Origin of the sequence: Streptomyces sp. NPDC016845, from assembly GCF_044332585.1 — a bacterium.
GTDB lineage: Bacteria > Actinomycetota > Actinomycetes > Streptomycetales > Streptomycetaceae > Streptomyces.
Map to the genome: position 1 here is coordinate 1 of NZ_JBIRPI010000035.1, position 51,715 is coordinate 51,715.

30 protein-coding genes and 1 pseudogene are annotated in these 51,715 nt (G+C 70.1%); 13 read left to right on the plus strand and 18 right to left on the minus strand.

Annotated features, from left to right (window positions below):
- From ACH4RC_RS39570 to ACH4RC_RS39585, 4 genes are all read right to left on the minus strand, one after another.
- Positions 1–2,318: condensation domain-containing protein (locus ACH4RC_RS39570; protein WP_398209439.1), on the minus strand; the 2,318-nt coding region annotated here is incomplete at its 3' end.
- 52 nt (positions 2,319–2,370) lie between these two features.
- Complete coding sequence (locus tag ACH4RC_RS39575; protein WP_398209441.1) at positions 2,371–9,132, minus strand: amino acid adenylation domain-containing protein; 6,762 nt, start codon at positions 9,130–9,132, stop codon at positions 2,371–2,373.
- Between the two features lie 206 nt (positions 9,133–9,338).
- Positions 9,339–10,718: an MFS transporter gene (locus tag ACH4RC_RS39580; RefSeq protein ID WP_398209443.1), complete on the minus strand. Its 1,380-nt coding sequence runs from the start codon at positions 10,716–10,718 to the stop codon at positions 9,339–9,341.
- 4 nt (positions 10,719–10,722) lie between these two features.
- Entirely contained in the window at positions 10,723–11,349 is a 627-nt protein-coding gene (locus tag ACH4RC_RS39585; protein ID WP_398209444.1) for a helix-turn-helix domain-containing protein, read from the minus strand.
- A 497-nt stretch (positions 11,350–11,846) separates the two neighbouring features.
- On the opposite strand from ACH4RC_RS39585, the gene ACH4RC_RS39590 reads away from it, so the two are divergent.
- Positions 11,847–12,587 carry a Type 1 glutamine amidotransferase-like domain-containing protein gene (locus ACH4RC_RS39590; protein ID WP_398209481.1) on the plus strand — a complete coding sequence of 247 codons (741 nt, stop codon included), beginning with the start codon at positions 11,847–11,849 and terminating at the stop codon, positions 12,585–12,587.
- A gap of 563 nt (positions 12,588–13,150) precedes the next feature.
- Here the strand turns inward: ACH4RC_RS39590 and ACH4RC_RS39595 are convergent.
- On the minus strand, positions 13,151–13,489 hold the full coding sequence (locus tag ACH4RC_RS39595; protein ID WP_398209446.1) for a hypothetical protein: 339 nt from the start codon (positions 13,487–13,489) through the stop codon (positions 13,151–13,153).
- Positions 13,490–13,528: 39 nt separating this feature from the next.
- On the minus strand, positions 13,529–17,383 hold the full coding sequence (locus tag ACH4RC_RS39600) for a polymorphic toxin-type HINT domain-containing protein (RefSeq protein ID WP_398209448.1): 3,855 nt from the start codon (positions 17,381–17,383) through the stop codon (positions 13,529–13,531).
- 386 nt (positions 17,384–17,769) lie between these two features.
- Between ACH4RC_RS39600 and ACH4RC_RS39605 the strand changes: the two genes are divergently transcribed.
- The 4 genes from ACH4RC_RS39605 to ACH4RC_RS39620 all read left to right on the plus strand — a co-directional run bounded on the left by ACH4RC_RS39605 (position 17,770) and on the right by ACH4RC_RS39620 (position 22,117).
- A complete protein-coding gene (locus tag ACH4RC_RS39605; RefSeq protein WP_398209450.1) occupies positions 17,770–18,282 on the plus strand; it encodes a hypothetical protein in 513 nt (170 codons plus the stop codon).
- 75 nt (positions 18,283–18,357) lie between these two features.
- Positions 18,358–20,550: a trypsin-like serine protease gene (locus ACH4RC_RS39610; protein WP_398209483.1), complete on the plus strand. Its 2,193-nt coding sequence runs from the start codon at positions 18,358–18,360 to the stop codon at positions 20,548–20,550.
- 145 nt (positions 20,551–20,695) lie between these two features.
- A complete protein-coding gene (locus ACH4RC_RS39615; RefSeq protein ID WP_398209452.1) occupies positions 20,696–20,827 on the plus strand; it encodes a hypothetical protein in 132 nt (43 codons plus the stop codon).
- A 735-nt stretch (positions 20,828–21,562) separates the two neighbouring features.
- A complete protein-coding gene (locus tag ACH4RC_RS39620) occupies positions 21,563–22,117 on the plus strand; it encodes an endo-1,4-beta-xylanase (RefSeq protein WP_398209454.1) in 555 nt (184 codons plus the stop codon).
- 663 nt (positions 22,118–22,780) lie between these two features.
- On the opposite strand, the gene ACH4RC_RS39625 is transcribed toward ACH4RC_RS39620, so the two are convergent.
- Positions 22,781–23,962 carry a serine hydrolase domain-containing protein gene (locus ACH4RC_RS39625; protein WP_398209455.1) on the minus strand — a complete coding sequence of 394 codons (1,182 nt, stop codon included), beginning with the start codon at positions 23,960–23,962 and terminating at the stop codon, positions 22,781–22,783.
- A gap of 497 nt (positions 23,963–24,459) precedes the next feature.
- Here ACH4RC_RS39625 and ACH4RC_RS39630 point away from each other — a divergent pair, with 497 nt between their 5' ends.
- Positions 24,460–24,828: a hypothetical protein gene (locus ACH4RC_RS39630; RefSeq protein ID WP_398209485.1), complete on the plus strand. Its 369-nt coding sequence runs from the start codon at positions 24,460–24,462 to the stop codon at positions 24,826–24,828.
- Between the two features lie 260 nt (positions 24,829–25,088).
- On the opposite strand, the gene ACH4RC_RS39635 is transcribed toward ACH4RC_RS39630, so the two are convergent.
- Positions 25,089–26,921 carry an FG-GAP-like repeat-containing protein gene (locus ACH4RC_RS39635; protein WP_398209456.1) on the minus strand — a complete coding sequence of 611 codons (1,833 nt, stop codon included), beginning with the start codon at positions 26,919–26,921 and terminating at the stop codon, positions 25,089–25,091.
- 66 nt (positions 26,922–26,987) lie between these two features.
- Positions 26,988–27,710, minus strand: a complete 723-nt coding sequence (locus ACH4RC_RS39640; protein WP_398209458.1) for a hypothetical protein — start codon at positions 27,708–27,710, stop codon at positions 26,988–26,990.
- A 386-nt stretch (positions 27,711–28,096) separates the two neighbouring features.
- Here ACH4RC_RS39640 and ACH4RC_RS39645 point away from each other — a divergent pair, with 386 nt between their 5' ends.
- Together ACH4RC_RS39645 and ACH4RC_RS39650 are read left to right on the plus strand one after the other, a co-directional pair.
- Entirely contained in the window at positions 28,097–29,194 is a 1,098-nt protein-coding gene (locus ACH4RC_RS39645; protein WP_398209487.1) for a hypothetical protein, read from the plus strand.
- 49 nt (positions 29,195–29,243) lie between these two features.
- The gene (locus ACH4RC_RS39650; RefSeq protein WP_398209460.1) at positions 29,244–29,741 is read left to right on the plus strand and encodes a hypothetical protein; all 498 of its coding nucleotides are present in this window, start codon (positions 29,244–29,246) and stop codon (positions 29,739–29,741) included.
- Between the two features lie 57 nt (positions 29,742–29,798).
- Here the strand turns inward: ACH4RC_RS39650 and ACH4RC_RS39655 are convergent, their stop codons facing one another.
- From ACH4RC_RS39655 to ACH4RC_RS39680, 6 genes are all read right to left on the minus strand, one after another.
- A complete protein-coding gene (locus tag ACH4RC_RS39655) occupies positions 29,799–31,322 on the minus strand; it encodes an RICIN domain-containing protein (protein WP_398209462.1) in 1,524 nt (507 codons plus the stop codon).
- A gap of 1,085 nt (positions 31,323–32,407) precedes the next feature.
- Positions 32,408–35,440 carry an AfsR/SARP family transcriptional regulator gene (locus tag ACH4RC_RS39660; RefSeq protein WP_398209463.1) on the minus strand — a complete coding sequence of 1,011 codons (3,033 nt, stop codon included), beginning with the start codon at positions 35,438–35,440 and terminating at the stop codon, positions 32,408–32,410.
- Positions 35,441–35,771: 331 nt separating this feature from the next.
- Complete coding sequence (locus ACH4RC_RS39665) at positions 35,772–36,473, minus strand: glutamine amidotransferase (protein ID WP_398209464.1); 702 nt, start codon at positions 36,471–36,473, stop codon at positions 35,772–35,774.
- A gap of 116 nt (positions 36,474–36,589) precedes the next feature.
- A complete protein-coding gene (locus ACH4RC_RS39670) occupies positions 36,590–37,570 on the minus strand; it encodes a PDR/VanB family oxidoreductase (RefSeq protein ID WP_398209488.1) in 981 nt (326 codons plus the stop codon).
- A 120-nt stretch (positions 37,571–37,690) separates the two neighbouring features.
- Positions 37,691–38,686 (minus strand): diiron oxygenase, encoded by a 996-nt coding sequence (locus ACH4RC_RS39675; RefSeq protein WP_398209466.1) that lies wholly within the window; start codon positions 38,684–38,686, stop codon positions 37,691–37,693.
- Positions 38,687–38,762: 76 nt separating this feature from the next.
- On the minus strand, positions 38,763–39,989 hold the full coding sequence (locus ACH4RC_RS39680) for a hypothetical protein (protein ID WP_398209467.1): 1,227 nt from the start codon (positions 39,987–39,989) through the stop codon (positions 38,763–38,765).
- 391 nt (positions 39,990–40,380) lie between these two features.
- On the opposite strand from ACH4RC_RS39680, the gene ACH4RC_RS39685 reads away from it, so the two are divergent.
- Entirely contained in the window at positions 40,381–41,331 is a 951-nt protein-coding gene (locus ACH4RC_RS39685; RefSeq protein WP_398209469.1) for an SDR family oxidoreductase, read from the plus strand.
- Complete coding sequence (locus ACH4RC_RS39690; protein ID WP_398209471.1) at positions 41,328–42,326, plus strand: alpha/beta hydrolase; 999 nt, start codon at positions 41,328–41,330, stop codon at positions 42,324–42,326. The genes ACH4RC_RS39685 and ACH4RC_RS39690 overlap by 4 nt, the downstream gene beginning before the upstream one ends.
- Positions 42,327–42,630: 304 nt before the next feature.
- Here ACH4RC_RS39690 and ACH4RC_RS39695 read toward each other — a convergent pair whose 3' ends face one another.
- A complete protein-coding gene (locus ACH4RC_RS39695) occupies positions 42,631–43,083 on the minus strand; it encodes a DUF5707 domain-containing protein (RefSeq protein WP_398209473.1) in 453 nt (150 codons plus the stop codon).
- Positions 43,084–43,461: 378 nt separating this feature from the next.
- Between ACH4RC_RS39695 and ACH4RC_RS39700 the strand changes: the two are divergent.
- A pseudogene (locus tag ACH4RC_RS39700) lies at positions 43,462–43,653 on the plus strand (ergot alkaloid biosynthesis protein); the annotation flags it as partial.
- A 145-nt stretch (positions 43,654–43,798) separates the two neighbouring features.
- On the opposite strand, the gene ACH4RC_RS39705 reads toward ACH4RC_RS39700, so the two are convergent.
- Together ACH4RC_RS39705 and ACH4RC_RS39710 are read right to left on the minus strand one after the other, a co-directional pair.
- Positions 43,799–45,946, minus strand: coding sequence for an ATP-binding protein (locus tag ACH4RC_RS39705; RefSeq protein ID WP_398209475.1), 2,148 nt, complete (start codon positions 45,944–45,946; stop codon positions 43,799–43,801).
- 35 nt (positions 45,947–45,981) lie between these two features.
- Positions 45,982–46,989, minus strand: coding sequence for a PP2C family protein-serine/threonine phosphatase (locus ACH4RC_RS39710; RefSeq protein WP_398209476.1), 1,008 nt, complete (start codon positions 46,987–46,989; stop codon positions 45,982–45,984).
- Positions 46,990–47,520: 531 nt separating this feature from the next.
- Here ACH4RC_RS39710 and ACH4RC_RS39715 point away from each other — a divergent pair.
- Entirely contained in the window at positions 47,521–48,072 is a 552-nt protein-coding gene (locus ACH4RC_RS39715; RefSeq protein WP_398209478.1) for a hypothetical protein, read from the plus strand.
- Positions 48,073–48,161: 89 nt separating this feature from the next.
- A complete protein-coding gene (locus tag ACH4RC_RS39720) occupies positions 48,162–51,050 on the plus strand; it encodes an AAA family ATPase (RefSeq protein ID WP_398209479.1) in 2,889 nt (962 codons plus the stop codon).
- Positions 51,051–51,715: the final 665 nt, after the last annotated feature.

Below are 51,715 nucleotides of genomic sequence, written 5' to 3' on the forward strand. Positions count from 1 at the left end.
GTGGGGGTGAGGTTCTCGCCGCCGGCGACGATGGTGGTGATGTGGTGGGTGGCCTGGCGGGTGGTGAGGTGTGCGGCCAGGATCTCCAGGTGGGAGGGGGTGGCCTTGAGGAAGCTGATCGGGACGTCGGTGAGGATGAGGTCGATGGCGGCGTCGAACGCGCTCTTCTTCGGCTGGGTTTCGGGGATGGCCAGGCGAGTCCCCTGGATGAGGGGCAGGAAAAGAGCGGTGATGGTGAGGTCGAACGTCACGGAGGAATACAGGATCGTCCCGATCCCGTCGGGTTCGGTGACGGGGTAGTTCTGGTCGCACCAGTGGAGGTAGTTGACGACGCCGCGGTGTTCGAGGGCGACGCCCTTGGGGCGGCCGGTGGAGCCTGAGGTGTAGATGATGTAGGCGAGGTCGTCGGGGGTGGCCAGGGGGGCCGGGTTGGTTGTCGGTCCCTGGGGCCACTGGGTGTCGACCAGGAGGTGGGGCGTGTCGGCGGGCAGTCGGTCGGTGTGGTGGCTGCTGGTGATGATGAGCGGGGCCTGGGCGTCGTCGACCATGTACGTGATGCGGTCGGTCGGGTACTCCGGGTCCAGGGGCACGAACGCGGCGCCGGCCTTCATGATGCCGAGCAGGGCCGCGATCAGTTCAGGCGACCGGTCGAGGCAGACTGCGATGAGGGTGTCCGGGGTGATGCCGGTTTCCCGCAGGTGGTGCGCGAGCTGGTTGGCGCGGGCGTTGACCTGCTCGTACGTCCACTGCTCGGCACCATGCGTAATGGCGATGGCATCCGGATCCGTCGCCACACGGTCCTCGATCAGAGAATGGATCGTGGCGGTGTCGGGGTAGGGGCCGGTGACCCCGTTCCAGTCGACCAGGATCTCCTGCCGCTCCCGCTGCGTGAGCATGTTCAGCTCGGAGAGGCGGGCGTCGGGGGTGGCCGCGACGGAAGCGGCGAGGGTGGCCAGGTGGCCGGCCATCCGCTCGATCCTCGCCCGCTCGAACAGGTCCGTCCGGTACTCCAGAACAGCGCGCAGTCCGTCCGACGACTCGACCGCCGTCAGCGTCAGGTCGAACTTGGCCACACCCCGCTCGATCTCGACCGGCTCGACGTCCGCGCCGGCCAGTTCCCAGGCCTCGCCGTCCGCGCTTCCCGGGGCTTGGAGGACGAACATGGTCTGGAACAGCGGGTTGCGGGAGAGGTCGCGCTCCGGCGCCACTTCCTCCACCAGCCGCTCGAAGGGCAGGTCCTGGTGATCGTAGGCGCCCAGCGCCGTGTCCTTGACCCGGTCGAGCAGTTCGGTGAACGTCGGGTCTCCGGACAGGTCGGTCCGCATCACCAGGGTGTTCACGAAGAAGCCGACCACGTCCTCGATCTCGGCCCGGTTGCGGCCCGCGATCGGGGTGCCCACGGCGATGTCGTCCTGGCGGGAGTAGCGGGCCAGCACGATCTGGAACAGCGACAGGAGCGCCATGAACAGGCTCGCACCCTGCCGGCCCGCCGCCTCTCGCAGCCTCTCCGTGACCTCGCTCGGCACCGTGAAGGTCACCACGTCGCCGGTGCCACTCGTGTGCGCCGGACGCTGGTGGTCGGTCGGGAGCTCCAGGGGCGCCGCGTGGGCGAGGCGCTCGCGCCAGTACCCGAGCTGTTGCTCCAGGGCCGGTCCCGTGAGCCGGCCGCGCTGCCAGGCGGCGAAGTCCGCGTAACGGACTGGCAGTCGCGGGAGCGAGGTCTCGCTGCCGGCCAGGGCCGCCGCGTACAGCTCACGCAGCTCGCGCGCCAGGATGCCCGAGGACCAGCCGTCCGACACGATGTGGTGCACCGTGAGCGACAGGTAGGCGTCGTCCTCCGCCAGGCGGACGAGGTCCGCCCGCAGCGGCCGGCCCGACGTGAGGTCGAAGGGGCGCGTCGCCTCGGTGCGCAGCACCTCGCGGCCGCGATCATCGGCGTGTGCGTCGCCCCGCAGGTCGTGCACCGTGACCTCCACCGGCCAGGGCGCGGTGATCACCTGCTGCGGCGTACCGTCATCGTCCGCGGAGAACGCCGTTCGCAGTACTTCGTGCCGGGCCACCAGGCCGGCAAGCGCCTGCTCCAGCGCCGCGACGTTCAGCGGACCCCGGACACGCAGCGTCGTCGGCACCAGGTAGTCGGCGCTCCCGGGGGACAGGCGGTCCAGGAACCACAGCCGCTGCTGTGCGAACGACAGCGACAGCGGGTCGGCGGCCTCCTCGGCGCCGCGCATGATCCGGTCCGCGTCCGCGCGCCGTCGCATACGGGACAGCAGCCGCGCCTCGATCGAGTTCTCGCCCATGATGATGTCCGTCCTCATTCTCTTCGTGTGGGCAGCGGGGTGTGTGCGTGTGGGCAGCGGGCCGCTGAATTCAGGAGGCCTGTTCCTGATCGTTTTCCTGCGTGTCGAATTCCTGCGTCGCGAACAGTTCGATGATCTGCTCCTTGACGCCGATGACCGTCGGAGTCAGGAAGAACCGGCGCAGGCCGATACGGACTCCCGTCACCGCCTCGACGCGGTTGACGAGCTGAATGGCGAGAAGGGAATGGCCGCCGATACCGAAGAAATCGTCGTGGATCCCGACCCCGACCTTTTCGAGTCCGAGAACCTCGGCCATGATTCCGGCCACCTCCTCCTCGATCTCGTCCCGGGGCGCCACGAACCCAGCCGTGATGTCGCTTTCCCCGGGCGCCGGAAGCGCCGCGTGGTCGACCTTGCCGTTCCGGTTGAGCGGGAGTTCCGGCAGGTCCATGAACGCGGACGGCATCATGGCCCGGGGCAGGCGCTCGGCCGCCCACTCGCGCAGCCCCGCGGTGTCGGCGATGCCGCCGGGCGCGGGTACGTAGTAGGCGACGAGCCGCTTGTCGCCGGGGACGTCCTCGCGGACGGCCACCGCGCACACACCCACCGCGTCATGGGTGAGCAGCACCGCCTCGATCTCACCGAGTTCGACGCGTACGCCACGCAGCTTCACCTGCCGGTCGATGCGGCCAAGGAGGTCGAGCTCGCCGTCGGCGGTGAAGCGGCCGACATCGCCTGTGCGGTACATGCGGCCACCGATGAACGGGTCGGGAACGAAGCGTTCCGCGGTGAGCTCGGGGCGCTCGTGGTATCCGCGCCCCACGCTGTCGCCGCCGAGGTACACCTCGCCAAGGACCCCCGCCGGTACGGGGCGGCGGTCCGGGTCGAGGACGTACACTGTCTGGTTCGCCATGGGCCGTCCCGCGAGCACCGGACCGTTGGGGTCGGTGCGTGACGCCCGCCAGTACGTGGTGTCGACCGAGACCTCCGTCGCGCCGTACAGGTTGATCAAGTCGCCGGGGAAGCGGTCGAGGAAGCGGGCCACCAGGGTCGGCTGGAGGGGCTCACCGCTGGCGAAGGCGTAGCGCAGGTGTGCGCAGTCCTCGGGCCGTGCCTGCGAGACGAACAGGTCGAGGAGGCTGGGGACGAAGTGCAGACCGACCACGCGGTGGTCCCGCATCAGCCGTGACACCTCGGTCATGTCAAGGCGGTCGGAGCCGGGCACCAGTACGACCGTCGCGCCCTGCCAGAGCGGCCAGAAGATCTCGTACGCGGACACGTCGAAGGAGAGCGGCGTGGCCTGGAGGAAGCCCTCGCCCGGGGTCAGCGGGAAGGCGTGCTCCATGCCGGCCAGGTAGTTCACCACCCCCCGGTGCTCGATGCGGACGCCCTTGGGCCGCCCCGTGGAGCCGCTCGTATAGATCAGGTAGGAGAGGTCGCCGGGTGTCGCGACGGGGTCCGGAGCGGTGACCGGAAGGGTGTCCGGCAGGTCGGTCGCGCTGTCGACGGCCAGCAGGCCGAGGCCCTCGGGCAGCAGAGCGGCGTGCGCGATGTCGGTGACGACGAGCGGCGCACCGGAGTCCTCCACCAGATACGCAAGCCGCTCCGCCGGATGCTCAGGGTCGAGCGGGACGTACGCGGCGCCCGCCTTGAGGATGCCGAGCAGCGTCCACACCAGGGCGGGGGAGCGCTCCAGGCAGACGCCCACCGGTACGTCAGAGCCGATCCCCGGCACGGCGCGCAGGCGGTGTGCCAACTGGTTCGCGCGCTCGTCGAGTTCGCGGTAGGTCAGCTCGTCCGCGTCGCACACGACGGCGATCGCGTCCGGCGTGAGAGCCGCTCGCTCCTCGAACAGCCGGTGCAGGGTCGCCTCGGCCGGGACGGGCGCCGAGGTGGCGTTCCACTCGGTCACGATGCGGTGCCGTTCGTCCGCGCCCAGCATCTCCAGCTCGGACAGTGCGGCCTGCGGGCGGGCCGTGGCCGCGTCGAGGAGGATCGTGAAGTGGTCCACGAGGCGGCGCGCGGTGGCCTCCGTGAACAGGTCGGCCGCGTAGACGACGGCGCCGTCCAGCGTGCCGTCGGACGCCTCCGCCAGATACATCGACAGGTCGAACTTGGCCTCGCGGACCGGGGACTCGACGGGCTCCGCCGTCAGACCTGGCAGGCTCCAGGCATCGGCGCCGGGCGTGTTCTGCAGCGCGAACAGGGTCTGGAACAGCGGGTTGCGGGACAGGTCGCGGTCGGGAGACAGCTCCTCGACGAGGCGCTCGAAGGGCAGATCCTGGTGGTCGTACGCGCCCAGGGCCGTGTCCTTGACGCGGGCCAGCAGCTCGCTGAAGGCCGGGTCGCCGGAGAGGTCGGTGCGCAGGACGAGCGTGTTGACGAAGAAGCCGATCAGCTCCTCCGTCTCGGCCCGGTTGCGGCCGGCGATGGGGGTGCCGACCGCGACGTCCCGCTGACCGCTGTAGCGGGCGAGCAGCAGCTGGAACACCGAAAGGAGCGTCATGAACAGGCTCGCACCGCCCTCGGCGGAGAGCGTCCTGGCGCGTGCGGCGACGTCGGCGGGCACCGAGAAGCGGACCACTTCGCCCTTGCCGGTGCGCTCAGCCGGCCGTGCGTGGTCCGTCGGCAGCTCCAGGGGTTCTAGACCCGCCAGGCGGTCCCGCCAGTAGCCGAGCTGGCGCTCCAGCGCCTCGCCGGTCAGCCAGGAGCGCTGCCACAGCGCGTAGTCGGCGTACTGCACCGGCAGCGGTGCCGGGGCCGCGTCGGACCCCGCGCCCAGAGCCACCGCGTACAGGGCGGACAGCTCGCGCAGCAGCACCCCGATCGACCAGCCGTCGAAGGCGATGTGGTGCACGGTGACCGCCAGGACCGCCTCCTCGTCGGCCAGGCGCACCAGCACGGCGCGCAGCATCGGTCCGGTGGCGATGTCCACCGGGCGCAGGGCGTCGCCGGCCAGTACCGCCGCGAGGGCGTCCTCGCGGGCCGGAGTGTCCGCGACGCCCCGCAGGTCGCGCACCAGCACCGTCACCGGGGCCGCGGGGGTGATCGACTGGACCGCCGAGCCCGCTTCGTCTGTGCCGAACCGGGTGCGCAGGATCTCGTGGCGCTCCACCAGCGCGGTGAAGGCGTTGTTCAGCGCGTCCACGTCGACGGCGCCGTGCACGCGGAAGGCGAACGGCAGCAGGTACTCGGCCCGGCCCGGCTCCAACTGGTCGAGAAACCAGAGGCGTTGCTGGGCGAAGCTCAGCGGCAGCGGGCTCCCGTCTCGCGGTAGGGCGGGAATGCGCGAGACGCCCGCCTCGTCGAGATCCTCCACGGCCGCGGCCAGCAGCGCCGGGGTCGGCGCGCCGAACAGGGCCCGTACGGGAACGTCGACGCCAAGCCTGCGGCGCAGCCGCGACACGACCCGCGTCGCGAGGAGCGAGTGGCCGCCCAGGCCGAAGAAGTCGTCGTCCGCGCCGACCGTGTCGATGCCGAGGACCTCGGCCCAGACGGCCGCCACCGTCCGCTCGGTCTCCGTGCGCGGAGCCGTGTACGCGGCGCCGAGGTCGGGCCGGTCCGAGGCGGGCGCGGGCAGCGCGCGCCGGTCCGTCTTGCCGTTCGGGGTGAGCGGGATGCCGTCCAGGGGCACGAATGCCGCGGGCACCATGTAGTCCGGCAGGTCGCGCTGGAGGTGGGCGCGCAGAACACCCGCCTCGACGGGCGAATCCGCGACGACGTATGCCACAAGGCGCGGGTCGCCCGGCACGTCCTCACGGAGGAGGACGGTGGCGCCGGTCACCGAGGGGTGGGTCAGCAGGGCCGCCTCGATCTCGCCCGGCTCGATGCGGTAGCCGCGCAGCTTGACCTGGTTGTCGCCCCGGCCCACGAACTCCAGGTGCCCGTCCGGGTGCCATTTGGCGAGGTCGCCGGTGCGGTAGACGCGCCGGGGAGTGCCGTCCACGGTGACGACGGTGAACTTCTCGGCGGTCAGCTCGGGCCTGTCCAGGTAGCCGCGCGCGAGGCCGGGGCAGCTGATCCACATCTCGCCCGGGACACCCACAGGGGCCGGCCGGCCGTGCCGGTCCACCAGGAACACCTTCGCGTTGGCGACCGGGCGTCCGATCGGTACGTGGTCGCCGGGGCCGGTGATCAGCGCTGTCGCCGCCTCCTGCGCCGCCTCCGTCGGACCGTAGCCGTTGACCAGCGGCACGGAGGTGTGGCGGAACCACTGGCGCACCTGCTCCCGCTGGAGCGCCTCACCGCCGAGCCGCACCAGGCGCAGTTCTGGGCCGAGGTCGTCCGGTCCTTCGAGCTGTGCGGCGAGCGCGCCGAACGCCGAAGGGGTCAGCCAGGCCACCGTCACCGCGTTGGCACGCAGCGCCTCCGCCAGCATCCCCGGGTCCCAGGCGTCGTCGCGCAGGACGAGGGACGCGCCCGAGACGAGCGGGGCGAACAGTTGTCCCACCGAGGAGTCGAAGGAGATCGACGCGAACTGCAGCACCCGGTCCTCGCAGGTGAGGTCGAGCTGCCGCCGTGTCTCCCGCATCCGTGCGCGCAGAGCGCCGTGGGTGATCTGCACGCCCTTCGGACGACCCGTCGATCCACTCGTGTAGATCACGTACGCCAGATCGTCGGGCCCCGCCCCGGGCGCGGAGTCATTGCCGCTCGGAGGGGAAAGCTCCTCGGGCCAGTCCTCCAGCAGGAGGCGCGGCGTCGCGGCGGGCAGCCGGTCGACGTGCGCGGGCCGGGTGACGATCAGCGGCGCCCCACTGTCCTCGATCATGTACGCGAGCCGGTCCGTCGGATAGGCCGGGTCCAACGGCACGTACGCGGCGCCCGACTTGAGGATGCCGAGCAGGGCGCTCACCATGTCGGTGCCCCGGTCCAGGCAGATGGCCACCAGCGTGCCGGGGCCGGCGCCCCGCTCGCGCAGCCGGGCGGCGATCCACTCGGCCCGCGCGTTCAGCTCCTGGTACGTCAGATGGTCCGAGCCGCACGTGACGGCGGGGGAGTGCGGCCGCTCGGCGGCGCGCTCCTCGAACAGCCGGTGGACGGTGACGGAGTCGGGGGAGTCGGTGTCCGCGCCGTTCCACGTGGTGAGGATCTCCCGCCGCTCCGGAGCCGTCAGCATCTCCAGGGCGGACAGCGGGGCGGTGGGGGAGTCCGCCGCGGCACCGAGCAGGGTCTCGAAGTGCCCGCCGAGCCGAACCATCGTCGTCTCGTCGAAGAGATCGGTGGAGTAGACGATGGTGCAGTCCAGACCGCCGTCCGCGGCCTCCGTCGCGTAGAACGTGAAGTCGAACTTGGACTCCTGCGCGGCCACGTCCACCTGCCGCACGCTGAGGCCGGGGAGCTCCCATGAACGGCTGTCGGGAGTGTTCTGCAGGACGAACATGGTCTGGAACAGCGGATTGCGGGAGAGGTCCCGCTGCGGTGCCAGCTCCTCCACCAGCCGCTCGAACGGCATGTCCTGGTGGTCGTAGGCGCCAAGGGCCGTGTCCTTGACCCGGTCGATGAGCTCGGTGAACGTAGGATCACCGGACAGGTCGGTGCGCATCACGAGCGTGTTCACGAAGAAGCCGACCATGTCCTCGATCTCGGCCCGGTTGCGGCCCGCGATCGGGGTGCCGACCGCGATGTCCTCCTGGCCGCTGTACCGGGACAGCACCGCCTGGAACACCGCGAGCAGCGTCATGAAGAGGCTGGCGCCCGTGTCGTGCGCCAGTCTGCGGGCACCGTCCGCGGTCGCCGCGGGGATGCCGAAGGTGAGCATCGCCCCGTTGCCGCTGCGCCGCGCCGGACGCCTGCGGTCGGTGGGCAGCTCCAGCACCTCGGAGCCCGCCAGCCGGCCCCGCCAGTAGTCCAGTTGGCCCGACAGCACGTCGCCGGTGAACCACGAGCGCTGCCAGAGTGCGAAGTCGGCGTACTGGAGCGGCGGTTCGGGCAGTCCGGCGGCGAGCCCCGTCACCTGGGCCGTGTACAGCGTGGTGAGCTCACGCGAAAGGACACCCACCGACCAGCCGTCGAACGCGATGTGATGCACGGTCAGTGACAGCAGGTGTTCCTCGTCCGCCAGCCGGAGCAGCAGGGCGCGGGCCATCGGAGCGGTGGTGAGATCCATCGGGCGGAAACCCTCGGTGTCCACGAGCGCGGTGGCCGCCTCCTCACGGGCGGCGTCGTCCGTCACGTACCGCAGGTCGTGTACGGCCAGCGGCAGCGGGCTCGGTGCGTCGACCAGCTGGCCTGGGGTGCCGTCCTCGTCGGTGACGAAACGGGTCCGCAGCACCTCGTGCCGCGCCACCAGCTCCGTCAGCGCCGCGTCGAGTGCCGCGACGTCCAGCGGGCCGCTGATGCGCAGCCCCATCGGGATCAGGTATTCGGCGCGGCCCGGATCCAACTGGTCCAGGAACCACAGACGACGCTGCGCGAACGACAGCGGCAGCGGCCGTCCGTCCCGGACAGCGCGGGGGATCGCGGTGGTGTCGTCGGAGATGGACGGGGCCGTGAGGCCGTCGGAGCCGTCGTCCGTGCCGTCCTCGAACATGCGGCGGGCTCGTTCCATCGCCTCCTCGGCGAGAAAGGACGCCACAGTCCGAATGGTCGACGGCCCCGGTGCGAAGGGGGCTCGGAATTCCGAGCCGAAGTCCTCCGCGACCCGTCGGGCCATTTCCGCGGCCTGCTCGACGGTGCCGCCCAGTTCGAAGAAGTCGGAATCCGCCGACGTCACCTCGGTGCCGAGAACCGACCCCCATATGGCGGCTATTCGGCTTTCCGCCGGTGAGAACGGATCACGCCCCGCATCCCGGCCGGGTGCCGGTGTCGGGGGCGCCATCGGATTCGTAGTCATGCGTCCACCAGTTCCTCGTCGTCGACCCGTAACGGCCCGTAACGGAAGGCCCTCGGAAACTCAGCCGACTTGATGCTGGCAGAGCGATCTTGACGAGATAACTGGTTACTTCTGCCCGCGGGGCGTGGGCACTTCTGCCCGTACGTGCGGTGGTCGGGGTGGATGCCTGGGCCACCGCACGCGGGCCCTGCCGCTGCCGCGCCCGTTCAGGCCGCGGTCTGAACCGAGGACTCTTCCCGCGGTTTCTGCTGCGGCAGGCTGCTGGCCGCGGAGGCCGTGCTGTCCGTGGTGCCCGCGGAGTCCACGGTGGCGGTTTCGGGCGCCGTCCGCTTGCGCATCCCGGACCACTCCCGGCTCATTCCTGGCACGACGATGGCCACCAGGTACAGCCCGCCCACGATCCACAGCGCCGTCGACGTGCCGGTCAGGGTCACCAGGCCGGCCCCCAGCAGCCCGCCGAACGGGATGCCCGCCCAGGTGACCGCCTGCGCCAGTGTCTTGACCCGGCCCAGCAGCGGTGTCGGGATCAGCTCGTACGTCACCGCGCCCACGATCGGGTTGACGAAGCCGGACCCAAGACCGCCCACCGCGAGCACGGTCAGCACCAGCCACAGCGGTGCCCCCGTCGCCATCGCCGCGAACCGGGGCAGGCCGCCCAGGGAGAAGCCGATCAGGTAGACGGTGCGCCGCGGCAGCCGCTCGGCCACCCCGGCGGCCACCAGAGCCGCGATGATCGACGTCGCGGCGAAGACGCTCACCACCAGGCCGACGGCCTGCGCGCCGTTCCCCGACTCCTTCGCCCACACCGGCAGCAGCACGGACATGAACGCCTGGTCCAGAAGGTTGGTCACCGCGAGCATGCCGACGATCGACCGGAGCAGCTTCGCGTCCCGGAGGAAGACCGCGCCCTGGCGGAGCTGGGAGAAGTAGCCGCTGCCGTCCTCGACCGGGACCTCGTGCGGCTCGGGCACGGGGTCGGTCAGGGTGGACGAGACGATCAGCGCCGACACCGCGAACAGCGCGGCGGTGACCCACAGCGCGTACAGGCTGCCGAACGCGGTGACGACGACGCCCGCCATGGCAGGACCGACCGTGGTGGCCGTCCGCTCGACAGCGGCGGAAAGACCGGTACCCCGCTCGATGGGGACGCGGGCGGCGCGGGTGGCCGACGGTACGAAGAGCCCCTTGGCGCCGTTGGCAGGCCCGTCGGCCGCCCCGACGACCGCCAGCAGGGCCAACAGCACACCGAAGGGCAGACTGCCGGTCAGATACAGCAGTGGGGCGGTGACCATCGCGGCGGTGGACAAGAGGTCACCCGCCACGCTGATCCGCTTGGGTCCGACACGGTCGATGATCGGGCCCGCCAGTGCCTGCGAGATCACGTACGGGACTATCTGGCAGAAGGCCACCAGGCCCGTTTTGCCGACGCTGCCCGTGGTCGTCAGGACGAACCAGGGCAGGGCGATGGACAACACCCGGTTGGCGGACAGAGCGGCCGCGTAGGCCGCCAGCATGCCGACCAGACCGCGCAGGACCCTGGGGTGTGTGTCCGGCGCTTCCTTGGTGACTGTGTGCTGAGTGGGCATCGGTCTACTCCATGTCGTCGGGCTGGGTGGCGTGCCGGTCCTCGCTGGTCGGGAACAACTGGAACTGGAAGGAGATCCGCGCCGCGCCGTCCGGCGGCTGTGCTTCGGAGGCCGCGGCGGCGGAGGTGCGCCGCCGGAGCAGGGTGTGGATCTCCGCCGCCAACTCCTTGGCCTCGGCCGGGGTGAGCGTCAGGGCGTAGTCGCCGAAGTCCTGCGCGTCGCGCCACTCGGGCGTGAGCGACGGGGTCGCCTCGATCGCCGCCATCAGGGCGCCGGACCAGACCTGGCCGAGAGCCTGGAGATAGGCGCTGCCGAGCCCCTCGCTGCCGTCGAGCACCTCGTCGTCGGGCACGACGGTGTTGGCGTGCGCCGCCCGCCACCACCGCTCACGCCGTCCGCCCCGGGACGGCTCCTCGGTGATGAAGCCGTACTCCGCGAGCTGCCGCAGGTGGTAGCTGGTCGCCCCGGTGTTCAGATCGAGCCGGCGAGCCACCGTCGTGGCCGTGGCGGGCCCCTCCGTCCGCAGGCTGGTGAGGATCTGCACCCTCAGCGGGTGCGCGATGCCGCGGAGGTTTCGGGGGGTCAGATGCACCTGGGACGGCTGCTGAGGCTGCTGCTGCGGGTGTTCCATGACCATCAAGATAGACCACACAGAAGTCTGTGCATAGAAGTGCGTGCAAAGAAGTGTGTGCGAAATGTGCTTGGCGAGTCGGAGCGCAACTCCCCGGGGATGGATCGGAGTTGCCGACCTGGAGAAGGCCGTCAGCGGTCGGCTGGAAGCGTCGCGGGCAGTGCTCAGTGCTCAGTGCGCAGGTGGAGGGGGTGGCCTCCGGTATCGGCACCCGGTGGGGGTCGCGGCTCCCCGCTCATCGGTGTCTGTCGCCTGCCGGCAGCCCCCGTGTTCCCGAGGGGGCGAAGGAACGCGCTTCGCGCTCCGGCCGGGTGGTGCGTGGTGTCCGTGCAGGCGGCGGTGAGGCTGCCTGCGTACGCGTCGGTGACGACGGCTGCGAACGAGGTCCATCGCCCGGCAGGGCTCAAGCGCCTTCGGCCACGTTCCGTGAAGCGGGCGAGGACCGGTACGCCGCGCCAGCTCAACTTGGCCGACATGGCACCGATACGCTCATGGTCATGAAGGCAACGGAACCGACCATCCTCGCAACTTCCGGCGGGCACAGCCTCGGAGGACGAACCAGAGTGGTATTCGACGCTCTGGTGCATCACGCGGTTGACCTGTCCGGTGTGCACGGCCGGCGGCCTCGCGTCATGTACGTAGGCACCGCCATCGGGGACGCCGAGCACTTCACGGCCCGTATGAACGAGGCCGCGCGGGTGGCGGGGTTCGAGCTGACGCCTCTGCAACTGTTCCCCATGCCCAACGTCGAGGATGTCGAGGAATCGGTTCTCGACCACGATGTCGTCTGGGTGATGGGGGGCTCGGTGGTCAATCTGCTGGCGGTGTGGAGAGCGCATGGTCTGGACAGGATCCTGCACCGAGCCTGGCAGGCCGGTGTCGTACTCAGCGGAGTCAGCGCAGGCTCGATCTGCTGGTTCGAGGGAGGCGCGACCGACTCGTTCGGGCCGCAACTGCGCCCGGTCACGAACGCCCTCGGCTTCCTGCCGTACGGCAACGGCGTGCACTACGACTCGGATGAGGGGCGACGCCCGCTGATCCACCGGCTGGTCAAGGACGGCAGCATCCCCACCGCTCACTGCACGGATGACGGAGTCGGCCTGGTGTACCGGGGAACGGAACTGGTGGAGGCGGTGACGGAGATCAGCGGTAAGGGCGCCTACATAGTCAGCCGCGACGGATCCAAGGCGGTGGAGGAACGCGTCGAGCCTCGCAAGTTGGCCTCGTCCGGGCGGTGACCGGATGCTGCACCCGTGGAGCGAGACGAATCGCAGCTCTGGCGAATCACAGCTCTGTGGCCGCTGATGACTTCCTGATCCGCTGACTGGTGCGTAGGCATTGCCGGGTCGTGCGCCGGGGCAGCAAAGTGACCACTGCCAGGTCGCGTGAACCTCGCTGACCTGCGGGAGTCTTTCATCGCCCCAGACATGTGTCGAGTTCATCACCTACCCCAGGGTGCGTTCTGTCAGCCGGCGAGGTGGCGCCCGGTATGAAGCGACGGAGGCGACGGACGGCGACCCCCGTGGCGCCTTGCGCAGCCGGCGAACAACCAGTTCCCACGTGTGCGTGAGGAGGACCGCACGGCCGGGCAGGGCGGGTCCCTGAGTCGGTGCGCCAGGATGAGCGGATGCCCGAGAGCGAAGCGGATCTGCTGGCGCTGTTGCGTGGACCTGATGATCCGGATTGGTTGGAGCTGCCGCGCAACTACGAGCGTGGCGAGACCGCCGCCCGGGCAACGGCTTTTCCAGAATGTCACTGTGGAAGCCGCTCCTTGGACCGGCTTCCACAGTGGCGGTCATTCTCAGTCGCCTACGAGATGCAGCTCCAGGTCGGAAGCCGAAGCGCAGCGCTCGGCAAGGACACGCATGCTCTGTAGGAGATCTCGTCCTTTCCGGTCCTTGCGTTGATCCAGGGTTTCCCAGGTGGCGTCCAACTCGGCGATGAACTGGGCCATTTCGTCCGCAGTCAGAATCTGTGTGCGGTACGGATCCACCCGGTTCAGCATCGGCAAGCCGCTGTGAGAACACATGTCGGCGAACAGATCATCGCTGTCCCATACGGAGTCCAGCCGTGTCAGCCGGCGACCTTTCGAACTGGTCCCTTTCTGCGACACCTGCACCAAGGTCACATCAACACCCATTCCGGAATCCTCTCTGCGCGCTGCGCCGCACCATGCTACTTAGGGGGCGTCGGAGGGGTAGGCCGTGATGAGTTTGCCGTCACGAACCACCACTCGGATGTAGTCCTGCGTTTTCTCGACGCCGTTCTTGACGACCTTCCCGATGGGCTCGGGGAACTTGTAGAAGTAGACGCCGTCCTTGGTGCTGCCGTCGAGCGCGCGGCCGATCATGCTCTCGATCTTGCCCTTGTTCGTGGTGAAGAACTTGCTTTTCTCGGGGTTGAGCTTCCTGTTCACATGCCCCTTCCAGATGTGCTGCCACCGTCCCTTGGAGATCGGCACCTTGCAGGTGGCGTTGTGCACCAGTACGGGCGTCTGACCTGCGAGTACATAGTAGGTGTGCAGGCCCTTGACGGTGAGGTTGTAGGTACGGGCGTAGTCGTCGTAGTGACGGTTGGCCCGCACGACCGCGGTGCTGCCGTCGGGCTTACGCAGCGTCGAGCCCGGCCGGAGGTCACCCGCCTCCACCCACGTGCGGTCCTTCGGCGACCAGAACGGATGCTCCTGCGTGGCGGTGATCCGCCCCGTCCTGCCGTCCGCGACGACGGTGAGCTCGCTGAAGTGCTTGTCGTGCTCAGTGACGATGAGGCGGGAAACCTCGCGCCTCGCGGTGACCCCAGTCCTGGGGTCGGTGGCCATGACCGTGTCCCCGACGGTCACCTTCTCGATCTGCTTGGCCGAGTGGTCGCCCATCAGCACCTGGGTGCCAGCCGCGAAGCACAGGACGCAGTGCGACGCGATCTTCGCTACGCGTGAGGCCGCGGCCGCGTCGGAGACGCCCTTGATCCCCTTCGCGACGAGCTTGAGCTTGCCGGCGGGAAGGAAGGACAGCGCGGCCATGGCGCATTTGCCGAGGCTCGGATTCTTGGCGCAGTCGACAGCGTCGTTGATGCCGAGGACTTCCCAGACCGCTTCCTTCATGACGGGGTCGATCTCGGGAAAGACGAGTTCGGCGTCACCGTTCACCGCGGCGTAGGCACAGGGCGGAAGGCTGTCACGGTTGATCGGGATGTAGCACTTCGGCTTGCTGTTCTCCGCGGCCTTCTGCTGTGCCCTCTTCTCCGCTGCGACACGGCGCGCCTCGGCCTGTTCCGCCTCGCGCTTCCTGATGACCTCTTTCCAGGCCGCCGACGCGAGTGCGTCCGCTTCGGCCGCGCTCTTTCCGGCGTCCTGGGCCGAAGCACGTGCCTCGTCCGCGGCGACCTGCGCCGAGTAGGCCGAGTCGCGCGCGTACTGCGCGGAGAACTCGGCTTGGGCGGCTGATTCCTCGGCCTGATCCGCGCTCTGCTGGGCGCGGTTGGAGGCGTTGCGGGCCGTGACGGCCGATGTCCTGGCCTTCGCCGCGCTCGTCTCCGCGCTGTTGGCGGCCTTGTTCGCAGCGTCGGCATAGCCCTTGGCCTGTTCCGCGCTGGTCTTCGCGTCCTTGGCCGCCAGCTCTGCGGCTTCGGCGGCGTCGTTGGCGTCCGCGGCCGCCTTGGCGGCGATCGCCGCGTTGTAGCGCGCGGTCGCGGCCACGTTCTGGCCTTCGGCGAGCAGTCGTTCGACCTGGGCCACGTGTGTCGCGGCCAGTTGGTCCTTGCGGTCGGCCGTGAACTGGCCGCTGACGACGAAGTCGTGGACCTCGTCCGCCGAGCCGGCCAGGGCGATCTTGGCCGCGGACCGTACCTCGGGCCCGCCGCTGTTGTACAGCTGGGTGGCGATGACCCGCTCGTCGGTCTGCTGCGCCTCGTACTGGCCGGTGTTGAGGAATCCGACCAGCGCCTGGGCGCTGCCGTTCTCGAGGGCCTGCTTCCCGGCCTCCTTGACGCTGGGGCCTCCGTCGTTGACGAGGCTGGTGGCCTCCACCCGGTAGTCGGCTTCCGCGACCTGATGTTGCCCGGTCAGGTAGAAGTCGCGGATCTGCTGGTCGGTGCCGTCGAGGACGCCGGAGGCGGCGGTGCGCACCGACTCGTAGCTGCTCGCGGTCGACAGGTCGGTGACCTGCTGGCGCATCTCGTCGCTGACGGCCTGGTCCCAGCCGGTCCGCAGGAACTCGACGATGTCGGCGTCGGTGCCGGCCATGGCCATGGCCGCGGCGTCCTGCCGCCAGGCGCCGAAGTGCTCCATCACGCGCAGGAGGACGGGCCGTGCCTTGACGGCGATCGCGGACTCGCTCGCGCCGTCCTGCCCCGCCTCGTCGGCCAGGTCCTTGATGTCGTCCACGATCGCCTGACCGTCGACCACCGTCGCGGACAGTTCGGAGGTGAAGGTGTCCGCCATGGTCTTGCGGGACAGAGCGGCTTCCACCGCGGCGTTGGTGCGGGTGGTGAGGTCCTCGCTCTCGGCCTCACGGGCGAGGGCGAAGGTCTTCTCCGCGGTCTCGGCCGCCTCCGTGGCCGCGGCGGCGGAGTCCTTGGCGATGCCCGCCTGCTTGGTCGCCTCGGCCGCGGCACTGGCCGCTTCCCCTGCGTGGTCGGCTGCCTCGTTGGCTGCCTTCGCGGCGTTCTCGGCGTGCGTGGCGGCGGAGTTCGCCGCGTCGCGCGCGTCGGTGGCGGCGTTGGCCGCCTTGCGGGCCAGCGCCTCGGCGGCGTTGGCGGCCCGGTCGGCCTCGGCGGCGTGGCGGCGGGTCTCCGCCGCGGCGGCGCGGGCGTCTGCGGCGGATCCGCCGGCGGCCTCCGCGTAGTCGGCCGCCTGGTCGGCCGCGGCGGCTGCCGCGTCGGCGTTGCCCTTGGCGCTGCGGGACGCGGCGGCCGCACCCGCCGCGGCGAGCGAGGCCTTGCCAGCCTGCTCGGCCGCCTTCGCCGAGGTCCTGGCGAGAGCGGCGGCGGCGTTGGCGTCCGCAGCGCGGTCGCGGGCGTTCTGCGCCTGGTCCTTGTCCTTGCTGGCGGCGATCGCCGCGTTGGAGGCACGGGTGGCCGCCTCGGCCGCGGCTGCCGCGGCGTTCGCGGTCTGCGCCGCCGCGAGCGAGGCGCGGCGTGCGGAACGGGTGGCGGCGTTCGCGGCCCCGATGGCCTGCTGGGCCGCCGCGGCGGCGGCGCGGGACGCGTTGGCGGCCTGCTTGGCCTTCACAGCGGCGCGGCCGGCGTCGTTCTTGGCGGCGGCGGTCTCCCGTGCCGCCTTCTCGGCGGCCTCCTTGGCCAGGGCGGAGGCCGCGATCGCCTTGTCCGAGGCTTCTTGCGCCGCCTCGGTTGCGTCCTCGGCCTGCTTGCCCGCCCGCTGCGCCTGGGCGGTGAGCTGCGCGACGGTCGCGTGCTCCTGGTCGCGGTTGCGCGCGACGAACTGGCCGACCTCCAGGAACTCCCTGATGTCGTCCGGCGTGCCCGTCAGAGCGAGTTTGGCGGCGGCCTTCATGTTGGTGCCGCCGCTGTTGTAGAGCTTGGTGACCTCGACCCTGTCGTCGGTCTCCTGCTCCTTGTACTGGCCCACTTCCAGGAACTGCGTGACGTCGACGGCGGTGCCCTGCAGCGCCGCCTTGCCCGCTTCCTGCACGCTTGGGCCGCCGAAGTTGACGGCGCGGGTGGCCTCCACCCGCTGGTCCTGCTCCAGCGGTGCCTTCCAGCCGTCCTCCAGGAAGGCCTCGACGTCGGCGGGGGTGCCCGCCAGGGCCGTCTTGGCGGCCTGGCGCACGGCCGGGCCGCCCCGGTTCAGGAGGCGCGAGACGTCGACCCGGTCGTCCATCTGCTGGAGGACCGGCTGGTCGGCGAAGAACTGCTGGACGTCGGCGTCCGTGCCGAGAAGCGCCTGCTCGGCGGCTTCCTTCACACCGACGCCACCGGTCTCCCAGTAGTCGACGACCAGGCTTCGGTCCTGCTCTTCGGGGTCGAGCTCCAGCGCGGCGGCGCTCGGCAGTCCCAGGAGCCCGGCCGACAGCGTCACCGACAGCACGGTTGCGCAGGCGGCGCGGAGGCCGACACGACGCGGAACGGGCGGTCTTGCGCCCCTGTACGGCCACCCCACACGTATGGAGCGCGATGCGTGTTTCACCTAACGGTCCTTCACCGAGGAGTAAAAAGCGACACAAGCACCCCATCCAGACCTGCCGGCTCATACACACCCGTTCGCGATCGAAACGCGGTGATGTGCGCGAAAGCAAGTCTGAACGGGCCGTGCACACTTGCTGACCCGTCAGAGAAGCTCGCAGCACCAAGTGGCGCGGCATGCGGGGTACTTGGCCTGTAGCTTACATGTGCTTTACTTAAGCTATTCACAGCGCACACTTCGCCTTCACGCGCGCTTCGCACGCTTACTCCAGAGAGAACCTCATGGCCATACCCCCTGCCCGGAAGACACTGCTGGGCGCCACGACCGCCGCGCTCGTCCTCGGCCTCGGCGTCACCGCCTTCGCTCTTCCCCGCTCCGCGTCGACCTCCGCGACGACGACGGCCGGCGACATGCCGCGGACGGTGGAGGACTTCACCTACCCCGGCGCCGCCGAGCTGCAGCAGGACCGTGGCATCACCCTCAAGCGCGGCGACGGCCACATCTGGCTGACGAGCCCCACGTCCATCGCCGACTGCTCCGACGCGTCCAACATCGCGATCGAGTCCCGCAAGGGAATCTTCTGCTTCAAGACCAACGCCAAGTCCGGCTACCTGACGCTCGAACTGCCGGACACCTTCAGCATCTGGACGCAGGCCCACCCGGTGAAGGCCACCCTCACGGCCGAGGGCAAGGACACCGTCGTCAACGCGCCCGCCAACGACCTGACCCCCGTCGGCGAGACCGGCGACACCGGGATCCGTTCCGTCCTCGTCGAGATCCGCGTCACCGGCTGAACCGGCCGCGCTCGACCCCTCGTACGCCTGCCACCGTGCACGACTGAACCACCAGGAACCGTCAACGTGTCCCAGATACGCCCCCGCACCACCCTGACCGGCGGCCTTTTCGCCCTCGGCATGACGTCCCTCGTCCTGGCCGGCACCCCCGCCCAGGCGCTCACCGGTCCCGCCGCCTCCACTGAGGCCGCCGCGTTCACCGCGCGCATCGACATCGGCGCGGCCGGGCGCACCTGCTCCGGTGCCCTCGTCGACGCGCAGTGGCTGCTCACCTCGGCCAGCTGCTTCTTCGCCGACGCCGCCCCCGTCGCCGGAGCGCCGACCACGGCCGCCACCGCCACCATCGGGCGCACCGACCTGACCTCGACCGCCGGTGAGGTCCGCAAGATCACTCAGCTTGTGCCCCGCACCGACCGCGACCTCACGCTCGCGCGTCTGGCCGCCCCCGTCGACGTCACGCCGGTCCAGGTCGCCGATCAGGTGCCGGCCGCGGGCAGCACGGTGACGGTGACCGGGTACGGGCGCACCAAGGACGAGTGGTCGCCCATGAAGATGCACACCGGCTCCTTCACCGTGGGCACCACCACCGGCAGCAGCGATCTGCCGCTCGTGGGCAAGGACGGCGCGGCTGTCTGCGCGGGTGATGCCGGTGCCCCGGCCGTCACGACCGTCGGCGGCGCGACCCGGCTCGTGGGCGTCAACTCCCGTTCCTGGCAGGGCGGCTGCTGGGGCGCCGACACGGCGGAGACCCGTACGGACGCCCTCGACGTGCGCATCGACGACCTGAAGGCGTGGATCGAGGCCACCGCCGCCGCCCCCGCCGTCACCGACTTCAACGGCGACGGCGTCGAGGACGTCGCGATCGCCGACGCCAAGGCGAACGTCGGCGGCGACGCCGGGGCCGGCCTGGTGCGGACCGTGTACGGCGGCGGCAAGGGCACCGGGCAGATAGACCAGGACCTGGACTGGGTGTCCGGCGGAGCAGAGGCGAGCGACGGCTTCGGCTCGGCCCTGGCCACCGTCGACTACGACCAGGACGGCTACACCGACCTCGTGGTGTCCACCCCCGGTGAGGACCTCGACGGCGCCAAGGACGCCGGCATGGTCGACATCCTCTTCGGCGCGCCCGCCGGCCTCGGCACCGGCGCCGTGAAGGCCAAGCACCTGGAGCAGGGCGCGGGCACCGGCGCCATCCTCTCCTCGGCGTCCGAGGCCGGTGACCACATGGGTCAGTCCCTCGCCGCGGGCACCACGGCCAAGGGCCGTCCCTGGATCGTGATCGGCGTCCCCGGCGAATCCGTCGGCACCGAGGCCGAGGGCGGCATGGCCTTCTACGTCTACGACGACACCAGCCGCTCCCTGCACCAGGACCTGCCCACCAACGTGCCCGGCGAGGTCGAGGCCGGTGACAGGTTCGGCGCCGCCGTGGCCGGCGACGAGAACTTCTTCGCCATCGGCGCGCCGGGCGAGGCCGTCGGCACCGAGACCGACTCCGGCACCGTGGCCCTGTTCAGCCACACCCTGGACGCGGACGGCCGGCCCACCAGCATCGGCGGCATGGACCAGGACAACAGCGCCGTGACCGGTGCCGCGGAGAAGGGCGACGAGTTCGGCGCCGCCCTCGCCATGACCTCCTACCGCACCTCCGCCACCGCCGCCGCCAACACCTCGATGCTGGCGATCGGCTCGCCCGGCGAGACCACCACCGCCGGCGGCAAGGACCGGGCCGAGGCAGGTCGCGTCGTCCTCGTGCGCATCGATCCCGACAAGACCTGGAGCTACCTGCGTGAGCTGCGCCAGGGCGAGGCGGACGACACCGTCGTCGGCACCTCCGAGGCCGACGACCGGATGGGCGAGAGCCTGACCGCGATCAACACCGCCCCGCGCAAGGTGGCCACCGCGGCCACCCTGCTCGTCGCCGTCGGCACGCCCGGCGAGGCCATCGGCACCGAGGCCGCGGCCGGCGCGATCCACACCTTCTCGATGATCGGCGCGGCCGGTGACAACGACCTGTGGATCGAGGCCGGTGACGGCGACGGCATCCCCGGCACCCCCAAGGCCGGCCAGCGCCTGGGCGAGAGCATCCACTTCACCGGCACCCGCCTGTACGCAGGCATGCCGTACGGGCCCAGCTCCTACGGCGCCCTGCACGCCCTGCCGATCGGCAACGTCGTCTCCGGCGGCACCAGCGGAACGGTGACCACCTACCAGCCCGGCACCGGCGGCCTGCCTGCGGCCGGAACGGCCTTCGGCCACGCCGCGCGCTGATCCCACACGGCCGACGACCGGCGCTCACGCATCGTCGGCCGCACCGCCAAGGGGCTCCCGGAACACCCCGGGAGCCCCTTGGCCTGTTCAGCCCGTGGTCAAGCATCTGTAGCGGGTTCCGCCACAGGTCGCGGAGTGGATCGGTGTGCTGCTGCCCTGGCACGGCCCGGCCGGTGAGGACGGGCTCTTGGTCCTCGACCCCGACGGCGGACAGTTCTGCACCGGAACCGTCGACCTCCCCGAGGGCCGGCTCGCCCAAGCAGCGCGCTACGGCTGAGCCGTGCTCTGCGTCGCGGACGCCGGCGGGCTTGCCCCCCCGAGCCCACGATGCCGACGCCACCGCCAGAGCTCTGCATACCGCTGCACAGGCCGGGCAGCTGGCCAGAGCCCGCAATGCGGTCTGCGCTCCTCGGGCCTGCCCAGCCGCATTCCTGCGGCGTGGCCCGAGTGCCCGCAGCAGTACCGGCTGCGATCGAAACAGGAGGCAGCTTCCGGTGGACTCGGTCATCGCCGTTGCTCAGCAGACCAGCACCAGCATGTCTGACCCGCTGGTAGCTCCTGGTGCCTCCGTACTCCATGGCCAGTCGCTCGTGCAGCACCTCGGTCTTCATCATCTCTGCCCGTAGCATCGCGTCGATCAGCGGAGCGCCCTCGTCGACCACCCGCTTGCGCGGCTTACCACTCGCCATCCGGCGCGGATGCGCCGACGAGTCAGCAGACAGGTACTTGCTGACCATTCGCCAGTTCAGCCCAGTCTCCTTGGCGGCCTCCGACAGGCTCCTCGCCCCGGACCTCACCAAGCCGCGAAAGCACCGGAGTTCGAGTCCGCGCTGCGGGTCCAAGACCATGTCCCAGCCCTCTCTGCGGGAGACTGGAAGAGCCACTCCTTCGACAGTCCCACTCCTGGCGAAGCGAGGAGCGGCGTGATGGCGGCAAGGGCTCTCCTGGCCGATGAACTGTGCCCCGGCTTCGAGACGTTGATCTTGTCTCGAACAAGAGAGTGGGAGGGGCCGTGGGCCTCGGTGGGGAGACGTGGCAGCGACTGACCGCCGTGATGCTCGTCATGGCGGTGGCGGCCGGGTGCACGGGGCAGGGCGAAGGCGCGGGCAGCGGAAACGACGAAGACCTGATGCGGAACCACGACTGGACGCAGATGCCGGGCACCACCGAGCGGAACGACATCTTGCGGGTCAGCGCATTGGATCGGCGCATCGTGGAGCAGGACTCCTCCGGCGGCCGCATCGACCCGGAGACCTTCCGCAGCCATGTGCGGGACCTGGCGGAGCTCGGGGTGCAGGCGCGGGTGTCGGAGATGGACGTCCCCATAGGTGAGGACGAGGAGGACGGGCGGCAGATCCAGGCTGATGAGATGGCGGGCAAGCTGCGGGTCTGCCTGGAGGAGCCGGACTGCACATCGTTCTCCACATGGGGAGTCACCGACCGGTACGGTTCCACCGCCGACATCAAGATCTATCCTCCGCGCACGGCCGATTCCCTGCCATGGGACGTGGCCCTGCGGCCGAAGCTGGCGTACGAGCGCCTGCTCGAGGCCTTTGACGAGGCGTGAGAAATCAAGGTGCGATTTTTGACGGTAGTCCGTTGAATCAAGGTGGGGTAGAGAGATGAATGCCCTGACCTGCGGTGACGGCGGTGATGAGTTCTTGCAGTTCAGCGGGTGGGGGCGCTGTCGACCAGGCGTTTCACCAGGGCCGGTGGGACGGAACTGGTCCCCCTCTCTGGCCCGGGCTCGGGTACCGGCGATCCGCTCGGCGACCGCTGTGGCGGCGTCGCCGGGCCCGGCGGCAAGCGGTAGTTCCGGACCGGGTATCGCCAGGCCCCTCTCCGCTGCCACACCGACAAAGCGGCTCGTTCAAAGTCCCCCGGTGGCAGGAGCCGGCCCGGTTCCCCGGGCCCGCCTCTGCCCCGCCGGTATCGGTGAGAGCCCGGCTCGGACTGCCGGTTGGAGGAGCCGTGCCGGGCTCACCTGCGCTGTCTCCCCAAGGGGTGGCGCGCTCGCCTCCCTTCAACGCCCGGCCGAGAAGCAGGTCGCGCATGGTCCGCACCGCCCTCACAGGCCGCCCCGGCGGTGCACATGTCCCCTCCGCGATCACGCGCGCGGGCGAACACCGCCCGCCCACTCGAGTGACGGTGCCCAGCAAGGGCTGCCCGGCGTCGCCCGTCTGCACAATCTCGCCCTGACCGGATAGCTCACGCCGCAGAGGGTCAGCCCTCACGCGGAAGGCACGCCTGCCTTGTAGACAGCGTCGATCAGCGCCATCTTGCGAGGGTCATCCGCCATGTGTGTGCCCATGCGGTTCATGACGTAGCCGATGCTGATGCCTGCTTCGGGGTCGGCCAGCCCGAAGGAGCCGCCGAAGCCGTCGTGGCCGACGGCCCGCGGGTTGGGGCCGTAGGAGTTGCTTCGGCCGCTGAGCCAGAGACCGAGACCGATTTCGGTGTCGTGCTCGAAAGCGGCGCCCAGGACCAGGTCCTGGCAGCTGCCCTGGCCTTCGCGTACGCGTTCCGCGGCCTGCGGCGACAACACCTGCCGGCCGTCTGAGCGTCCCTGGCCGGTGAAGAGCCCGTACAGCGCGGCGACTCCTCGGGCCGTCCCATGGCCACCCGCGGCGGGAATCTCGGCAGCACGCCACTCAGGAGTGTTCGCGTCGGCGGCCCCGGCGAGCGGGTTGCCCAGGGCAGCGCGCGCAACCGGCCGCAACTGGTCGAAGACGGCCTCTTGTTCACTGCCGGCCGCGGCCGGCGAGTGGACCAGCTCGGCGACGTGCCGGGCTGCGTTCTCCGGAAGTCGGATGAAGAAGTCGATGCCGAGTGGTCCGGTGACCTCCTGATGCAGATACGTGGACGGAAGCTGTCCGGTGATGCGCCGGACGACCTCGCCCACCAGGAAACCGTAGGTCAGTGCGTGATAGCCGGAGCGGGTGCCCGGCTCCCACCAGGGTTCGGTGGCCGCGAGGCGTGCGGTGGTCAACTCCCAGTCGTACAGCTCGCTCAACGTATGCGGTTCGCGCAGGCCGGCCAGGCCCGCGCGGTGCGAGAGCAGATGGTGTACGCGTATGTTCTCCTTGCCTGCTGCGGCGAATTCGGGCCAGTAGGTGGCGACCGGCGCGTCCAGGTCGAGCAGACCCCGGTCGGCCAGCAGATGCGCGCACAGCGCCGTGGCAGCCTTGGTCGTCGACCACACGTTGACGAGGGTCTCCCGCTCCCATGGGCGGCTGCGCGCGGCGTCGGCCCAGCCGCCCCACAGGTCGACGACGGGCTCCCCGTCGAGCAGGACGGATACGGCGGCCCCCAGCTCACCGCGCTCGCGGAAGTTGTCCGCGAAAGCGGCGCGGACGCCTTCGAAACGTGTGTCGCAGTGCCCGTCGATCTGCGGTGTTGCCTGCTCCGCCATGGAACCTCCGGCTTCTCGGAACGAGTGCCCGACGTCGAAATACCCGGCTCTGCCTACACATACCGACTGGTCGGACTTGTTGGAACGGAACATACCGACAGATCAACTCGGCGGGAAGGGGCGTGCTCCTTGGCGCTGCGGAGGACTCCCTGTACTGGGTGATGCCAGCGCGATGCCGCCACAACTGGCCCCAGCTTGCCCGCACCGCGCCGTCCAAGCCGTCCACATCCAAGGCACGCAACCCGCGGAAGCGTAAGACAACGGCATTTGGCCTTGGGCGGACACGCAAATCCGCAGATCATGCACGCGGCACGCGGCACGCGGCACGCGGCACCGCCTCGTCGGGGACGACCGCGGCCCCGTCCTCATCCGTCTCCACCGGAGGCAGCATGACGGGACCGTAGGCCACGCGGCGGCTGCCGTAGAGCAACGAAACGAACCTGCGGGCCCTCAGTAGTGGACACGCTGATCACTGCCGCGCGCCGCTGATCGCCGCCCTGGACGACCGTGACCGGCAGATCTTCCAGCTTCGCTTCGTCGAGGAGCAGCCCCGGCTACAAGGCGCCGACCCTTGGGGCTGCTCGCAGATGCACGTTTTCCGCCTGCTCGGCCGCGTTCTGGCCAACCTCCGTGCCGGACTACTGGTCGCCGACTGCGCCGGTGGTGGTCACCAGGAGCCACCAGCCCCGCCGTCCGCGCCGTCACCGACCAGCGTTCCGCCTCCTCCGAAGCGACCGCCCAGGCGGTGCAGAGGTCGAGGACGCCCTTGTCGGTGGCCGCCTCGGCCTGCGCTGCTCCGGCTGTGGCGAGGTATCGGCGAAGCCCTCGACGCGCAGCCACAGCGCATTGCCTTGTGGTGTGCGTGAGAACAGTTCTTCGGCTGCTCCGGTCAGCACCAGGTCCGGCGCCCGCGAGGGCTGTGGCAGCCGGGAACGCCACCGTCCTCATGGCTCACGGGCGGCCCGCGCCGATCCCTGCGACGGCCGCACCGATCAGTCCGGCCAGGCGGAGGACCGGCACGGCGCTGCCGACCTTGTCGCCGACTGCGGCCGACCGGCCCCGACTCACCCCGCGCGGGCCCGTCCGACGGTGCGCTGCGGCGGGCGCCGCGGAGGTGCCTCGCTGGCTAGCGGGTCCGGAAGCGGCGGTGGAGGTTGCGGGCCACGTGTACGCCGGGACCGCCGAAGCCGACGATGTCGACGCGGCCGTCGCCGGTGATGTCGGTGAGGAAGCGGGGGTGGCGGTCGACCCGCCAGGCGCCCGCGTCGTCGCTGTATCCGAATCCGCGGCATACCAGTTGCGCTTGTTCGAACCGGCCGTCGCCGCGGTTGTGCGCTACCCAGACGCCCTCGTCGCCGAAGCCGACGATGTCAGGGTGGCCGTCGCCGGTGACGTCGGCGAGGAGGCGTGGGTGTCTGCTGCTCGACCAGCCCTGGGCGTCCCCGAAGTCGTTGAGGACGACGTGCGCGGACTCGAACGTGCCGTCCCCGCGCCCCCGGGCCACCACGACCCCCTGCGGGCCGAACCCGACGATGTCCACTGCCTCTCCGCTGACGGTGCCGAGCAGGAAGCGAGGGTGTTCGGTGGCCGAGCTCCAGCCCTGGGTGACCCCGAAGTCGTCGAGTACGTAGAGGGGTTCGGCGAAGGTGCCTTCCTCGTCCTGGAGGGAGATCCAGACGCCGTCGTCATGGCAGCCGATGAGGTCGAGCCTGCCGTCGCCGGTGGTGTCGGCGAGGAAGCGGGGATGTTCGTCGACCAGCCAGCCACCCGCCTCCTCGTGGTGGCCGAACGCCTTCAGGGCGGGCTCGTCGCCGAGCGGTGCGTACTTTCCTTCCTCGTCCTGGAGGGAGATCCAGACGCCGTCGTCATGGCAGCCGATGAGGTCGAGCCTGCCGTCGCCGGTGGTGTCGACGAGGAAGCGGGGGTGCTTGTCGGCCGACCACGTGCCGGCCTGGGGGCCGTGCCCGAACGCCTTGAGGACAAGGCCGCCGCCCGCGGGCGCGAACGTCCCGTCCTCGGCCTGGGAGGAGACCCGTACCCCCTCCGCGGAAAGCACGACGACGTCGGGTCGGCCGTCGCCCGTCGTGTCCGCGAAGGTCCACAGGTCCGCGGGCTTGGCGGAGGGCGCGGGTGGGTGCAGGACGCGCTCGTCACCGTCGAACATGCCATCGCCCCGGCCGGACGACGTCACGGCTCCCTTCGCGGGCTTGAGGCCGATGATGTCCTGCCGTCCCTTGCCCGTGGTGTCGGCGAGGAATCGTGCACCGACACCCGCCCACCCGCCCGGTTGTCCGCCGGGGAAGTGACAGGCCCCCACGGTGTTCCATCCGCCGGCGTCCGGGTCGCTGCCGAACCGGTCGAGGACCAGCAGCACCTCGCTGAAGGAGGGGGAGGCGTCGGGTGCCGGACGCAGGGCGGGGGAGCGGTCAAGGCGCCAGGATCGGCGGCCGTTCCAATGGCTCAGGGGCGTCCAGCGCAGCACCGGGTCGCTGGTGCGCTCGGGTTCGGCGGTCAGGAATCGCCAGCGCTGACTCAGGACGCTGTCGTCATAGGGACTCAGGATGATGCGGGTGTCGACCTCACCGGGGTCGGCGAGGTCGAGAACGACGTCACCGGAGATGTCCTCGATGAAGTAGAGGCCGACTTCGGCCTCGACCGGGACGACGTGCCACTGCTGGCTCTTCCTGCCCGTGGCGGCGTCCTGCTGGCGGATGCCGCGGTCCGCGGTGGCGGGGTTGTCGAGCACCTTGCCGTTGGCCGCGTTAAGGATCACGTAGGTTTTGTCGTCCTGCGGGGTGGGGACGGGGGTGAGTCGCCACTGTGCGGGGCTCGGTCCCTCGTCGGGGAAGTCGCGGACGACGAGTGTGCCGTCCGTGCTCGGCGCGGCTTTGGTGCCGAGGGGCTGTCCCGTGGCGGCGTTGACGATCGCCAGCTTCAGTTCGTGTGTGGGCACGGGCATCGTGATGCCTCTTCCAGGCGGCGCGGGCGTGGGCTCGGGAGGGGGCGGAGCGGCGGTGGCCGCGGATCACGTGAAGACGTGGTGGTAGGGCACGTTCCACTCGCTGGGCAGCCGCGGGTAGAAGGTGTTGATGACGGTCCCGGTGAAGTCCCCGCCCCAGTTGTAGGTGAGCCGCACTTCGCCGTCGGCCGTCACCGCATGGTCCTTGAACCCGAGGATGGCATCGGGGTGGGTGATCGGCACGAAGGTGATCCCGCCCCACGGCGTCACGGTGACGACCCACAGTTGGGTGTCCTCCAACGCACCGTTCTTTCCGCGCCACTTGTCGCCGACCTTGTCCGGCAGGCCGACCTGCACGGTGTCGGCCGTGCTCTTGGGGGCGTCCTGGTGGACGGTGATGCGCCTGCGCTGGGGCTTGGGCGTGCCGTCGTCACCGCGCCCCGCGTCGGGCTGACCCGCGCCCGTGGCGGCGGGCGGTGGCACCTGGCCTGCGGCGCTTTCGATGCAGTACAGCGGCCGCTGTCCGAAGAAGCCGGCGGGGGAGAGGTACCAGAGGTGGCCCTGGGCCTCCTTGGTGGCCGGGTCGAGTGCGGTCGCCAGTTTCACACCCTTGTCGTGGCTCTCCTGCTTGAGCTCTACGGGCCGCAGGTAGCCGCCGTTGAAGGCGTGGACGAGCATGACAGGCTTGTTCTCGACCAGTGCCGCCACGATCGCGTTGTCGTAGCTGTTCACCGCTACCGGGCCGCCGACCACCAGATTCGACATCGTCGTGCGCTCTTGCGTGTACATCGCGGAAACCTCACCTGTTCCTGGTGTGGGAAACAATGCGGGAGAACTGCGCGTCGCGGCGCTCAAGCACTGATTAAGCACGTGGCATAAATGCGCGGTCAATAGCTCTCGGCCGAAAGCGCCCCTAAAAACGAATGCGCGACCGAGGCAAATGCCATCAAAACCGGCGAGGTTCGAGGTACACCACCCTTTGGCGTGAATTGCGCAGAGGTGACGCGTGCTTCCTGGGGCTGGCGGTAATTCTTCGTCACTCGATTGAGCGTTGACCGTGAATGGGTCTTCTCGGCAAATAGAGCCCGTGCTAGCTTCGTTTCGGAACGTGTGCGCAGTCCGCCTGTTCCCGCATCGCCGTGCGGGATTTCGACCGGATAAGCCGAGGACAGACATTGCCTTCCAACGCGTACAACCTGGAACGGGCCAAGCGTCAGCCACTGACCAAGAAGAACTTGCGCGAACTTGGCATCGCGCAGGCTCCAGAGACCATTCTGGGCCACCCCAGTCTGGTTTTCGTCGACGACTACGGCGTGCATCACAGGCCCGTCGGATTTTCCGTGAACAAGTTGCGTTTCGGCGACTTCACCGGGAGGCCGGCGTTCGATCTGGGGTGGCTGGCCTACATGAACCTCGGGGAACCGCTGATCGAGGAGCGGCGCGACATTGCCCAGCCCCCGCCCGACACATTCTCCTCGCGTACCTACGTCAATCGCGGAAAGTCCGAGATGACCTTCACCGACTCGGTCGATTTCACCGTGTCGAACGGGGCCACCTGGTCACTCTCGGGAGACACCAAACTCACTTTCGGCGGCAATGTCAGCGCGCAGCTGCAACTGCAACTCCAGCTACAGCTGGGGCTGAATCTCCAGGCGCAGCTCCAGGCTCAGCTCAAGAACGAGATGACGAACAAGAACTCGAACACGATGACCAACAAGAACAGCAAGGACAGCGTGGGCGTGGACAACGCGAACGCCGTGGACATGGGTATGACCAACGGGATGACGAATACCGCGTCGGGCTCGGTGACGGGATCGACGGCGTTCACGACCACGGGCAGTGCATCGGGCACCGCCGGGCTCAACGCCGCGCTGGCGCAGGGGGTCGCGGCCTCCGTGGGCGGTTCTCTGAACACCAGCTGGGCCTCCAAATCACAGATCTCCGGAAAAGTCCCGCCGGGCTCTCGCGTGGAGACCCTCGTGACCCAGCGCCGGACCCGCAAGCAGTACACGTACGAGATCCCGGTGACCTTCTCCGGTCTGCTCGCGGTGGAGTACGCGGTGCCGGTGAAGGTGCTGTCGCCGCCGCAGCCCGGTGACTACCCCGGCCTCGAGCGGATGGTCGCCCGGGACATCAACGAGATCGGCCTGGCGGACGGCGGCTTCCGCATGAAGGGACTGGCCGAGGTCGTCTCCGCCCTGGAGGTCCACCACACGATGTTCGACGGCGAGAACCTGACCGACAGCGAGCGCGATCTGCACAAGGGGCCCTGACCGCGCGTGCCACTCCGCCACGGCTCCGCCACGACCAAAGGTGACGATCATGGTGTTCGACAACATCTTCCGCTTCGCAGGCCAGGGCGCAGGCCTGTTCTCGGTCACCCCCGACCGGGACAAGCCACGGCCGGGTACGGGCATCGACTTCGAGGACGCCGACGACGGCACCTACGACGACACCACCACAAGCCTCTACACCCATGGAGTCCATGGGGCCACCTCCCGGGCGAAGATCGTGCAGGAGCAGTCCCCCGAAGCACGGGTGATCCTGGGATTTCTCGGCTCCTTCATCCACAGCACGCAGGCGTCGGCCGATGCGCAGGCGCAGTACGCCCAGCAGCCCAGCTCAGTGTCCACGGCGGCCGCCGGCGGCATGCAGGAGTCGAGTGCGACGGTGACGGGCCACAGCGGCCTCAAGAAGCCCGCGGACCTGGATGACATGCCGAAGAAGAGTGAGTGCATGCAGCCCAAGCCGGCCGCGCCCGAGGCCAAGAAGCCCGAGGCGCCCAAGGCCTCCGCCGAGAAGCCGGGCCGCTCCGAGTAGCTTCCGGGTAACGAGGGGTTCAGGGGCGTCCTCGTCCCTGGACCCCTCGCTCGTATCTCATACAGGGAGCAACTGCCACTGCCGTCCGCGGTGGTCGCCCTCAGCCCCGAACTGCGTGAGCGCCGCTGGAGCGTTGGACTCCACACGCAGCAGCAGGCCACTGTGCCCGTTGGCGATCTCGTACACGCGCGGGCTGTCGGCCACCGCACCCACCGGGATCAGCCTCCACTGCTGATGGCGTGCGTCACCACCTTCATAGGCGCGCTGCGCGACCGCCGCTCCTTGCGCAGTCCCCGCGCCTACGACTTCCAGGACCTTGCCACTGCGCACGTTCTCGATCCGGTACAGGATGTCTCCGTCGTCCTGGCCCGCCGCGAGCAGCCGCCACCGCTGGTGGTCTCGGCGGACGGCGAGCGACTGACGGACCTCGGCCCCGTCCTCCACGGACTCGCGCGAGACCCCCATGCGCAGCCGGCTGCGCACATTGGCCCAGCAGACCACGATGCCCGCGTCGGGCAGCCCGGCCAGCCTCGCTGATCTGATCTTCCGGATCCGGTGATTGTCGAAATCGGCGATGTAGAGGGTGTCGACACAGTCCACAGCGAGCCCGCGCGGGTTGTTCAACTGGGCCGCCGTGGCCGGGCCGCTGTCGCCGCTGAAGCCCGCGGCACCGGTGCCGGCGACCGTACTGATCACCCCGTCCGCGCTGATCCTGCGGACCCGTTGATTGCTGTAGTCGGAGATGTAGAGGGCGCCGCCGCTGTCCGCCACCAAGGCCAGAGGGAAGTTCAACTGAGCGGAGGCAGCGGGAGCACCGTCACCGCTGAAGCCCGCGGTGCCGGTCCCGGCGACCGTGCTGATCGTCCCGTCGGCCGTCACCCTACGGACCCGGTTGTTGCTGGAATCGGCGATGTAGAGGTCGCCCTCTTGGCCCACCGCCACCCCGTGCACGTTCTTCAGCTGGGCCGAGACCGCTGGACCTCCGTCTCCCTTGAACCCTGCGACCCCGCTTCCCGCGACCGTGCTGATCGTCCCGTCCGTAGCGATCTTTCGGATCCGGTGATTGCTGTAGTCGCAGATGTACAGGACACCGGTGGCGTCCAGCGCGATCCCCAACGGCAGGTTCAGCCGGGCCGAGGCAGCGGGGCCACCGTCACCGCTGAAGCCCGCGGCACCGGTGCCGGCGACCGTACTGATCACCCCGTCCGGGGTGATCCTGCGAACTCGATGGTTGCTGGAATCGGTGACGTACAGCGTGCCGCCGTCCACCGCCACCTCACGCGGATTGTGCAGTTGGGCCGAGCGGGCCGGTCCGCCGTCACCGCTGAAGCCCGCGGTGCCGGTCCCTGCGACCGTGCTGACCTTCCCGTCTGTGGTGATCTTGCGGACCCGGTGATTACTGAAGTCGCAGAGGTAGAGAGTGCCGTTGCCGTCCACCGCGATCCCGTACGGACGGTTCAACTGCGCCGCCGCGCCAGGCTCGTTCTCTCCCTTGAACCCGGCCACCCCGGTTCCGGCGACCGTGCTGATGGGAGGGGCGGAGGACTCGTCGTCCGCGGTTGGTGCTTGAGCAGTACTCATCGGTCATCCCTTCACGGTCCCCGATCGACCGCTACACACGGTTCTTACTGATTCCAGAAAGTCACAAGTGCATATGCGGCGGCAAGTCCACTGGCGGGTGGTTTGTGTACTGCGTCGACCGGACACGAGCGGGACAGCGCCTCCGAACGGACCGCTGTCACACAGGAGTTGGCATACGCGGACGAATTCTGTCGCCGAACCGGATCTGTCACAGAGGGCGTTCTGTGACCTGGCCGGATCGAAACGATCGCCGTGGGCTACGGTCCGCAACTCCCGCTCCCGCAGGGTTCTCGGCTGGAAGGCGCCCGCGGAATCCCTCAGCGATCATCTACGCTCAGCACGAGCCAGTGTTGCGACAACTGGTTGAAACCGCCCCGTACCCGGCAATCTGTGTGACGAACGGTGGGAGCCGATCGGAACCGTACTCGCCCGTCTCGCGGGCAGAGCGGTGCGGTGGCGGGCAACGGGGGAGTGGGGAGTGTTGTGGAGCCGCTCGTGACCGGTGCAAGGAACGGCGGGCGCGCTCGAGCTCTGCCCGGCATCGCCGGCCTCGGCCGTCCGTCCACCCCGCTCGGCCGGCCGGCCGCCGAGTCCGACGAGGTCCAGGATGTGTGGCGGTCGGCCACCCGGCTGCTGTACGTCCCGATCCGGACGCCGCCCGGCGGTGATGGGCAACCGGTACGGGGTCATCCCGAGACACCGCCGCGCAGGCGCTCCGCCAACCACAGCCGGACTTGGGGTGAAGCGGGGCTGCCCAACGGGCGGTGTCACGCCCTGTGCGACCACTTGGGCGTGGCCGGGGCCGGACTCCTTGCTGACGCACACCGAGGCGCGGCAGATGCGTGCGCCGGTACGGAAGCGCTGCGGCTGGAGGAGCCGCAATCCGGCCGCGTGCAGCCTCTGCCGTGGGGGCAGGTCGGGACGGCGCCGGGCGGGGCTCGAAGGTCGTTCGCGCTCTGCGACCTCTCACCCCGGCGCCACCGATCCAGGTGGTTTGTCTTTTCCGCCATTTCGCGACGGACCACCGCGGGCACACCACGGGAAGACGCGGGACCGGGAGACCCCCACGCCCCCGGCCCCGCGGCTCAACCGAACCGGCCTGTTCCCGTGGCGTGTTCCGGGGCGCGGCGTTCCGTACTCGGCGTTGCCGCCGTCTCCAGGGCCAGCGCGACGACCTCGTCCGGGGCGAGGCGGGCGCCCGTGCGGAAGGCGTCCTCGCATGCCTCGTGGCCGAGGGCCTGCCGTGCCAGCCGCTCTCCCTCCTCGTGCGGGGCCCGCCAGTGCGCCGAGCCGAACCACGGCAGGCCGATGGTGTTCCACTCCTCCTCGGCCGCGCCGAGCAGCACCGCCGCCCGGTGGCTCCTGCCCTCGGCGGCGGCGATCCAGCCGAGGAGGTCCACGGCCATGGCGATGCCGAGGCGGTCGCGGAAGTCCCGCTTCAGGCGCAGGCTCTCGCGGGCGTGGAGGGTCGCCGCCCCGCGGTCACCCCTGGCCCACTCGGCAAAGGCCTGCACGTAGAGGACGTAGGCGAGTGTCCAGGTCTCGTCGTGGACGTCGCAGATGGCCCGCGCCCGGCAGCAGAGCCTGACCGCGCGGTCCGGCGTGCCGATGGAGACGCAGGTCATGGCGAGTTGCACCTGCGCCATGATGACCACGCTGTTCAGCTCGCCGAGCGCGACATAGCGCCGCAGGGCGTCCTCGAGGAGGTCCTTCGCGCGCTGCGCGTCGTCGCCGAGCAGGGCGGCGGCCCCCGCCATATGTGTGCCGTAGGCCAGGGCGGTGTCGTCGCCGAGCGTCCTGGCCAGTTGGCGGCACTCCTGGGACCTGGCGGCGCTGCCGGGCATGTCGCCGCGCAGATAGGCGATCCGGCTCAGCACCCACAGGGCCTTGGCGCGCTCGTGGGACGGTTCGCGGTCCAGGGCCAGCGCCCGGCCGAGCCAGTGCTGCGCCTCCTCGACGTGACCGCAGCCGACCCAGAAGAAGTACAGCGCGGCCGCAATGCGGACACCGGCCCGGCCTTCCCCCGGTGTGGTCAGGCAAAAGGTGAGGGCCTCACGGAGGTTGGCGTGCTCCAGGCGCATCCGGGCGGCCCAGTCCGCCTGCTTGGGACCAAACCACTCCGCCTCGCCCTGTTCGGCCAGGGCCAGATACCAGTCCCGGTGGCGGCGACGGAGTGCTGCCTGGAGGCCGCTGTCCGAGAGCCGCTTCCGCCCGTGATCGCGGAGCGTCTCGAGGAGCCGGAAGCGGACACCGCCCGTGGAGTCCTCGCGGATGAGCACCGACTTGACGACGAGACCGTCGACGAGGTCGAGGACCTCCTCCGCAGGCAGATCGTCCAGGTCACAGACGGCCTCGGCCGTTTCCAGGTCGAAGGTGTCGGTGAAGGTCGAGAGGCGGGCCCAGAGCAGCCGCTCCTTGTCCGTGCACAACTGGAAGCTCCAGTCCACCGTCGCCTGGAGCGTCTGGTGGCGCGGCAACGCGGTGGGCCGCGCCGTCGTGAGGACCCGGAACCGATCGTCGAGGCGCGCGAGGAGCTGTGCGGGTGACAGGGCGCGCAGGCGTCCGGCCGCCAGCTCGATGGCCAGCGGGATACCGTCGAGCCGCCGGCAGATCCGGACCACGATCGCCTGGTTCTCGGGGGAGAGGGAGAACCCACCGGGCACCGCGGCGCGCGCCCGGTGGGTGAACAGGGTGACGGCGGCCCCGTGCTCCTCGGGCGCACGCCCCGCGGCCGGTGCGCGCGGGCGCGCGGCTTCCGGCGGCACCCCTAGCGGCCGCACCGCGAAGATGCGCTCGCCGTCGATGGCCAGGGGCTGCCTGCTGGTGGCGATGATCCGCAGGCCTTCCACCGCGCGCAGCAGACTGTCGACGAACGGGGAGCAGGTGCTGAGCAGGTGCTCGCAGTTGTCGAGCACCAGCAGGACTTTCCGGTTTCGCAGGTGTCTGACCAGGGCGGACAAGGGTATTCGGCCCGACTGGTCCTGGATGCCGAGCGCCGTGGCGACGGTGTGCTCGACGAGTTCGGGGTCCGAGAGGCCCGCGAGTTCCACCAGCCACACGCCGTCTGAGAAGCCCGGTCGCAGGTTCAGTGCGGCGCGTAGCGCGAGCCTGGTCTTGCCCACGCCGCCGACCCCGGTGAGCGTGACCAGGCGCGTGGCGGGCACCAGCTTGCCGATCTCGGACAGTTCCCGCTGCCGGTCGACGAAGCTGGTCAGCTCGGCGGGCAGGTTGCCCGCCGCGGGGAGCGGTTCCGCGCCGGCGGTGACGCCGACGGAGCGGCCGTCGTCGTTCCGCGCCGGTTCGGCCGTCCCCGCGCGGGCCGGGGCGGGCGGGCTCAGGGCGGCGTCGGCGGTCAGGATCTGCTCTTGTACCAGGCGCAGTTCCGCACCGGGTTCGATGCCGAGCTCATCGGCCAGCAGGCGGCGGGCCTCCTGGTACACCTGGAGGGCCTCGGCCTGCCGCCCCGAGCGGTGCAGGGCGCGCATGAGCAGGCCGTACGGCCGCTCGCGCAAGGGATGGGCGTCGATCAGGCGGCGCAGTTCGGCGACGGGGCCGGCGTCGGCGCCGAGCGCCAGGTCGGTCTCGATGCGCTCCTCGACGACGCCGAGGCGGTCTTCCTCCAGACGGTCGCGCTCTGCGCTCAGCAGGGGGCCGGCAAGTCCTTCGCACAGCCTGCCCCGCCACAGCCGCAGGGCGGCGTGCAGGGCCTCGGCGGCCGCGGGCAGGTCCCCCGCGGCCCGCGCCGAGCGGCCCCTGTCCATCTGTGCGGTGAGCGTGTCCAGGTCGAGTCCGCCGGGCGCCACCTTCAACAGGTAGCCCGCCTCGGTCCAGGTCAGCAGCTGTGACGGCGTTCGGGCCCGGCGCTCGGGTTCGAGGACGCGGCGCAGGCCCGCGGCATGGCGCTGCAGGAGGTTCACCGCCCGCCCGGGGACCGCTTCTCCCCAGATCGCGTCGATGAGCCTCTCCCGTGAAACCGGTCGGTTGGCGGACAGCAGCAGCACGGCGAGCATGACCCGCTGTTGCACCGGCCCGGCGTCGAGTTCCAGGCCGCCCCGCCGGACCCGCAGCGGGCCGAGCACTTCGAATCGCAGCGTGGCGGACGTCATGGCATCGCCCATCACCGCCTCCCCCGTGAAGCAGTCGCCCCCAACCTAACCGGCGCGCCGTCGCGCCGGTCATCGGCCGGTAAGCGGGCCCGCGCCGCGGTGGCCGGTGCGGGTGCCCGTTCTGCCCCACTGCCCCGCGCGGCAAAGCCGCCGCCCCACCCGGCGCGGCCGCGGTACGGGACATGGCGGTCTTCCGGCAAGAGGCGGGTGTATGGCTTTGGACCAGGTGTGGCCGGTAAGCGGTGGCTGCTTCGCCGCGTACGGGGTGCGTAGGCGGTGTCGTCTTTCGTAACATGCCCACGCCGACCGCGAACTCGTGCCGGCCATGGGCACATGACCTCCTCTACAGGCCCACGCCGTCGAGCCAGCGGCCGAAGAACCTCGAGGACTGGCTCTCCAGCAGGTCCGCGTACCGGCGGGTGTCCTCCCGGATGCCGGGGGCGGACACCCCGGGGGCGTGCGCTATCTCATGGGCGTGGCCGACCAGCCACGACTCGATGGCCGCGCCGCGGACCTCAGCGTGGAACTGCACCCCCAGGGCATGCCGCCCGAGGGCGAAGGCCTGGTTGGCGCAGTGCGGTGTGGAAGCGAGGTGCACGGCTTCCGTCGGCAGGTCGAAGGTGTCACCGTGCCAGTGCAGTACAGGCGCGGTCAGCTCGGCCAGAGGAGAATCGGCCCCTGCCGCGGTCAGGTCGACGCCCTGCCAGCCGATCTCCTGCACCGCAGCCGGGTAGACCTTGGCGCCGGCCGCGGCAGCGATCAGTTGCGCGCCCAGGCAGACGCCCAGCAAGGGTTCCTCGCGGGACAGCCGGGCTCTGACCAGCTCGATCTCCTCCGTGAGGAAGGGGTAGGCGGTGGTCTCGCCCGCCCCGACGGGGCCGCCGAGGACGACGAGCAGCTCGGGAGAGCGCCGCTCGACCTTTTCCCTGAGCCGGCCGCGTCCGGCGTCCATGTAGGTCACCCGGATGTCGCGCTCCTTGAGCACGTCCTCGAAGGTGCCCAGGTCCTCGAAGGCGACGTGCCGGATGGCCAGCGCCTCTGTCATCTCGATCAGCCTCGCTCACGTTGGTGGTAGGGGCGGTCGCTCACAGCTCGAGCGGTCACTCGGAAATGGTGCGGCCGCCCAGAGTTGGTGCGGCCGCCCGGAGGCCGAGCGGTCGCTCAGAGGTCGAGGACGATCCGGGAGCCGCGGGTGCGCGAGACGCAGATCATCATGGACTTCCCCGCGGCCCTCTGCTCCTCGGTGAGCAAGGAGTCGCGGTGCTCGGGAGCGCCTTCGACGACGCTGGTCTCACACGTGCCGCAGACGCCCTCGCGGCAGGCGGCGAACGTCAACACGCCCGCCCGGTCGGCCACGTCGAGGATCGACTCGTGCGGCGCGACCGCCAGGGTCAGACCGGAGCGCCGGCACTCCACCTCGAAGGCGGTGCCGCCCTCGTCGGCCGGTACCGGTACCGGCCGGGCCCCGAAGCGCTCCGTGCGCAGCGCGCCGGACGGCCATCCGGTGCAGCGTTCCTCGACGGCGCCGAGCAGGGGCTCGGGCCCGCAGCAGTACACCAGACAGTCCTGGCGTGGGGTGTCGAGGAGTTCGGCGAGCGGGAGCAGGCCCCTCTCCTCCTGGGGGTGGACCCGTACCCGGTCTCCGTAGGCCTTCAACTCGTCGAGGAAGGCCATCGACGCGCGCGACCGTCCGCCGTAGACCAGCTGCCAGTCCCGGCCCTCGGCCTCGGCTGCGGCCACCATCGGCAGGATCGGAGTGATGCCTATGCCGCCCGCGATGAAGAGGTAGCGGGCCGCGGGTTCCAGCGGAAAGTTGTTGCGCGGGCCCCTGACCCGGACCGCCTTGCCAGTGCCGAGCGCCTGGTGCACATGGCGCGAGCCGCCGCGGCCGTTCGGTTCGAGCAGGACGGCGACACGCCATTTGTGCCGGTCTGTCGGGTCGCCGCACAGCGAGTACTGCCGTACCAGATCGATCTCGCTCAGCATCAGATCGATGTGGGCCCCCGGCGACCACTCGGGCAGTTTCCGGCCCGAGGGGTCGACCAGGGTGAGGGTGAGCACTCCGTCGGTTCCCGTGGTCCGTCCGCTCACGCGCAGGACCGTGGTGGTTTCGTCAGGGGGTACGGGTACCCCGCGCGGCATCGGTGCCGCGATGTCGACTGTCATGACGTGCTTGGCTCCTGCACTTCCTCGGTACGGAAAGGGTTTACGGGCAGTGGTGGGGCGGGCGCGGTGACGTGTCCGGCCCACCACTCGGCGGATTCAGGCGATCAGTCCCTGCCTGGTGAAGCTGTCGCGGGCCGCGGCGGAGTCGAGCAGGCCGATCTCCTCGGCCAGCGTGACGATGGCCGAGTGGTCCAGGGACGTCAGGTCGGCGGTCCCCAGTGACCGGCACTCACGGATCATCTCCTCGGCCTTCGGGAAGCCGATCTGCCGCAGCATGGACAGCCAGACGTCCAGCTCGCGGTCGGCGAACCAGACGACGGGCTCGGCCAGCACGTCGGCGAACGCGGCGCGCTGTTCCACCGTCAGGTCATGGGAGAAGAGCTGGGCCATGGACCGGAACAGAGGGCTGTGCACCATCTCGTCGTGACGGTGGGCCGCCACCGTCATGCGGTTGAAGGGCTGGATCTCCTCGCTCTCGCTGAGCAGGTGCAGGTAGTCGCTGATGAAGATTTCCGAGACCACCGCCGTGGCGAACTGGATCGTCTGGCCGTGCCAGGGCTCCGTGCCCGTCCGCTGGCGCTCGCGCATGTGCCGGACCAGGTTGAACCGCGGGATGCGCAGGTCCTCGAGGCCACGGCGGCGGCGCGTCAGGCGGCTCGCCTGCTCCACGAGGTGCACGTGGTAGGCCTCGTCGACCAAGGTCTCACAGACAGCCTTCTGCGCGTCGCCCGTGCGCAGCCCCGGCATCACCCCCGCGATGATGTCGAGACAGGACGGATTGACGATCTCTGTCTCGATCTGCGTGGTCTTGGCGTTGTACATCAGCCAGCCGCAGCTCAGGACGCGGGATTTCATCTCGGGTGAACTGGACCGGTACTGCGGCAGATCCCTGAAGGGCAGCAGCTTTTCGAGGAAGTCCTCCTTGCCCGGCTCACCCGGCTCGCCCGCCTCGAAGAACGGGTCCAGCTCGCCCTTCTTCACGTACGCGCGCTGGGGCCAGTTGGCGGCGAGCCGGCCCAGCATGATCTTGGTGTGCGACAGGTCGTCGTTCTGCTCGGCCCGGAGAACCGGGCCTGGGTTGTCCTTGCTCAAGGGGTCAACTCCGATGTGGATGCGGCTCTGGTTGTGCGTTTCGGTCACCGGTTCCGTCGGTCACCGTTCCGTTCGGTCACCGGTTCCTTCCGGTCGCGAACTCCCCGTGGAACATGCTCAGCCCGTCGTCGGCGTCGTAGACCTTCGCCACCTGGTCGGTGGAGGTGTCGATCCGGATGAGGTGATCACTGACGAAGCTGGAGACGAACACCGACTCCTCGTTGAACATGGCCGTGGCCGTGTGGGCGTTGCGGAAGCCGGCGGGCAGTTCACGGCCGGGTCGCAGCCGCTTGATGAAGCTGGGGCGGTCACGGTCGTACAGGTTCCAGATCGAGATGTAGCCGTCGCGCCCGTAGTCGGCGGGGTTGTCCGTCTGGCCGGCCCACGAGTCCTCCTCCGCCACGTACAACTTGCCCTTGGCGATGGTCAGGTCCGACGGCGACCTGTACATGCCCGCGCCGCCCGGCTTGGTGGTGGGGCCGATGACTCGTTCGGCGGTGTCGAGCTCGGTGTCGATCAGCCAGACGCTCTGCCCGACGACCGTGGCGCCCACGGGCGTCCTCGACGTGGGCCCGATCTGCATGGCCCCGACGTAGGCGTAGCGGTTGTCCAGCCATGAGGCGTAGTGCGCGAACGCCCCGTACTCGGTCTCCGTTCCCAGCGTGATGGTGTGGGTCGCCCCGACCTTGCCGGTGTGGCGGTCCGGACGGTAGACGCGCACCTCACCTATGTCGTAGTCGTAGCCGACACCGAGCCCGACGGTGCCTACGGCATTGAAGTTGACGCCGTGGGTCTGCCGGGTGAGGCCGCGCTGGGAGTAAAGGACGCGCTGCTCAAGCGTGCCGTCCGGCTTGATCTTGAATCCGCGCACGCGGTCGTCCGTGTAGTGCGTGACGTAGGTGAACTTCGAGCGCGGCAGGAAGGTCGGGCCGTGCGTCTGCGTGTAAAAGGGCCTCGTCCACGGCATGATCGGCTGGTTGGACGATGTCTGCTTGAGGTTCGGCATGTCGGACGGCGTGCCGGATACGTCCAGCGGAAGGATCTGCCGGAGCTCTACGTCGGCGGTTCCGGCGTCCCAGTTCACGTCGTTCAGGTGCAGCGTGACGATGGAGGCGTTGAAGGGCGGGATGGCGTCGGTGGCCACGTAGACGGTGACCTCGTCCGAGGCGATCCACGTGTGCTGGGGAGTCGCCGGCAGCCAGCCGTCGATCTCCGCGAGTGGCACCCTGACCAACTTGTCCCGCCCGGAATGGACCAGGACGAGATCCTTGGACAACATGTTCACTCCGGTGAGGATGTGCATTCCTTTTCTCTCCCTTGTTTCTCTGCGTCGCTCTTGGCTCTCCGGGCTTCACTTCGGCGTGCGATAGCCGAACCGTGCCGCCGGGCAATGCGTCCGCTGAGGGGACGTGGAATGCATCGTGCGAGCCCGCGTTGCAGCACCTGTTGCAGGACTCGTTGCAGGACTCGTTGCAGGGCCGTTGCAGGCGCGCCCGGCGCGGATCACCCGCACGATTCGTCCGCAACTCAAGTGCCATCGGGCATGGCGACCTTGGCGGCGCCTGTCATCAGGGGTACGTCAGCCACTGTCATGAAGGTGATGGCAGTGACTGACGTCAGTGTTGCGGTGATGTCATCACCTGACATCACGACCTCCGCCCCTGGCGGGGGAGCCTTCAGCAGGAGGGCGCACCATGCGCGTTTTCATCACCGGAGCCTCCGGACACGTCGGCTCCGCCGTCGTCCCCGAACTGCTCGAAGCGGGGCACCAGGTCGTCGGTCTGGCCCGCTCGGACAAGTCCGCCGCCGCTTTGACGGCTGCCGGTGCCCAGGTGCACCGAGGCGACCTGGATGGTCTCGCCGGCCTCACCGCGGCCGCCGCCGCGGCCGACGGCGTCATCCACCTGGCTTTCAAGCACGAGGCCATGTTCGCCGGCGACTTCGAGGGCGCGGCAGCGGCGGATCTGCGAGTCATCGAGGCGCTCGGGGACACCTTGGCCGGTACCGGCAGGGCTCTGGTGGGCACGACGGGAACCGTCGCCTTCGCGGGCCTGGAAGGCACGCTCACCGAAGTCGACGCGCTCGACGCAGGTCCGCGGATCGACGCCGAGAACGCGGTCGTCGCACTCGCGGAGCGCGGCATCCGCTCGTCCGTCGTCCGGCTGACTCCGACCGTGCACAGCACGCTCGACCACAACGGCTTCATCCCGACCCTGATCTCCATCGCCCGGTCGAAGGGCGTCGCCGCCTACGTCGGCGACGGGGCCAACCGCTGGCCCGCCGTGCACACGCTCGACGCGGCACGCCTGTACCGGCTGGCGCTGGAAGCCGCGCCGGCGGGCTCACGGCTGCACGCCGTCGACGACGAGTGGATCCCCTTCCGGCAGATCGCCGAGGCCATCGGCCGCGGGCTGCACCTGCCCGTGGTCGGCATCCCGCCGACGCGGGCCGACGCCCACTTCGGCTTCCTCGGCGCCCTCGCCCAGGCCGACAACCCGTCCTCGACCACGCTGACCCAGGACTTCCTCGACTGGAAGCCCGTCCAGCCCGGCTTCATCGACGACCCCGCCCAACCCCTCACGCCCAAGAAGACCGGCTGCCGCGCGACCCGCGCCACATCGCAGCCGGCGGAGAGAGTGACATGAAGTTGAAAGACATATCCGCGCGGATGGACCCCGAACTCGCCGAGGTCCTCAAGGCCGTACCGACGGGGGAGACAGGGGCGTTCGACCTCAGCGACCTGGAAGGCACGCGAGCCGGCGTCCGCGCCATGGCCGAATCCATCGCCGCCACTCTCCCCGACGAGCCCACCGTCACCGCCCACGAGATCCGTGCACCGCGCGCGGAAGGCCCCGACGTCCCGCTCCTCCTGCTGCGCCCCCAGAACGCGCCCGGACCACTGCCGGTCCTCCTCTGGTTCCACGGCGGCGGGCAGGTGATTGGTTACGCCGCCCAGGACGCGGCCTGGCTCAAGCCCCTGTCTGCCGCGCTCGGCTGCGCCGTCGCCAGTGTCGACTACCGGCTGGCCCCGGAAACCCCCGCGCCCCGCGCCGCCGAAGACGGATACACCGCCTACCGGTGGATCAGCGACAACGCCACCGAGCTCGGCCTCGACCCCACCCGGGTCGGCCTGGCCGGCCAGAGCGGAGGCGCAGGCATCGCCGCCGCCAGCGCCCTCCTGATCCGCGACCACGGTGCGGCGACCCCTCTGTTCCAACTGCTGATGTACCCGATGCTCGATGACCGCAACACGACCGACTCGAGCCACGAGATCACCGACATCGGCATCTGGGACCGCGCGACCAACATCCTGGCCTGGCAGGCCATCCTCGGTGACCGCGCCGGCGGCGAGGACGTCACGCCCTACTGCGCCCCCTCCCGGGCCACCGACCTCGCCGGCCTGCCCCCGACCTTCATCGGCGTCGGTGAACTCGACGTCTTCCGCGACGAGAACCTCGACTACGCCGCACGCCTGCGCGCCCACGGCGTCCCCGTCGAGCTGCACCTCTACCCCGGCGCCTACCATGCCTTCGACCTGTTCGCCCCACAGTCCCAACTCGCGGTGAGCTTCCACCACGCCCTGAACGACTACTTCGTCCGGCACTTCACGAAGTCCCCGACAACAGCGACTGCTGAGTAGCACGCGGGTCTGACGGCCTGCATCCTGTGCGCAATCCCGCCGGCGCCTCCGCACCGACTGCGCGACCGCCCGCCCGGACGCGGAGGTGTGGGTCGGCGGCGGAAGAGGTTGCGGTTGCGGTGAGACCGGGCCGAGGAGTCGACCAAGGCCGGCTGACCGCGACAGATCCAGGACCGACAGCCTGCTTTCACCCAGGCGACGGACCGTCGGCCCGAGATGCTTCAGCGGGCTGCGGTGGCTCCGCGCGGAGCCGAACTCCCAGGCGGGCCCCAACTGTGCTCCTGCAGGCACACGTGTGTCTGGGTTACACAACGGTGAAGCCGGCCGCCTTGGTGTCCAACGTCGTGCCGCCGTCTTCGGCGGTGGCCAGGACGGCGACGTGCCACAGACCGCGCGGGGACGCGTCGGCTTCGACGCGGCTGACGGTGGCGGTATAGGTGCAGCGCACGGTGTCTTCACCGGCCGGCTTGCAGAGGGCCGACTCCGTGGTGGCCATATCGTTAGCGGTCAGCCTCTTCTTGGCGAAGGCCGAGTTCGCGGGCCAGGCCAGGACCTTCACGTCCTTGACGCCGGAGGACGCGGTGACGTCGGTGGTGAAGGTCAACGAGCCGCCGCGGTCGCCGTCGGGGGCAGCGTAGCGGGCAGCGCTGTGCGCCACAGAGGGAGCCTGATCCCCGGCGTAGGCGACGGCGAACGCTCCAGTACCTGCGAGGACGACGACACCGGCGGTAACGGACAGAACGACACGTCGCGACATGAGAGATTCCCCCATAGGCTCAGCTGGATCGGACCGGCGCGCTCTCGGCTGCGCCGTTGCGCCCATACTGGCCGCGCTGTGAGCACCGGGTATCAGCACACGTACTCAAACCAGGGCTGAGTAGCGCCGTTTCGGGTCGCGAGTGACACTGACGCCGCCGACTCCGGTTTTCAGGCGCCCTGGCCCCGCACCTCCCCGCCGACCCTGTCCCGCCCCTCCGCGCCACGGACCTCGCTTCGATCGGGCGGCTGCAGTCCGTCGCTTGAGAGGGCCCGCGTCCAAGTTGTCGGTACCGCAACGAGGTTGCCTTCGAGAGCCAGAGCTCCGGGGTGCTCGCCGGGGAAAGTTTCCGACCCGCCTCGTTCAGATGGGGGCCGCGTGCACCGTGCGGTGCTGCTGGGCTCCTCGTCCATTCCCGAGGGTGGCCCGGCGGTGGGAACGGCGCACCAGGCCCTGCCCGCTCTGTTCGAACAATGGGTGGTACTGCGACCCTCGTGGTTCATGCAGAACTTCACCGGCACGCACGCGCATACCCGCAGCGTCCGCGACGAGGGCATCATCTGGACAGCCTGAGACCCTGCGGGAGCGGTGGCGGTCGTGACTGGCCAGTCCCGGCTGATCGGCGGTCTCCAGTACCGCCTGGGCGCCGGTGGCGCCTCCCCTCCGGCGGCTCGCCCGGACGTGAGCGGCCGCGTACGGTACTCCCGCCCAACCTTCACTGGCCCGGCCGAGGTCCGGACGCCTCCCCTGCGGGGGTCAGTGCGTCGGGGCTGTCCTGATGTGTGCGGTAGCCGTTGTGGAAGGCGGTCGTGTAGACGTCGTCGCCCAGAGCCTGACGGGCCTGCTCCTCGCAGCTCCGTCGGATGGCGATCCACTCCGAGACGCCGAGCTGTCGTACGCCGAGGCTGTCCCACATCTGCTGGGCGAGGCCGAGTAGATGCGCGGTCCGACGGGCGTCCGCATCCGCGGACGCGGACGCGGCGAGGACGTCCAGGGCGACGGCCATCCCGAGCGAGTCGTCGAAGCGGCGCTTGGTGAGCCACGAGGCCCGGCCGTGTTCGAACGCGGCCTCGACCCGGCCGCGGGCCAACTCCGCGCGCGCACACATGTAGTCGGCGAAGGCCCGCGACCACTGCTCGCCGTGCCGGTCACAGTCGGCCATGACGTGGTCCAGTACGGCGACGGCCTCGTCGATGCGGCCCTCGCCGATGTACACCAGGCTGCGTACGAACCCGGCGGACTGCTCGGGTTGAGCCATCGGGCTGCACCGGTGCCGGTCCAGGACCGCTTGAGACAGGGTGGCGGCGCGTGCGTGGTCGCCGAGCATCACCGCCTCGATCGACGCGAGGGAGTCGGCACGGTCGGCCGCCGCGTCGCAGCCGAACCGGGCGGCCGTCGAAGCGATCTCGGTGACGCGTGCCCCGATCGCCTCCGGTTCTCCCAGCGTCACCAGCACCATGCCCTCGGCCCACAGCGCCTTGCCCCGCTCCGGGCACAGCACTTGGTCCGCGGCGAGGGCCTGGGCCAGGTAGTACTGGCCCTCCCTCGGGAACCCGCAGGCGTGCCAGAAGAACCAGAGGTTCCCGACAAGTTCCAGTGCGGCGTGTCCCTCGGGCTGCCGCAGGCTGAGACCCAGGGCAGCGCGCAGGTTGGTGTACTCCGCGGCCGTACGCGTGTACCAGGCAAGCTGCTCCGGGCCGAACCAGCCGGCGTCCGCCCGGTGGGCGAACACGCGGTAGTAGGACAGATGCCGGCGGCCGAGGCGCTCCTCCTCACCCAGTGCGCGCAGCCAGTACGCGCCGTACTCCCGAAGGGTGTCCAGCATCCGGAAGCGCTCCGAACCCCCGTAATCGGGCAGCCAGTTGACGATGGAGTTGTCCACGAGCGCACCGAGCAGCCGGGGGATGTCCTCCTCGGGCAGGTGCTCGTCGGCGCAGACGGCCACGGCCGCCTCGGTGTCGAAGGATCCCGCGAAGACCGAGAGCCGTGCCCACAGCAGCCGCTCAGTCGGTGTGCACAGTTCGTGACTCCAGCCGATCGTGGTGCGCAGCGCCCGGTGCCAGGGCGGTGCCTCCCTGTCCGGGCGCGACCGGGAGGCCGGGGGTGAGCCGTCGTCCGGCGCCGCTTCGGTGTCGTGCAGGACGTCGAAGCGGTCCGGCAGCCGTTTGACCAGTTCACCGACGGGGATCTCGCGCAGCCGGGCCGCAGCGAGTTCGATGGCCAGGGGCAGCCCTTCGAGGAGCTGGGAAAGGCGTACGACATCGGCTGTGCCGGCAGCGGACACGGTGAAGCCGGGCACCGTCTCGGAGGCTCGTTCGACGAGCAGCGCCACGGCCTCCGAGTCGTCCATGTCCTCCCGGCCCCGCGGCACCGGCAGCGGCTCCAGGGTGAGTACCTCCTCCGCCATGAGTCCGAGGCGTCGGCGGCTGGTAGTCATGATCTGCAGTCCCGGCGCAGCCCGCAGCAGTGCCTCGGCGGCCATCGCGCACGCGTCGGTCAGGTGCTCGCAGGTGTCGAGCACCAGCAGCAGTTCCCGGTCGGCCAGATAGTCGGCGACCACGTCGAGCATGGGCCGGGTGGACTGATCGGCCAGGGGCAGAGCCTCCGCGATCGAGTGGGCCAGCAGTGCGCCCTCGCTCAGACCGGTCAGCTCCACCCACCACACACCGTCCGCGAACCGGTGCCGCAGACAGGCGGCCGCCCGCCGGGCGAGTCGGCTCTTGCCCACGCCGCCCACCCCCACCACCGTGACCAGTCGGGACCGGCCGCACAGCCGTTCCAGCTGCCGGAGTTCGAGGCTGCGGCCGACCATGCTGGTGGTCTCCGGCGACAGGTTTCCCGGCCGCCGCTCACTAGCCTCCATCGATGTGCCTTTCCGGCCGCGTGGACGTGGCCTGTTCAAGGATGACGGGCATCGGCACCGGCACCGGACGACAACGCAATGGTGCGTCCCGTCCCGTGTCCCGTGGGCGTCGCGCAGCGCGGTTCACACATGATCAGGGCGAGGTCGTCCTGGAGCGAGCCGCCCGCGTGGGTGGTCGCCAGGGAGAGCAGGGCTTCGAGGCACTCCGGCAGAAGGGGCAGGCACGCGGCCTCCCTGACCCGGTCGTCCAGGGGCAGCATCGTCCCTTGTGCGTCACGTGCCTCGCTCAGCCCGTCGGTGAAGAGCAGCAGCCGTTCGCCGGCGCCCAGGCGGGCCCGCTGCAACTGGGGGCGGGGGTCGAGCCCCAGCGGAGCCGAAGGCCGGCTCGGCGCCAGCGGCTCGGCTCGCAGGCCGATGCGCAGTGGGGCCGGGTGCCCGCAGTTCACCAGCCTCACCTCGCCCGGCGCGAACTCGGCGAGCAACACGGTGACGAAATCCTCGGGTCCGAGATCCCCGCTGATCCGGGCGTCGAGATGGGCGGCCAGGTCCGCCAGGGCGGGTGAGCCGCAGGCGCCCTCACGGAACGCGCCCACCGTCGCCGCGCACAGCATGGCGGCCTCCGGCCCGTGACCTCGTACGTCTCCGATCAACAGGCGTGGCCCGTGAGGGGTGTGGGCCAGGTCGTACAGATCACCGCCGAGGCCGAATTCCGAGACGGAGCGGTAGAGGGAGGAGAAGACGACCCCGTCGACCTCCGCTGCCAGCGGGCGCAGTACCGCGTCCCGCGAGCGTTGTGCGACATGGCGCAACTCGGCTTCCCGTTCGGTGCGGCGGCGCGCACCGTAGACGGCCGTGCCTCCACCCATGATGAGGACGAGGCAGTCGAGGGCGACAGCGGCCGGGGAGAATTCGCCGCTGTGCCTGTCGGCGACGGACAGGGCCACCGACCATGTGACGGTCAGCGCGACGGACCAGATCACGGCACCCGCGGTGGCCTTCGGCCCCTTGCGGGCACTGACCAGAACGGGGCCGATGAGCAGCACACCGGGCGTCAGCCGCCACTCGTTGACGGAGACGTGAGCCGTCAGGGCTCCGCCGGCCGTCAGGGCCCCGCCGACGACGGTTACCCGAATGCGCGGAGCCCATCGGCTCCCGAGCCCTTTCCGCCGAGCCGCGATAGCGTCCGCCTCCTTGCCCCCGCATGTGCTGTGAGCGGGAGAGTAGCCCTGCTTACCCTCGTTGCCGCGGGCATTGGTCGCAGGTGCCGCGAAATGACTGATCAGGACCGGAAGGTGTCGCCACTTGTCATTGGGATATGCCGGGGGCGACAACGGGGGACTGGGCACGGGCCCAGTACAGCTTGGGGTTGCTGTGACGACGGGGCCCGAGGATGCCTCCGGATGGGTCGTGTCGCCCCGCCGTCGGACGGGCCGGCCGCACCCCGCTGTACGTGCGGCACGTCAGTGAAACCACGGATTCGCTTCAGGTCCGGCCGGTGAGAGATTCGTGATCGGTCCGGTGAGCTGCGGCACGGGGGATCTGCGTGGCCGTCACGTGCGGAGGGAGGCGCAGAGGTGGGAGGGAAGCACGGGCGGTGGCCTCGACGGGTCGGTTTCGCCGGGATGGTGGTCAGCCTGGCTGTCGCAGGATGGCTGATCTGGGTGCTGCCCGGCCCTCATCTGGCGGCCGTGCTGGGGATCGGCCCTGTCGACGGCACCTTGACCATCTCGTCGTGCTACGCGGCCACCGATGCGGAGGGGTACGACGACGGCACCGACTGTACCGGCATGTACAGGCCCCGTGCCGACGGCGAGGCCCGTCGCCGGATCACGCTGGACAAGGCAGCCACGTCACACCGGCCCGGAAGCACCGTGGAGGTACGGCTGGCTCGGGGCAGAGCACATGAGCTCTCCGGAGACGCCCTCGGCACATGGGTCACGGTCGGCGGACTCCTTCTCGGACCGTTTCTCGCCCTGGCGCTGTCCTTCCGGGCCTCCGCGCGAGAGGACACGTGGAGCCACGACGGACATTACGTCCTGGTCTTCATCGCGGCCGAGCTCGCTTCGCTTGTCCTGGGGTTCGTCGTGGGAGTACCCGTCTCGGTCGCCATGGCCCTGTTCGACTGATCCGGGCACGTGTGCCCCGCATCCGTGGCGGGACATACGTACTCGAAAGACTGCCGGACTGTCCCTGGCTCAACGTGGTAGACATTGCCATGCAGTCGGGCAGAGAGAGCAGACACCTGGGATCGCCGGGCGCTCCCCAGTCATACGTCGGCGAGAACCGTTTCGTCGGCCGCATGGCCGAACTGGACATGCTCGAGACAGTGGTCGACCGGCTGGGCCACGGGGCCCCGTTCTTCGTCGACATCACGGGCGAGGCGGGAATCGGCAAGAGCCGGCTGCTGGCCGAGTTCTGCCTTCGTACGAGGCGTCGCGGGGTGACTGTACTGCGCGGCCGGGCGGCGGAGTACGAGCGGCACCTGCCCTTCCACCCCTTCACCGACGCGTTCGCCGAACTGGACGACGGCCCGACGCGAGACCCCGACCTGCTGAAGGTCGTTTCCCGAGTCCTCACCGACTCCGGGGCGGGACCGCACGCGACCGTCACCGACCGCTTCCGGCTGCACCGCTCGGTCGCACGCGCGTTGGCACTTCTCGGCCGGTGCGGCGGTCTGGTGGTCGCACTCGACGACCTGCACTGGGCGGACCCGGCCTCCCTGGAGCTCGTGGACCATCTCGTCCGGCACCCCGTGCCCGGCCCGGTCGCCCTGGTCGTCGCCCGCCGGGACCGGCAGACACCCACTGCTCTCTCCGCGGCACTCATGCGCGAACTCGGCACGGACGCGGTGCTACGGATCGGTCTGGGACCGCTCACGGAACAGGCTTGTGCCGAGGGGCTCGCCCCCGGACTGCCGCGCGAACACACCGGGCGACTCCACGCCGCAGCAGGAGGCAATCCGCTCTACTTCCTCTCTCTTCTGCACGCGCACCAAGAGCAGCACCCCGTCGGCCCTGCCGTCTCGATCACCGCGGCGAACGGCCTCGACACGCTGCTGCTCGACGAGTTGGCACCACTGACATCGTCACAGCGCCGGACGCTGGAAGCGATCGCCGTGCTCGGTGACCATGCCGTCCCGTCCGTCGTACGGGCTGTGACCGGTCGGAACGACGACGAGGACGACGACGAGGATGATCACGATCTACGCGCCCTGATGGACCGTGACCTGGTGCGGATGGGTCCCGGTGGCCGCCCTGTGTTGCGTCACCCGGTCCTTCGTACGGTGGTCTACGAGTCCGTTCCCACTCGGCGCCGCGCCATGATCCATCACGCGGCCGCTCTCGAGCTGGCTCGTATCGGCGCGTCCCCCGCCGAGCGGGCCCGGCACATCGAGCGGTCGGTGACCACGTGGACCGCGGAGGCCCACGCAGTATTGAAGGAGGCAGCCGAATCGACCGCTTCCACGGCCCCGGCGAGCTCTGCCCATTGGCTGCAGGCGGCCCTCCGGCTCCTGCCCGGTACGACTGAACACGACGTGGAACGCCGCGATCTGATGGTGCGGCAGGCACGCGCTCTCGGGGTCTCCGGAAGACTGCGTGAGGCCCGCTCACTGTTGCACCAGGTGATCAGCACGGCCGGAGCCGATGAAACCGGAGTACGGACATCGGCGGTTGTTCTGTGTGCCCGAGTGGAACGTTACCTCGGCAATTACCCGGAGGCGGCGGCCTTGCTGCACCGCGAGTTGAACAGCCGGCCTGCGCCTGGCGACAGGGTCGCGATCGGGCTCGAACTCAGTTCCTCGGCGCCGCACAACGCGCCGTATCCCCAGATGCGGAGCGAGGTCGCGCGGACGCTCGCGGACGCCCGGACCTCAGGCAATGAGCAGGGCGAGGCGGGGGCGCTCGCGGTCGCCGCGTTCGGCGAGGCGTACGAGGGCCGGCCGGCAGCGGCGAGCGAGTACGCGGAGCAGGCCGCCGCGCTGCTCGACGGTCTGCCCGACGGCGACCTCACCGCACTGTGCGAACCGCTGGGCAGGCTGGGGTGGGCGGAGGCCTTCCTCGGCCGCTACGCCGACGCCGAACGCCATGCCGACCGGGGACTGCGGATCGCCCGGACGACTGGGCATGTCTATGTCTTGCCGCTCCTGCTGCTGTGCAAGGCACACGTACGGATCCAGGTCTGCCGGCTCCGGTCGGCCCGGGACCTGGCGGACGAGGCCGAGGACATCGCCCGCGCCATCGGCAGCAGCGAACTCCTCGCCTTCGTCCTCGCCAACAAGGCCCAGGTGCGCATAGCAGCCAGTGCCCCCGGAGACCCGGGGGCACTGGCTGCCGCCGAGGAGGCGGTCACGCTCATGGGACCGAGCACCAACTGGCGGGCCTCCATGGCGTGGTGCATGCTCGGTTACGCAGCACTCACCGGCGGCGATCCGCACCGTGCCCGTGAGGCGCTGCTCAGGGCCGGAGGTGAGGACCTGCGTGGCCTGCAACCCTCCATGCGGCCCCTCCTTTCGGAACTCCTCGTCACCGCCGCTCTCTTCACGGGTGACGCCGAGTCCGCAGCACTGTGGGCCGGGCGCGCGCACGAGGAGGTTGAGCAGCTCGGCCTGCCTGTGCAGCGCGCCGCCGCGCTCCGGAGCGCGGCGCAGCTCTCCCTGTACGAGGGAGACCCCGCAAGAGCCGCGGACCTGCTGGCACAGGCAGCAGCGCTCTGCGCACGGTCCGGGGCGGTCTTCTGGGAGGCGCGGTCATTGCTGCTCGCGGCGCAGGCCATGGCGGCGGCCGGATCGGGACGTCGGGCCGCCGCCATGTGGGACCAGGGACACCGACTGGCAACCGCCGGAGATGCCGGCCTGCTTGTCGGCCTGGCGGAACTCACCCGCCCGCCCGCACCCGCTGCGTCGGGCACCGCAGCGTGGCTGGCCACCTTGACCCCGCGCGAACGGGAGATCGCCGGACTGGTGGCCGAGGGACTCACCAACCAGGCGATCGCCTCCAAGCTCTACCTCAGTCACCGCACGGTCGAGACACACGTGTCCCGTGTGCTCCGCAAGGCGGAGCTCACCAGCCGTACTGCCCTCGCCGCCCGCATGGCCCGCGCCTGACCGGTCGGACCGTGGGCCATCCCCTCCAGGACATCAACGAGCCGTCTGCTCCTCCCTGATCCGCGGCAGCACTCCCACACACTCGCGCACACGAGAAGAACGGTGTGCCGTCCGGGCAGACACCCTCGGTTCCCGGGCGCTTCGCCAGTCATGCGTCCGGCCGCGCACCTCCCGGTCAGGCAGCGGATCCACCGACCGGACGCGTCTCGACCTCCCGGTGAGCACTGCGCCCGTGGACCCGTCCTTCGCGTGGGGCGTACTCATCGAACCGCCGGTCGAACTCGGGGCTCCGGAAACCGCGTTGAGCAGTCTGGCGCCCGACGCACTGGCGTTGCAGAAACAGCGGCGCAGAGACGGAGGCGGCGAAGGCGGTGAGGAGACTGAGGCTTCACGACTCGGAAGAGGTGTAGCGCCGACAGACCGTCGGCAACGGCTTCCTGGATCGGCCGGCCGCTGCCCCGCCCCAGGCAGCATGCCGGTGAACCTACGTATGCGCATGCGTAGTTCCACTGACGCCTTGGGAAGTGGGCTCCGGGAGACTCACGCCATGAGTTTCCTGACGGGGCACGTGTAGTGCTTGGTCATGTTCGTAGTGGTGTGGGTATGTCGCGGTGGCAGGTGGGGCAGGCGCCGGTCCAGGTCGCGAGGAGTGTCTGCAGGTCGCG

Bases quoted from the DNA above. Each gene is read 5' to 3' on its own strand.
- ACH4RC_RS39595 (WP_398209446.1), bottom strand. From the start codon at position 13,489: ATGGGTGTTGATGTGACCTTGGTGCAGGTGTCGCAGAAAGGGACCAGT.
- ACH4RC_RS39625 (WP_398209455.1), bottom strand. From the start codon at position 23,962: ATGGCGGAGCAGGCAACACCGCAGATCGACGGGCACTGCGACACACGT.
- ACH4RC_RS39720 (WP_398209479.1), top strand. From the start codon at position 48,162: ATGCAGTCGGGCAGAGAGAGCAGACACCTGGGATCGCCGGGCGCTCCC.
- ACH4RC_RS39695 (WP_398209473.1), bottom strand. From the start codon at position 43,083: ATGTCGCGACGTGTCGTTCTGTCCGTTACCGCCGGTGTCGTCGTCCTC.
- ACH4RC_RS39655 (WP_398209462.1), bottom strand. From the start codon at position 31,322: ATGAGTACTGCTCAAGCACCAACCGCGGACGACGAGTCCTCCGCCCCT.
- ACH4RC_RS39660 (WP_398209463.1), bottom strand. From the start codon at position 35,440: ATGGGCGATGCCATGACGTCCGCCACGCTGCGATTCGAAGTGCTCGGC.
- ACH4RC_RS39580 (WP_398209443.1), bottom strand. From the start codon at position 10,718: ATGCCCACTCAGCACACAGTCACCAAGGAAGCGCCGGACACACACCCC.
- ACH4RC_RS39585 (WP_398209444.1), bottom strand. From the start codon at position 11,349: ATGGAACACCCGCAGCAGCAGCCTCAGCAGCCGTCCCAGGTGCATCTG.
- ACH4RC_RS39590 (WP_398209481.1), top strand. From the start codon at position 11,847: ATGAAGGCAACGGAACCGACCATCCTCGCAACTTCCGGCGGGCACAGC.
- ACH4RC_RS39575 (WP_398209441.1), bottom strand. From the start codon at position 9,132: ATGACTACGAATCCGATGGCGCCCCCGACACCGGCACCCGGCCGGGAT.
- ACH4RC_RS39605 (WP_398209450.1), top strand. From the start codon at position 17,770: ATGGCCATACCCCCTGCCCGGAAGACACTGCTGGGCGCCACGACCGCC.
- ACH4RC_RS39690 (WP_398209471.1), top strand. From the start codon at position 41,328: ATGAAGTTGAAAGACATATCCGCGCGGATGGACCCCGAACTCGCCGAG.
- ACH4RC_RS39685 (WP_398209469.1), top strand. From the start codon at position 40,381: ATGCGCGTTTTCATCACCGGAGCCTCCGGACACGTCGGCTCCGCCGTC.
- ACH4RC_RS39680 (WP_398209467.1), bottom strand. From the start codon at position 39,989: ATGCACATCCTCACCGGAGTGAACATGTTGTCCAAGGATCTCGTCCTG.
- ACH4RC_RS39670 (WP_398209488.1), bottom strand. From the start codon at position 37,570: ATGCCGCGCGGGGTACCCGTACCCCCTGACGAAACCACCACGGTCCTG.
- ACH4RC_RS39650 (WP_398209460.1), top strand. From the start codon at position 29,244: ATGGTGTTCGACAACATCTTCCGCTTCGCAGGCCAGGGCGCAGGCCTG.
- ACH4RC_RS39635 (WP_398209456.1), bottom strand. From the start codon at position 26,921: ATGCCCGTGCCCACACACGAACTGAAGCTGGCGATCGTCAACGCCGCC.
- ACH4RC_RS39665 (WP_398209464.1), bottom strand. From the start codon at position 36,473: ATGACAGAGGCGCTGGCCATCCGGCACGTCGCCTTCGAGGACCTGGGC.
- ACH4RC_RS39705 (WP_398209475.1), bottom strand. From the start codon at position 45,946: ATGGAGGCTAGTGAGCGGCGGCCGGGAAACCTGTCGCCGGAGACCACC.
- ACH4RC_RS39640 (WP_398209458.1), bottom strand. From the start codon at position 27,710: ATGTACACGCAAGAGCGCACGACGATGTCGAATCTGGTGGTCGGCGGC.